Here is a 57671-nt window from a genome sequence, read left to right as displayed (position 1 = left end):
CGACTTTCGTTTCTATCGCGTCGATATAAGCATGCCAAGACCCATATCCAATAAGCGGCATTAGAATGATAAAACCGACAAACCCAGTGACAAATCCTATGGCAACGGCCGAGAAAATTATTGCCGCCCAAATCAACATGGGAACTTTATTTAACCACACCGCGTTGACACTCGTTAGCACAGCGGTAGCAAGATCGACTTTGCGCTCCATGAGTATTGGTTGAGTGAATGCAGTAATAAACAGCATGATCATGGTAAATGCCGCCCCCACTAAGGTGCCCAACATTAGAAACGGTAGTAAACTCTCAAGATTGTTATCGATATAAGGAGGATAAAGGGCATGGATTAGCGACGCTACACGTAGCCAAAAAATCATCATGACCATGATGAGTAGCGCAAAACCCCACTCATTAAATGCATTTCTTCGCATTGCTCGCAATGAATGTCTTAACGTAGGTTTGTGACCTTTTTCCATTTCCCAGCTTACATCGTAAAGACCTGCGGCTAAAAACGGGCCTATCAACATAAAGCATACGATGGCAGGCAGAATAACCAAGTGCCAACCCGTCATTTCAACTAAATACATAATGAACCATGGAATAACGGCGAACAGTACACCATAGAAAACTGTTAATCCTGGCGCTCGCATGGCGTCTCGCAACGCCAATGACAACCATTTTATGGGGTCGCCAACATCTAATTCTTTACAGGGAATGACACGCGCAATGCCACTTTGAGTAATCGCATTTTCTGGAGTTTCTTTAAAATGGTGCGACATATTAAAATCACCTCTGATGGTAAACTTGCTTTTTCTTGGTGTTTTTATAAACACCTTATTCTTACGATAGGCTTATATGAATAAGTTCACAAGTTATTAACATAAATTTTATAACTTTATAGACAAATGGATAGTCAAAAGGATAGCCATCACCATTATTGTTCGCAATTTGTGCAATGAGGGATAAAAAGTGTCGTCATTCGCTGAATTCATCTAAATTGCCGTCGCATCTCACTGTGGATTGCGATAATCTCAAGGCATGTAAATCAACCAGATAGACCATGAAAACTGTATCTCGCTCACATAAATTAGATAACGTTTGTTATGACATTCGAGGCCCAATAGCAGCACAAGCTAAAAAGATGGAAGACGAAGGTCATCGCATATTGAAATTGAATATCGGTAACCCTGCCCCGTTTGGCTTTGAAGCCCCCGACGACATAGTGAAAGACGTTATTCATAATCTGCCGACTTCCCAAGGGTATTCAGACTCAACGGGAATTTACGCGGCGCGTGTAGCAGTTATGCAGTACTATCAACAGCGAAATATCAAAGATATTCGCGTTGACGATGTTTATATTGGTAACGGGGTCAGCGAACTCATCATGATGGCGATGCAAGCACTGCTTAATCATGGTGACGAAGTGCTTATTCCAAGCCCTGACTATCCACTGTGGACAGCAGCGGTAAGTCTATCGTCAGGCTCTCCGGTTCATTATCATTGCGATGAACAGGCCGATTGGTTTCCTGACCTTGATGATATTAAAAGCAAGATCACCAGCAAAACCCGTGCAATTGTTCTGATTAACCCGAATAACCCCACGGGGGCTGTGTATGATGAAGCGCTACTTCAAGACATTGTTGAATTAGCGCGGCAACATGGACTTGTTGTATTCAGTGATGAAATTTACGATAAAATTCTTTATGACGATGCGAAACACACCAGCATTGCATCGCTAGCCGATGACGTGTTTTTTGTTACTTTTAGTGGTTTAAGTAAGAACTACCGTGTTGCCGGATTTCGTGCTGGCTGGCTATTGGTTAGTGGTAATAAGCGACTAGCCTCAGATTATATTGAAGGGCTCAACATTCTCTCTTCAATGAGAATGTGCGCAAACGTACCTTGTCAAAGCGCTATTCAAACTGCACTTGGCGGATACCAAAGTATTGACGACTTGGTAAACGAAAACGGAAGGCTGCGTATTCAGCGAGATGTGACTACTGACATGCTAAACGGCATCGATGGCATACACTGCGTTAAACCTAAAGGCGCTATGTACTGCTTTGCCCGAGTGGACGAGAAAAAATTCAACATTCACAACGATGAGCAAATGATTTTAGACTTGCTTAGCTCGGAAAAAATTCTGCTGGTACATGGCAAAGCATTCAACCTTAATAGTGGCATTTACTTCCGCTTGGTATTTTTACCTCACAGTGACGTTTTAGTGCCTGCCCTGCATAGAATTGGAAATTTCTTTAGAACCTATAAGCAGGGAGCTTAATATGTCAGATAGAAGTCATTTCTTCGCTCACTTATCTCGGCTTAAGTTAATTAATCGCTGGCCACTGATGCACAATGTGCGTACCGAAAATGTGCAGGAACACAGCTTACAGGTGGCAATGGTTGCTCATGCCCTTGCGCTTATCAAAAATAAATTTTTCGGTGGCACCGTTAATCCAGAGCGTATAGCCACAATGGCCATGTTTCATGACGTATCTGAGGTGTTGACTGGTGACCTTCCCACGCCGGTTAAGTACTTCAACCCGGCGATAAAAGAAGAATATAAAAAGATAGAAAAGATAGCGGAAAATAAGCTCATTGAAATGGCGCCTGAATCCTTTCGCGATGACTATGCCGCGCTGATAGATTCACAAAACCATAACCCAGAAGATGCTTTCATTGTGAAAGCAGCGGATGTGCTGTGTGCTTATCTAAAAACGTTAGAAGAAATTGCCGCTGGAAATCGCGAGTTCACGCTAGCAAAGAAACGCTTGGATAAGATATTGAAAGAGTATCACTCTGAAGAAGTGGATTATTTTCTCACTCAATATGTACCGAGCTTTTCGTTGAGTCTTGATGAAATAACCCAAGACGAAATGTAACATTCAAAAAGGAGTTACTGTGACGATATCTCAATGGGAATTAGATTTACACGAGCGTCGCCTTCCTCGCAGCGAATCGAGAGACGGCGATCACAGAAATCCTTACCAAAGAGATAAAGCAAGAGTACTCCACAGCGCCGCTTTTCGACGGCTTCAAGCAAAAACACAAGTATTGGGCGTTGGTTTAAGTGATTTTTACCGAACTCGACTAACGCACTCGCTAGAGGCCGCTCAAATAGGTACGGGGATCACCGCGCAGCTTTGGAACAAATTTCCCGATATAGCCAAAGACTTAGTGCTCGACCCAACCTTAATTGAAACCATCTGTTTAGCTCATGACATTGGCCACCCTCCTTTTGGTCATGGTGGAGAAATTGCGCTCAACTATATGATGCATGAGCACGGTGGTTTCGAGGGTAACGGGCAAACGTTTCGTATTGTTACTCAGTTGGAGCCGTACACGGCCGACCATGGCATGAATTTATGCCGACGCAGTATTTTAGGGTTAGTCAAATATCCCAACTTCATAAATACACTGCATACTAAAGAGGCTGCTGGCGCTCGGCCCCAATCATTGCGCCAAGTTAAAGCCGATGATTGGCACCCGCCTAAAGGGTTATTCCAATGTGATAAGCCCTTGTTCGATTGGCTACTTGCTCCGCTAAACAATGACGATAAACAGTTGTTTATGCGATTTACTGGCAGAACAAGCGCTCACAGTAAAACCTGCTTCAAGTCATTTGATTGTTCTATTATGGAGCTGGCCGATGATATTGCCTACGGCATCCACGATTTAGAAGATGCCATTGTCATGGATATGGTGCAAAAAACGCATTTCATAGAAGATGTGACGAACCCATTAAAAGCTCTGTCTATTCCATGGCTTTCAGATAATATCGAATCGCTGACCGCAAAATTGTTTAGTCACGCCCACCACGAGCGTAAAAATGCTATTGGCGCGCTGGTAAACAGCTTTATCACTGCTATCGAAATTCAAAAGGTAGACGGCTTTTCTCATCCGCTATTAGCTTTTAATGCCACCATGCCCCAAGGCTTTGGCGAAGCATTGGCGCTATTTAAGCGATTTGTGTTTAGAAAGGTAATACGTCGGCCTGATGTTCAGCTGTTAGAATATAAAGGGCAATTGGTGGTGATGGAGCTCTTTGAAGCCTTTGCCTCAGATCCTGCCCGCTTGCTGCCAGAGAACACACAAGAGCGCTGGCGTAAAGCAGAGGAAGCGGGAAACGGAATGCGTGTGATCGCCGACTATATATCAGGTATGACCGACGAATTTGCATCTCGCCTTTACAGCAGTATATTTTCCCCTAAACAAGGCGGTATTCAAGACAGCTTCCATATCTAGCGCTAGGTGTAGAACAAGATTATTAGGTTAAGTTGTCAAAGCTAATCGTTAACCGCATCCGCAACAGTTGTTGCATTCACAACTTGGTTCACACTCCCCTGAATAACCACGGTGGCTGATATTTTATCCTGAATAGCCTGTCTGTTTGGATCCCAGTAAACCTGTAAAAAGCCTAATAACCCTGTCGCAAAACCTGCTCCGTAACCGCCGTAGCGGCCAAAGCAATCAAGCATGCCCAGTGGCTCACCGCTTAGTGAAACCACGCGAATATTACACACTTTTTTACCTGGAGTTTGCCCGCGCCAAAGTAACGAGAACAAGGTAAAGTAAACAGCAGCCCAACCAAAACCTAAACCTAGGTCTTGTATAATACCTTTGCCCCACTGCAAGATACTGGTTACAGGTGTTGTATTGTTTTCGTTTGTATTTTCGTTTCTATCTTGGCCCGTAATACTCTCTGGCGCTGAATCTACATTTTCAACATCATCTGCTGCCATAGGTTCATCATCAGCTATAACCATTAAGTGCAATAGCGCTCGAGCAGCTTGACTATTTCCAGTGTCTTCAATTTCAGCAAGTTCAGGCAATTGAGCAACTAAATTAGCGCTAGCAGCACTTTGGCAAATATCATCGCAATTTTTATCATCGTCTGTTTGCGCTAAATATGTGCGAATTATTGATTTATCATGCTCACTTAACTCATCTTTTTGTTCTGCTTTGTTTATTTGTATTCCTTGCAGAGTGCTGTCGTCTTCAAAGAAGTCTATGGCTAACGAGAGTACCGTTAGCGAGCTTACAAATAAAAAGCCTGCTGCAAAAAGCTTAAGGGCTCTGCGCCAAAACGACGACATTTTAGGAAGGTATTGTTGTGCTGTGCCTTTATAAAAAGCCATAGCAGCGACAAAGGCAATTAACGTTGCGCTAAGCTTTGCAGCCATAAATATTAGAATGACATCAATGATCATTGCCATTGCGCGTTTAATAGGTGGAGCCAAAGGAATGCCTAATAGCGCCTGGTCAACTTTAAAGGCATACGGGGTTATAACATTTCTGGTTTCTGAGCCAGACAGCGCTAATTGCTCTATTTCGTTGGCTTTCATTTTTATACTTGTTATTTAAATATGTAAATCATTCAAGTTACGCGCTTTTCATTTTCAGAACAAGCTAAAGCTATTGATTACTATGCATAAAAAAGCATTGTGGGTTTATTTAGGGCGTGTTCTTTTTAATTCATGAAATTTTATTCTTATTAAATGGGTCTTATTTTATACGTGTTAAATCTGTAGTGACTTTTTATAAAATTCGCGTGTGTAATTTCATGTAATAAAACGCGTGTAAAACTAGGCTTGTAATACAAGGCATTTAATACAGGTGCAATCCTAAAGCCTTGTCTTCACGTAAGTAATGTAACCTTGGTGCCTCCGCGCGCAGTCGACGTTAGCTGCTTTTCAGTTTTTAATATCTAAGCGCGCTCAATAATTATGGTGTAAGTATGTCTAAACCTTTTAAGCCTTCAGTAAGGCTAACCGACAATCATGTTACCGATGAAAGTGTTTATATGAACCGGAGATCATTGCTTAAGTCTCTTGGGTTTGTCGGCGCGTCAACGCTACTTGCACAATCTGCAAGTGCGGCTGATTGGTTTTGGGAAGACGAGAAAGAGAAAGCAACCTTTCAAAGTAAGCCGCTGGATTTTACCAAACCTAGTCAGTATCAAATTAATGAGACTCGAACCCCAGAAAAGAAAGTCACGTCGTACAATAATTTTTATGAGTTTGGCACATCAAAAGATGCGCCAGCAGAAAACGCCAGTGAATTTAAAACCGACCCATGGACATTGAAAATAGATGGTTTAGTTAAAAAGCCATTAGTTCTCGACCATGACTCACTGACAAAGCGCTTTCCACTGCAAGAGCGCATTTATCGTTTGCGCTGTGTTGAAGCGTGGTCGATGGTGGTGCCTTGGATAGGGTTTGAATTAGCAGCACTTATCAAACAAGCCGATCCATTAATGTCAGCAAAGTACGTGGCATTTGAGACCCTGTATGAACCAGAACAAATGCCAGGGCAAAGTAATCGATTTTTGGGTGGAGGTATTGAGTACCCCTATGTTGAGGGCTTACGCTTAGATGAGGCTATGCATCCATTAACGCTGATGTCGGTTGGATTATACGGGAAAACCCTGCCCCCACAAAACGGAGCCCCCATTCGGTTGGTTGTACCTTGGAAGTATGGGTTTAAAAGTATCAAGTCTGTGGTGCGTATCCGTTTGACAGATAAACAACCCCCAACGACGTGGAATCGACTTGCCTCAAATGAATACGGTTTTTATGCCAACGTGAATCCTAAGGTCTCTCATCCTCGTTGGAGTCAGGCCAGCGAACGTCGAATTACCTCTGGTGGTCTTTTATCTCGAAACCGAATAGAAACGCAGCTGTTCAATGGGTATTCAGAAGTGGCTCCTCTTTATTCGGATATGAACTTGGCAAAGTTTTACTAATATGGCACCTAGGAAAGCTCCCCTGCGCCTGTCTCCATGGCTCAGACGTTCAATTAAATCAGTCATTCACGTAGTCGCTCTCGGTTACTTAGTGTGGCTGTTCTACGCTGGAATTACCGACACGCTAGGGCCGGACCCAGTGGATACACTCTTAAACGAGACCGGCATCTGGGCAATTCATCTTTTATTCATTACCCTATTGCTCAGTCCAATGGCTAAGCAAATGCGTAGCCCAGCTCCCATTCAGTTCAGAAGAATGCTTGGTGTGTATGTGTTCGTCTACGCATTGGCTCATTTGAGTACCTACGTTTTGTTTGAGCTTCAACTTGATATGGCGCTAGTGCTAAGTGAACTCGTTAGTCGCCCTTACATTGTGGTTGGCATGGTGGCGTTATTGCTACTATTAGCTCTTACTGCGACTTCTTTTAAGGTAATACAAAGAAAAATGGGGAAGCGTTGGCAGCAGCTGCACAATGCAATTTACCTCATATTACCACTGACTCTTTTGCACTTTAGCTGGTCACAAAAAACCTTTTGGCAAGAGCCCATTTGGTATTGGTTAGCGGGAATCATCCTCTTAGCACCAAGAGCAAAACAGTGGCTAATGACATATAGAAAGAAAAGAAGTCGTAATCAGGCAAAAAAATCAGCGGCTAAAGCAAGTAGCCCTCAATACCCTTAATTATTTACTTTCAGCGTATGATTCTTCAATAGCGCATTGAACGATTTATGACAGTATGAATAGTAGCAGTGAATAGCGAGCGGTTTTCGCCATAGTAACAACACAAAGGAAAAACCAAAAATTACTGCGAAGCACTCCTGCTACTAGCGTGATTGGGTCGCCAATAATTGGCACCCAACACAAAAGCAGGCTCCACTTTCCCCAACGGGTAAAAAAGTGAGAAGCGCGGAGAAACGCTTTTTCGCCTATTCTTAAAAGCTTTGTAGCGACCACCCTGCCGTATTTAAAACCCAGTGCGTAGTTCACCAGAGCACCTAGAATATTTCCACTGGACGCCACTAACAATAAACCCCAACCAGAGAGTCCATTGCTATACAGTGCTGTAATAACTATTTCTGAACTGAAGGGCAATATTGTGGCAGCCAAAAATGCACTGACAAACATGCCCGCATAACCAAGATTAACAAAGAAGTTCATTATGCTCTCTTTTTATAATTGCTTTGTCCTCACTGCCTTATCACTTTGCCTTAAACTCACTGCCTCAAACTCACTGCCCGAGCACTTTGCCTTAACCTCACTGCCAAATGTATGTGAGGTTATCAATAAACGTGCAGCCCAATTTCTAAAAAGCCCGTGGTTACTTTAAAAGTACACACAAGAAATATCGGGTATTTCTTATCTCTAGTTTTTTACTTGTACTGACGCCTGTACTGAAACTTGTACTAACACCTGTACTAATACCTGCACCTGCACCTGCACCTGCACCTGCAAACAGTACCAGATTCAAATTTTGCGGCGTAATAAAAATTCCTTTTATTTAAAAGCACTTAGATAGATTTCTCGCAGTTGTTCGAAAAAAACACAATCTACTGCTTGCAAAAGGGATTCATCACAACTACTGTATATACATACACACTGTACACTTAAACAGTTAAATGGTTTTATAAAAATAAGGTATGTCCTATGAGTAATTCACCAGTTTGTCGATTCAATGCACTTCGCAACGCAGTATCTAATACCGCGGTTGAAAATGTAGTTCAGCTTCCATTACCCATTGAAGGTTACCCCGGTGAAGGAAAAGGAAGCTTTGAAGAAAGAAACGACAAGGGGTGGAGTTATCTTCTCTCTGACTCAGTAGCGTTTTCAAAAGACGTTGTAAATGCTATTCGCATTCAAAAGCCTGAGAAAGAGAAAGTACCAGAGTGGATAAGTAAGCTCATCACTGGCGGCCAATGTAAAACGCTGTATGTTGAAAATATAGATTTAGATTTACAACCCACAGACAGCGACATGATCCGCAAGCTCTGTGAACTTTACTCTGTGAGTTTAGTTAACGTAAAAGTAGACAATACTCAGCAGAGCAAAAATGTTGCGATTGGCCCCTGGTGAAACACAGAAGAAATAGAGAAGAAACACAGAAGAAGTAAAAAAAATGGAGAGAAAATAGAGAGGAAACAGGCAATATAGCAGTCTTATTTGGCTACGCTTTCAATATGCACTCTCGCAGTGTTTTTCGCAATTCACTCTGGTAATGCGATACACTACCCCGTCATGAAACCCTAAGTGTAGATGAGTGTTATGCGTTGCTATTGTTGTTCTTCCGCTTCTTTTGAACGTTGTTGTGCGCCCTTTTTAAATGGTACCGAATCGCCGAAAAGTGCAGAGCAACTTATGCGTTCTCGATTTTCAGCGTATGCGACAAAACAGTACGATTACGTACTGAATACCTACACTCGTGAAAAACAAGAAGGCTTGACCTTAGAAAACCTTAAACAAAGTGCTGATGGCACCTTGTGGTTTGCTCTTCAGGTAACGCCCCACTCCGCTCAAGAAACAACATCTGATATTGTTGAATTTACGGCATTCTATTACGAAAACAAAAGCCTATTTCAGCTGCATGAAACATCAAATTTCCTTATTGAGGATAACCAATGGCGTTATCACGATGGCACGCTTCACGATGACTGTGGAAAAATAAAATACGGTCGGAATTTGCCATGTCTTTGTGGCAGCAATAAAAAGTTTAAACAGTGCTGTGCAACAAAATTGCGGTAGTGAGTGTCGCCTAGGAATGTGCATGTGGGCAAAGTGTAGGCCTGTGATATACATCACAGGCAAATAGGTATAGGTAACGAGCAGATGCTGAGCTTCTATACTTTAAAGAACTTGATACTCAATGGGTAATGCCACAGCTCGCCACCGTTGGCTTTTAACGCTGCAACAATCGCAAAAATTAAGTTTAGAATGCCCAGAATCATTAATCCGAATGCACCAATAAATATCAACAGCAGAATTCCGCAGATTATTGAATAGATAACCAAGCTTATAAGCCAGTTTGCCGTTACTTTACCGTGTTTATCTATGTCTTCATTTTGGTCTTTGTGGGCTATCCACATTACAATAGGCAAAATAAGCCCCAGCCCAGGTATAACGATACTCGCTAGTTGGCTTACATGTATGAGCGTGCAGTATGTTCGTGCTGTAAGCCCCCAATATAATTTTTCTTCCGTTGTCATTACTACTCCCTTAATTATGTTTTTAGAATGAGGTGTACATTGAATTTAGTTTTTCAACAGTTCATGGTTATTGAATGTTGTTTATAGTATCGCTGTTAAATTCGATACATCGTGAAAGCTTTGGCGCATTCCTACGGTGTAATTATTAGCAGCAATGGAAATATTAGTACCACTAATTTACCTCATTGGGTAGTCAACATACTGGTTGTTAGACAAGTTTTTCAACGTTACCCCAACAAACAATGCCCGATGCTATCTCTAAAACGCTATTCGGCACTCAGCATTCAATTTGTAGCATTCAGTATTCAGTCTGTCCAAACACTATTACGCCCTCGTCCTCAGTCAGCGAAAGTGATGTGCGGGTTGCATAATCAGCCAACCACTTCTCAGTAAGGTGTTTGTACTGGCTTGATTGTTTAAAAGCAGTTGACGCTTCAATAAGTTTTTCCACAAGTTCAGGGGTGGTGCCCTTTTTTGATACCGCTAAATACGTTGTTGCTTTTTGATAGGTAAAAAGTTTAGTGATGCTATTGCACTTATCACCTAAATCATCACAAATGATGTCCATTCCGCCATCGGAGAAAAACAGGTAGTCTGCACGACCGCTTTCAAGGGCTAACACAGCACTCTTCCAGCTGTTTTTAGGTACAGCCCAATAACCTGTCTTTTTAATAATCTCCTGTCTAAAGTCTCCCTTAAGCACCGCAATTCGGCTACTTGCAGGCAATTCGTTCAGTGAGGAAATGTCGGTATTACTTCCACGTTTGGAAAATATAGAATAGGCGTTTTGAGTTATGGGAGTGATCCAATGAAATAGATCCTCTCGTTCTACGGTTCTCGCTAGTGAAAATACGAGAACATCTTGTTTCATTGCACTTTCAATTAAAATACGCTGCCAGGGTGCACTTAAAATATCAGTTTTGATACCTGCTTCAACCAAAATGCTCTGAACCAAATCAACGGCGTATCCTGTAAGCTCTCCTCGCTTGTTTCGTTCACTAAACAACGGCTCCTCATTGGTAATAACCCAAGGTTTTGGCTGGCTATTGTCATCTACCAGGGTTTTGCCAAGAACGATGACTCCCTCTATTTCAGACACATTGGGCGAGTAATCTTCTAATACTGGCAGCCATCGACGTTTAATTTCCGCATACTCTGGACGCTTTAAAAGCCGACTGACTTCTTTGACTAAATCAGTGGCGTACTCTCTATTTTTATCTGTCTTTGGCATCGCCACGTAGCTGTACAACACGTTATGGGAATATTGTCTGCTGACGGTGGTGCAATCTAAGTCGTTTTGCTGACAAAAAATAGCCATACCAAGATCAGAGAAAAATATGGCGTCTACCCGGTCTTTTAGTACAGCATCTACCGCTTGATTCCAGGTATTAAACTGGTGCAAAACAAACTGGGGGTATTCACTCCCTAACTCAACTCGATAATCTCCCCGCATTACAGCAACAGAAATGGTTTTGTTTTGCGCCGTCAGTAAATCAAGATCTATGGCCTTTTTGCCATACAACCCCACTACGTTTGCCGTTAATGGTGCTATCCAAAAATATTTGTCTTCTCGTTCTGCAGTTCGACCAATGCCAGTCGCTAACATGAGTTCGCCGGTATCGAGCTCTTGAATTAACCGCGCGAAAGGCAATGGCGTCACATCAGCTTGAATACCCGCTAAATCGAGTAATGCGGTGGCAAAGTCCACTGAATAGCCTTTAACACTTCCATCGCTCTGAAACTCGCTGAATACGGGCGTATTTGCCGAAAGAACTTTCATAGTTTCAACAGCACTAACGTGCTTCATTTGAAAACAAAAAGTGGAAACAAGCGTAAGAAGTATCAACTTTACTTTGGGCACATTAAATTCTCGTAAGCATGTGTTCGGTAAGTTTACGCCAAATTTGGTTTAATGCGCCACTTAGAATCGCTCAATATTTAGCCAGCCCTAAGGAGTACCTTATGTAAGTAGCGGTAACACCTTAATTCCTCAGTTAAATTTTCTTACTCTAATGTGGAATAAATATGACGGGATAAAAGCGTATATCACCCATTATTCTACACTAACATTCACAAATGATAACAATTACCATTTGCAAAAGTATAAGCTCTTAATTATTATTGCGAACACTTCTCATTAACATTAAGATTACTTTGTAGTTATGACCTTTAAGCTGTTTATTTTACCTTTTGTATTATCCTCTCTACACATCGCTATGGCCCATGCTCAAGAGAAGCCCGCTCCGGCTGAATCCGACATTGAAGTCATAAAAATCAGTGCAGATAAAGTGGGTAACCCTGTCGATGAGCGAGTGAGCGCATTAGAAGGAGCACAACGCATCTCTTCTGAGTATATACGGGCCCAACAAGCTTCAACGTTGGAAGAAGCATTGCGTAAAACTACAAGCGTACAAGTAGATCAAGACGGCGGTAATCAAGGCTCTAATGTTATTGTTCGTGGCCTCTCAGGAGACAGAGTAAGCACTCGTATAGATGGTGTACCCAAAAATTTTAACCAAACCCGTCATGGTGGAGCAGGCAGTGTATGGATTGACCCAGAAATCATCCAAAACATTACGGTTATCCCCGGTGTAGCGTCTAATTTATATGGCAGTGGCTCTCTTGGCGGTATCCTAGATATGGAAACTCGAGACCCAAGTGATGCCATTGCCGAGGGGAATGATTTTGGTTTTACCCTTCGCCAAGGCTATGAATCGAATGGCGACTCACTAATGACAGGCTTTGAGGCAGGTGCACATCTTACTGATGATACAGCCGCCCTATTCAACTATACCTACAGAGACATGGGCGCCTATGAGGATGGTGATGGTAATCAAGCCGTGGGTGGCAGTACGGGTTCAAGAGATAGTAATCTGCTCACTAAGTTGGTTCATCGAACCAAGCATGCAGGTGAATTTGAAATATCCATGCTGGATATGGATAAATCATTTACGAGCCGCGGCGCAATAAGTCGTGGCCGAAGTCTAGCCAGCGGGGTTCAGGAAACAAACGTTGACGACGTGAGCTACAGCCTAAAGCATCGCTATCAATCTGTCAGTAATGATTGGATTAACGTGAGCAGCCAAATAGCCACAACCACCACCGAGCGCACTCGACAAACCGTTGGACTCGAGGATCTTGAAACATGGCGCGTCAGCACCGACTTTGCGGAAGTACAGAACCAATCTCTTGTACCTATTGCTGGTATTGAGCATCAATTTAATTTTGGATTCGACTATACCGCTGACGATATTCTTACTGCATATCAAGGTTTAGATGGCAATCAGCTAGAGCGTGAACGCAAAATATGGGGTATTTACGCCAGCGACCGTTTTGCAATTAACGAGCAGTTAAGCTTTGTATTGGGATTGCGCTACGACAATTTTTCATCACAAGATTTAGCCAGTGGTGAAAGCTCAGATAATGAAGGTTTTTTTCCTAAGTTACATATTGATTGGAAGCCTTTTGAGACTCTTGAAAACTTAAGTCTCTTTGGTGTAGTTGGCAAAAGCTTTAGAGCACCTTCTGTGCACGAAGCATTTGGCCGAGGCTCTACCGAAATTATTTGTGAAGAAGGCCGAAGAGGCTTCGAGTGTAGTGAATACGTGCCCAACTCATCACTTGAGGCAGAGAAATCAGATAGCTTCGAACTTGGGTTTCGATATACCCCGTCTTCAGTTTTTACCAACAATGACGAACTGTATGCACACTTTATTTATGTTTATAACGACCTCGAAAACTTTATTTCTGACATAGAATTAGAAGACGGTACCACGCTAGTTGATGGTACAGAGTTTGACGTCAATCGAACCACGTTTGAAAATATTGCCCGCGCTGAAATCAAGGGTGTAGAAATGCGAATTAACTATACCAATGACCATTTCTTTACCGCCCTCTCAGCACAAAAATTAGAAGGTGAAGATAAAGACACTGGAAACAACTTAGTTGATATCAGCCCTGCAAGCGCAAACTTTTCCATTGGTGCTTACCTGTATGAACAGCGAATTCGTACCGGTATTGACGTTAGCTGGCGTGATGAACGTGAAGTTGATGAAGATTCATCATTTAACCGTCTTTCTTACACGATTGTAGATGGTTTTATATCGTACCGAATTAACGACACCTGGAATGCTCAACTTCGTGTATCAAACCTACTTGATGAATTGTATACCAAGCGATATCAGAGCTTATCGGTGGACCCTGAAACATCAGAGCAAACAGACCTTACGTACTATGAACCAGGCCGTAACTTCAGGCTAATGGTTAGAGCGCAGTTCTAGGGGTTGATGATGATTAAAAAAAGCTCACCAGCCATTAAATTAATGCGCTGGGTACACCAATGGCTAGGTTTGATTGCGGGTATTCTACTGTTTTTTGCAGTAGTTACTGCAACCTACCTAGCGGGTAATGGAGTGGTGTCAGGTATAAGCAGAACATTTGTTAGCAGCGGTGTTCCTGTCGAAATGCTTTCAGCGCAAGAAAAAGCGGTGTATACCCAACAGCTCTTTGAAAAATACCCAAAGGCAAAATCGCTTACGTTTCCAACTGAGTCAGTCCCCTACTTTGAAATGTTTAAATCTGGCGGTCGGGTTCTTATCGATAAAAATCTAGAAGTGATAGACAGTGCTTCTCCCACCTCATCAAGTATTCGGCGGTTCATGTTCTTTATGCATCGCAACTTCTTTTTATCTAAAGTTGGTGCTCAAATTAACGCTACCATGTCCATAATTACGGTAGCGTTGAGCGTCATAGGAGTTATCCTACTTATTCCTATTTGGCGTTCAATAAAGTTGAAGCACGCCGTGCCCAAAAATACAAAAAGAGCCTCGCTTATCCGCTCTCATCAACTTTTAGGTCTATTTATTTTTGTACCACTGGTAGTTGCGGCTTTAACAGGCGCGGCGCTTACGTGGCGAGATACCACTAACACCTTATTATCGAGTGGCGTAAACTTTACCGATAAAAAGCGTGTTCAAAACACACCAACTTCTGTTGAGTCAACGGCCATATTGGTTCAACAGCAATGGCCAGACAAAGCGTTGCTTAACGTTTTTAAGCGAGGGGCAAGACGTGGCAATGGCGCAGCCTATACGTTTCGCTTTGAAACCAGCGGTTTTAAGTGGCTTGATGGTTTCGACACGATCAGTGTTAGTTATCCCAGAGTACCCAACATGACATTCTCTGAATTTGCTAGTTTACCCATCAACGAGCAAATTAGAGGGTTAATCCGCTCTCTACACGACGGGTTGCGTATGCCGCTAGGTTACGAGGTGTGGCTATTTCTTACCATGCTGTTAAGCAGCCATGTTATTGGCGCTTCTGTGTTTTCATTTACTCACTCGTTAGTAAAGAAACGTAGATAATGATTTCGTGAGCCCTTTTCTTTACTTTGTGTTCATAGTTTAAAAAACTTGGCGAAAAATAACGCAGTTACGTGCAATTTATCGTCGTAACTGATCGTTTTTGGTTGTGTGGACTATCAATAGGTACACACAATCAAGGAGGTATATTTATGGCGAAAGTACTCGTAATTGGCGCATCTGGTCAAATTGGTAAACAAGCGACAGGAAAACTGTTAGAGCTTGGTCATCATGTTATTGCACCAGTCAGAAGCCCAGAAAAATTGTCTGATATTGATAACAGCAACCTAAGCGTTATTGAGCAAGATTTAGAAAAAGACTTTTCTTCCCACTTCGAAGGCGTGGACGTTGTGGTATTTACCGCAGGTTCAGGTGGCAGTACTGGTGCAGACAAGACGATTATGATTGATCTGTGGGCTGCGCAAAAAGCCGTCGACTACACTAAACGCGCGAAAGTCCCAAAGTTTATTATGGTGAGCTCTATCGGCGCCGGTGATCCTGACTCAATACAGGGCGAAATGAGACCCTATTTAGTTGCCAAACACGTGGCGGATGAATACCTAATAAATAGCGGTGTGAATCACATTATTTTACGTCCGGGAACATTACTCAATGAACCTGGCACGCACCTAGTGAGAACTGACATGCCAGACAACCAAGATGAAGCAGTGATCCCAAGAGAAGACGTGGCTACTGCTATCGTGGAAAGTGTGGGTCGAACAAGTGAGGATAATTTAATCACCTACCTGTTCAAAGGCGACGAGCCAATTTCTAAAGTATTTGATTAACTACCAATTAAATTATCTGCTGAGCCGCCTGTGATTCTGTATGGCGGCTCTACTTCCTATTCACCCTCTCTCATTTACTCCCTTCCACCCTAAGTGGGAGTTGAGCTCTTTAAGAACCTTTCCTCAAGCTGGTTTTTCGGGCACATTTTTCAATCAAGCTTTACAATCGCGGTTTCAACCATTCGTGGCTAGCTAAAACCTCAAATTCGAGCCTTTGCCTTAAGTCCCAGCCTTAAGTCTCAATCGCTCAACCGTGAGTCTTAACCGTAAGCGGCATTACGGAATGACCGACTGACTCACCCAGTTGTCATTTTCATCCTTTTCGTGCCATTCCCTATGTTGTGGATTACCACGTAAATTAAGGTAGTCCACATTTTCAATGTTAAGAGATAGTACACAAAAATGTGCGGGAACGATTGAATAATCCCCTTCGATGTTCAATGCAGACTCATCTTGCCTAGGCGTTCCCGGCCGGCCCCACAGAAACTGTTTTTTTCCCGCATCAGAAAGCTTTTCCCACTGCGCTTCCACCAAATCAGGCTGTTCAACCTTAGTTACCATTGAAGCTATACAGTTAAAACGATACTGCTCGCGAGTTTTAGCAAAGTACCACGACACGTGACATCGGTTGTTTTCACTCAGCTGCTGATACTTGTCTGTACGTGTATCTGAAATAACTAACAACTGGTTGTCATCGGTTAGTCCGCGATGAACAACCGTTCTACAAAAAGGCACGCCCTCGCGATTAGCCGTGGCTATTTGAAAATATCGGCTTTCAGGTATGCTTCGCGTTTTATGTAAACTTTTCACTAAGCTTTGGCGCCATGATGGCATAGTCAGTCCTTACGCAGCGCTCTTCTTCGCTAACGCGAAAAGAGTATAAAAATTTTCAGTAGTAATACGTGCTAATTCTTTCACCGATATACCCTTAAGGTCTGCAATAAACTCAGCCACTTCAACAACATATCCAGGCTGGTTTTGCTTTCCTCTATGGGGCACCGGCGCTAACCAAGGTGAATCAGTTTCAATTAACAAACGCTCTAAAGGGATTTCCTTCACCACCTCACGTAATTCATCTGCTGAATTGAACGTAACGATCCCTGAAATAGAAATATAAAAGTCCATCTCTATTGCAGCTTGGGCCATCTCCAAAGATTCAGTAAAGCAGTGCAACACCCCTTTCGTACTCGGGTCTTTATGCTCTTTCAGTAAATTAATTGTATCTTCACGGGCGTCTCGAGTGTGGATGATAAGTGGTTTATTGGTGACGTTCGCCACTTTTATGTGGTCGATGAACGAAGTTAACTGAACATCTTTACTTTCAGGGCTATAAAAATAATCAAGGCCCGTCTCGCCCACTGCTACTACGTCACTTTGCTGTGCTTTTTCTAGCAATTCATCGTAAGTGCATGCTTCATCTTGATGAAGAGGATGTACACCACAGGACACAGAGACATCATCAAATCCAACAACGGCCTCTCGCATACTGTCAAAATCGGCAACCGAAACGCAAACACATAAAAAGTGCTCAACGCCACGAGTGCGCGCAAAATTAAGGGTTTCAGCCAAGGCCTCAGGGCCCTGCTTTAATCTGTCTAAATGACAATGAGAATCTACAAACAAGTTACACCATTACTCAAATTAGTCGTTATTCGTTGGCCACTATTTATCGCTGAAATAACTTTAAAAGCCCAAATAGTACCATCGACCTATTCACCCCAGGATGTTGCAATGTTTTCACTACATCTACGCACTGTGCGTAACGGGAATAATCTGACGGCTGTTGGCTAGCCATATAATCGCCATGGGCTTTTTGCATGCACCACTGAGACGCTAGCACCGCATTATCTTGCCATTTTTTTGCCAAGCGATGTGCTTGACTGTCGGCATCGCCCGCAAGCAATGCCTGAAAATCATCATTAAACGTGCGAAAGCTAAATTCTTCCTCACCTTTTAAAGCCGCTTCAGCGCGTAACGGCGCGTTACCATACGCTGCTAATAATGCTTCACTGGCATCTTCTACGCCACATTCGCGCAGGTAGTTCAAACTTAACGCTAGAGTAGGTAGCGGCAGCGCGTGCTTTTCACATCGACTCAATATGGTAGGCATTAATTTTGTTATGCTACTGGTAATAAGCACGAGATAGGTATTCGCCGTTGGCTCTTCCAACGTTTTTAGCAGCGCGTTGGCCGCGGCCTCAGTCATCGTATCGGCATTGGGTATAAGCAGCACTTTATTACCACTCATCTGAGCCGTACCACTTAGTTTAGCAATGCCTTCGCGTATTTTATCAACACCTAACTGCTTTTCACTTTCTAAAATATACAGATCGGGATGATTACCCGCTATACGCAACAAGCAAGATGAGCATGTTCCACACGCGCCTTGCTCTGTAGGTGTTTTGCATAGAAGTGCGTTGCCTAACTCTTGTGCCAACCTGTATTTACCGATACCACTTGCACCACTTAGCAATAAAGCGTGATGCAGCTTGTTCGCTAAGTATCGGGAAGTAAATGAATGAAAGACATCATTAAACCAAGGATACATTGGTTACACACCTACCACATAGTTATTGATTAAGGTCTTAACGGCACTGTGAACGCTTTCCATTGGCTGCATAGCATCAACAACTCGAATACTGTCATCGTTATTGGCAAGCGCTAGGTAGCGTTCTCGGGTACGCTCGAAAAATGCGATCCCCGATTGTTCAATTCTATCAAGCTCTCCCCTTCCGCGGGCGCGCTCTAGACCAATAGCAGGCTCAACATCTAGGTAAATGGTCAGATCGGGCTTAAACCCTTTAAGGGCTATATGACTTATTGCGCTCATCGTATCGGGCGATACGCCTCTGCCACCGCCTTGATATGCTTGTGATGACAAGTCGTGCCTATCTCCAACTACCCAAACACCGCTCTCTAACGCTGGATAAATGCGATTTGTTAAAAGCTGAACTCTGGCGGCGTACATCAACAAAAGCTCTGTTTCTTCAGAAACCTGTTCATCCCAGTCGTGTTTTACACAATCTCGAATAGCTTCTGCCATGGGTGTGCCGCCTGGCTCACGTGTTTGCTCAACGGATTTTCCTGCGTTTTTTAAGGCATCCACGATAAGTCCAATGACCGAACTTTTGCCCGCGCCCTCAAGGCCTTCAACGACTATAAACTTTCCATTCATGGTTTCAAAAACATCTCTTTAATTGATTGCTATTCGACGAATAAGTACGGCTATTGTCCGGCCTCTACTAAGTTATTTTTAGCTATTACCTAAACTTAGCGTCGCAATTGGTACTGTCGTACGGCTGCATTATGTTCACTTAACGTATTTGAGAATTGATGACTTCCATCGCCTTTAGCTACAAAATAAAGTGCATCCGTCGTTCTCGGGTTTAACGCCGCGTGGATGGCCGCTTTGCCCGCCATTGCTATAGGGGTCGGCGGAAGGCCTTTTATGACATAGGTGTTATAAGGCGTTCGCGTACGTAAATGCTTACGCGTTATATTACCATCAAATGAAGGTCCAATACCGTAGATTACCGTTGGATCGGTTTGTAGGCGCATGTTCTTGTGTAGTCGATTTACAAAGACACCGGCTATCAGATCCCGCTCCTCTGGTACTGCCGTTTCTTTTTCAATAATGCTGGCCAAAATAAGTGCATCGTAGGGCGTTGCTAGTGGCAAATCTACTTCTCGGGCTTCCCATTCAGAGTTAAGAAAATCAACAAGGGCGATATGTGCCCGGGTCAATATCTCGCTGGCTTTAGTGCCTTTAGTGAAAAAGTAAGTATCAGCAAGATAGAGCCCTTCGGTATTGTCGAGTTTTTCACTCTTACTTACCCCTAATTGAGCTAACGTATTGGTTTGCGACAACAGAATAGACGTCATGTCTGGTGCTAACGCCTCAGCCTTTGATGATGAACTTGCAACGCCCGATAGCGAAGACGCACTGTCATTGGCTGCTTGTTGGCCCAAATCAAATTCAATTTCGCCAATGCCCTTTAGTGTATTGTGCCATTGAGCCAACGTTAACCCTTCAACCAGACTGACAGAAAAGAAGTACTCATCACCTTGTGTGAATATAGTGAAAATATCGGCCAGCGACTGCCCGGGAAGCAACATATAAGTGCCCGATTTAATATCTGTACTGGCGGCAAAGAACTTAAGCCACACTTTGGCAACAGTAGGGCTAATGTCAGTCATTTCTTTATTGCGAAGCTGCTTTATAGTTCTGTACGCGCTGCCCCCTTTTTCGATAGAAAACAGCGTATTCTGCTTTAACTCAAGAGGCGTGGTAACCATGTTAGAGATGTAATAAACGCCTGCTGCAGCGCAGAGCGAGGCTGATACCATCAAAAAAATAATTACGTATAAAACACGTTTCACAATCATGACTCCTGTCTTTTCGATTGATAGCGAAGGGACTCAACACCTATTTTATTACTAAGCTCGTTTTTATACAGGCGTTTAAGCAACAGTGTTTGAAGAGTGTCGATGTTGTTGTGATTCACCGGATATAATGACGTACTACCATCAGCAAAAGTAATACTTTTTATTGGAGCGACCTTCATTAGGGCATTTGTAATAACCACGCAATCTGCCCGCATAACGTCGTTAAGCGTAAACTCTCCTACCTTGTGCGGTACATTTTCTTCATTCAGTGCATTAAGTAAACATTGCCTGACTACACCATTTACACCGCTACCTGTCAGCGAGGGGGTGCACCACGTATTATTAGTGAAAAAGAAAATATTACCTGCACTGCATTCAATAACGTTACCTTGTGTGTCGCACACAAGCGCATCGTCAGCATCGGCTTGGTTAATTTCTCTTTTAATCAGTACTTGCTCTAAACGGTTCATGTGCTTGATGCCGGCTAACGCAGGCTGAATAGCCAATGCTGTTTGCGCACACATTAGGGTAACGCCCGTGGCAGAAAGAGAGTCGTAATGAGTAGGATATGGATGTTGAGTGAATCGAACTAACGGTGGATTTGCTTCATCACGACTGTATCCTCGCCCGGCCTCTCCGCCAGATACATGCACTTTTAATACGTACTTAACTTCTGACTTATCCTGTTGTGGCGGGTTTGATTCTCCCTCTGATAGCGCGTCTTTTCCATCGCCTATCTGTGAGGCTTCTTTTCTTTTTAGACAGGCGCTAGCTTGAAGTGCCTCTATCTTAGACCCTATAGCGCGTTCTAAGATGTGAGTATCAATAGACAGACCAATTGCCGCACAATCGTGGGATAGCCGAGACAGATGAAGAGACAGTAATTCAGGATGGTCGTTTACCACACATAGGGTAGTAAATACGCCGTCACCATAATTAAAAGCCCTGTCGCTTGACGCTATGGGCGTGTCACTGGAAATTATTTTCACTGCCTGCTCGGTATCTCAAGTGCTAATGTTAGTAGTGGGGAGTATACCAAGTTGTTGAGTGCAAACAACAAAGGGTGATACATAAGATGCATCACCCTTTGATTTGTAAAAGCTCAGTGTAAAAGCGCATTATGACAAGGCACTGTAAAAACTCAGCTAAGCCTAACTATGTCGTGTGCTTACAAACGCTTGAAGATTAACGAGCCGTTCGTACCGCCAAAACCAAATGAGTTGCATAACGCATGGTCAGCAGTAAACATTTTTGCTTTATTAGCTACAAAGTCTAAATCGCACCCTTCGCCCGGCTCATCAAGGTTGATGGTGGGTGGCGCCATTTTATCTCTCAACGCTAATATCGTGAAAATGGCCTCTACAGAACCCGCAGCACCTAACAAGTGGCCTGTCATCGATTTAGTAGAACTCACCAATAAATCGTAGGCGTGTTCGTTAAATACTCGCTTAACCGCTGCAACCTCGGCGACATCGCCGGCTGGCGTTGATGTACCGTGAGCATTTACGTATCCAATTTCGGTGGGGTCGATCTTCGCGTCTCGAATTGCGTTTTCCATCGACGTTGCCGCACCTTCACCGTCTGCTGGTGGAGAAGTCATGTGATAAGCGTCGCCACTCATACCAAACCCAACAAGTTCTGCATAAATAGTCGCGCCGCGTGCTTTCGCCGCTTCGTACTCTTCTAGCATTACCACACCAGCACCCTCGCCCATTACAAAGCCATCTCTGTCTTTGTCCCACGGACGACTTGCAGCTTTAGGATCGTCGTTACGAGACGACAACGCGCGAGCAGCAGCGAAACCTGCAATACCTAGCGGCGTAATAGTTGCCTCGGCACCGCCGGCTAACATTGCATCTGCATCGTCATAGGCTATTGTTCTTGCGGCGATACCTATGTTGTGAACCCCTGTGGTACAGGCTGTTACAACATTGATATTAGGCCCTTTCAACCCTTCCATAATGGAAAGAAAGCCAGAAATCATGTTCGTTATCGTGGATGGCACAAAGAAAGGAGATACACGCTTTGGCCCACTGTTGAGCAATTTTGAATGATTTTGTTCAATTTGCTCTAAACCACCAATTCCCGAACCTATTGCTACACCTACGCGGTGAGCATTATCACCAGTAATTGGCAGCCCTGAATCGGCTAGTGCTTGTTTACCCGCTGCAACACCTAACTGGATAAAGCGGTCCATTTTTTTCGTTTCTTTCTTATCGATATAATCCAGGGGATCAAAATCGTTAATTTGGCCTGCGAAACGGGTTGAATAGTTACTACAATCGAAATGAGTGATTTCACCTATGCCGCTCTCGCCTGCGAGCAGTTTGCGCCATGTGTCTTCACTGTTAAGACCCAATGGTGAAAGCATCCCAATACCGGTAACCACTACGCGACGTTTTGTCACAAAAAGTCCTCGCTTTGGAACTAAGGAAGGAGAAACAAAAACGGCTCTAAAAAAGAGCCGTTTCGTAACTTAATAAAGACTTATGCGTCTTTATTTGCATTAATGTAATCAACCGCTGACTGAACAGTAGTGATTTTTTCAGCTTCTTCATCAGGAATTTCAGTATCGAATTCTTCTTCCAAAGCCATTACCAACTCAACAGTGTCAAGTGAATCAGCGCCTAAATCGTCAACGAATGAAGCTTCTGCTTTTACTTCTTCTTCTTTAACGCCAAGCTGTTCAATGATGATTTTCTTAACGCGTTCTTCAATGTTACTCATAATTCTAGGTTTCCCTTAAACGTCACTAGATAACAAAAGTGTCGCTAGTTTATTTTGCTAGGTCGTTCCTTGCAAGCACCAGTGTAAACTAATTTTCTGGTCAAACCAGCGACATTCGAAATTGTTTAAATACTATTTTTACATCCAAGTTTGGGTAAATACCACCCTAAACTCAACAAAATTCGCAAAAATTGCGAATTTACCCCATATACATTCCACCGTTAACGTGGATTGTTTCACCTGTAATATAGGCGGCACCGTCGCTTACTAAAAACGCAACAGTGGAGGCAACTTCATCCGGCGAGCCTAATCGGCTTGCTGGAATATCTTTAAAAATGGCTTCTTTTTGGTCATCAGACAATGACTTTGTCATATCTGTATCGATGAAACCAGGCGCAACAACGTTAATTGTTATGCCTCGTGACGCCACTTCTCTCGCCATAGACTTAGAAAAACCGATTACGCCTGCTTTCGCAGCGGCATAATTAGCTTGGCCAGCGTTACCGGCACTGCCTACAACAGAGCCAATATTGACAATACGGCCAAAGCGTTTCTTCATCATACCGCGAAGTACCGCTTTTGACAGCGTAAATATTGACGTCAAGTTAGTATCAATGATGTCCTGCCACTCGTCGTCTTTCATTCGAAGCAAGAGATTATCACGAGTAATACCCGCATTATTGATAAGAATATCAATGCCGCCGTCGGCGCTACTAATCGCTTTTATGGCTTCATCTACGCTGGCTTTATCGGTTACATTGAGTGCCAAGCCTCTACCGCCAAACGCTTCGAGATACGCCGATATAGCAGCTGCACCATTGTCACTTGTTGCTGTACCGATTACCGTTGCGCCTTGACTAGCAAGTGCAGTAGCAATGGCTTTTCCAATACCTCTGCTCGCACCAGTAACAAGGGCAACTTTACCGTCTAACTGACTCATTGCATTTCCTTATTGTTGTAATGCTTCCACACCCTCGGGTGTATTAACAGCAAGAGACTCAAGGCTCTTGTTAATTCGTTTATTCAAACCGGTAAGCACTTTACCAGGTCCTATTTCTATGACGCGATCAACACCTGCTGCGGCTAAATATTCAACCGTGCGAGTCCATTGAACGGGACAATATAATTGACGCACTAATGCGTTTTTAATTGCCTCACCTTGCGTTTCAATGGTTACATCCACATTGTTTACAATGTTAATGGCTGGTTCTTTTACCAATAGTGAAGTTAATGCGTCTTCTAGTTTGTCTGCAGCTGGGCGCATAAGTTCACAATGTGAAGGCACGCTTACCGCCAAAGGCAAAGCACGTTTTGCACCTGCCTCTTTACACGCATTAGCAGCTTGTTCCGCTGCATTTTTTTCACCGGCAATAACCACTTGCCCAGGAGAATTAAAATTAACTGGAGCAACCACATCACCCGTTGCAATAGCAGATTGCTGACACACGTTAGCGATAGATGAATCATCTAAACCAATAATGGCAAACATTGCACCTGCGCCAGCTGGTACAGCTTCTTGCATATACTTACCACGAGCTTCAACCAGTTTGACCGCGTCGGTAAAGTCCATAGCGCCACCGCACACCAAAGCGGAATACTCACCTAAACTGTGACCGGCAAGATAATCTACCTCTATGCCCTGCTCACGAATAACGCGCCATGTCGCCACGCTTGCGGCTAATAATGCAGGTTGGGTAATGTGAGTCTCGTTAAGTTGACCGTCAGAGTCGTTCTGAACAAGGCTCCAGAGGTCGTAACCTAGTGCGTCAGACGCCTCTTTGAACGTTGCCTCAACCACTGGGTACTGAGCTGCTAACTCTTTTAGCATGCCCACACTCTGAGACCCCTGACCTGGAAATACACAGGCTGTTCTAGTCATTCTTCTTCCTTATTATTGTATAAATCATTAGAAGTGAAAAATGGCGTGGTTTACGTTCGCTTAGTAGCGAACTAACGCAGACGCCCACGCAAAACCGCCACCAAATGCTTCTAATAGCAAATGTTGACCGCGCTGGATTCTACCGTCTCGTATCGCAGTGTCTAACGCTGTAGGAACCGTAGCGGCTGACGTATTGCCGTAATGCTCTAACGTTAGCACCACTTGATCAAGAGACATATTCAGCTTTTTAGCTGTCGCTTTGATAATTCTGAAGTTGGCTTGGTGCGGCACTAACCAATCTAAATCTGTCTTTTCCATACCGTTGGCAGACAGTGTCTGCTCAACAACCTGGGATAATTTGTTCACGGCTACTTTGAACACTTCATTGCCGCGCATTACGCCCCAGTTTTCGTGTACCGACTTTTCGTCGCCCCGAGTTGGGTTGCCCACGTAAAGGAGGTCGCCATATGAACCTGCCGCATGAATATGCGTTGATAAAATTCCAGGCTCGTCGCTTGCTTCAATGATTGTGGCCCCTGCCGCATCACCAAATAAAATGACCATGGTTCTATCAGCGGGGTCAATAAGGCGGCTTAAGCAATCAGTGCCAATAACCAGAATGCGTTTCGCCATACCTGACTTAATATACTGATCGGCCACACTCAATGCGTAGCAATATCCTGCACAGGCTGCTGCAACATCAAAGGCGGGGATGCCGTCTAAATCGAGCATGCGCTGAATTTCGCACGCCGTGCTAGGTAAAGCATAACGACCACTTGTGGTGGCACACACTATCATATCAATGGTTTTAGGATCGATACCCGCCATTTCAATGGCTTTCTTGCTGGCCTCTACACCCATGGTCGCAGCAGTTTCATCTGCACCAATTATGCGACGTTCTTTGATACCTGTGCGATCAGTAATCCACTCGTCACTGGTATCCACCATGACTTCTAAATCTGCGTTTGTGCGCACGTCATTGGGGTAATAACTGCCTGTTCCTATAAAGCGAGAATATTTGCTCAAAGTTGCTCCAACAATACCGTTTCTATCTTTGTTTTTATCTTATCCGGCAAATGCATTTCTGCTTCTTTCATTGCTTGAACAATGGCGTAATAAAAAGCATCTTTTTGTGCATTTCCGTGACTCTTGATAACAATGCCGCGCAATCCTATCAGACTCGCACCATTATACTGGTCGGGGTTCACGCTATTGTAGATAGATTTCAGTAATGGGAAGGCAATTCTAGCTAATAAACGGGTGTATAAATTCTTTTGAGACTGGCGTTTTACTTCATTAATCACTAGCTTAGCCAAACCTTCGCTCGACTTTAGCGCGATGTTACCAGTGAAGCCATCGGTGACTACAACGTCAGCATAGTCGGTGAATATATCATCACCTTCGACATAACCAATGTAATTAATTCCAGGGGCATCTCTAAAAAGCTGATCGGCAGACTTCACTTGTGCGTTGCCTTTTATATCCTCTTCGCCGACATTGAGCAGCGCGACTCTGGGAGATGAAATACCAGAGACTTCTTGAGCCAGCACTGAGCCCATCACTCCGTATTGAAAGAGAATTTCAGGCGTGCAATTAACGTTAGCCCCCAAATCGAGTAGAAAAACATTATGGTTACTCGTGGTTGGCAACATATTGATCAGTGCGGGTCTATCAATGCCTGATAAGGTTTTAAGTAGATAAAAGGAAAGTGTCAGCAAGGCGCCGGTGTTTCCGGCACTTACGCAAGCATTGGCTTGACCGCTTTTAACGCGCTCAAGTGCTCGTCGCATGGAGGAATCTTTTTTATTTCGAAGTGCTGACGTCGGTGCTTCTCCCATTTCAACAACTTGGGAGCAATGAATAATGTCGACGCGGTTGCGTTCTTCAGAGGTAAGGGCTGTGATGCCGCTTTCAATAACTGATTCGTCGCCGCAGAGTGTGAAGCGAATATGGGGATGTAGCTGAATAGCCTTTACGGCTGCAGAAAGAATAACAGGGGGACCATGATCGCCCCCCATGATATCTAACGCGATGGTTAGCTCAGACAAAATGTAGTCGCCGTATTACGCGCCGATTACTTTCTTGCCTTTGTAGTATCCATCAGCAGTCACGTGGTGACGAAGGTGAGTTTCACCCGACGTTGAATCGACGGACAAAGTAGCACCTGTCAACGCATCGTGTGAACGACGCATACCGCGCTTAGAACGCGTTTTACGATTTTTTTGTACTGCCATAACTTACTCCTGGTCTCGCTTAAGTTCTTTCAAAACCGCGAAAGGGTTTTGTCGCTCTTGTTCCGGTTCAATCTTTCCGAATGACATCTCATCTCGCTTTATTGCACATTCCGACTCTGCATGAAGGGGTACAATTGGCAACGATAATAGTAACTCGTCTTCAAATATCTGAAGCAGACTAACTTCTCCGTGGTCGTTGACCTCTACCGGTTCGTAAGCCTCGGGAATGATGTCCTCATTTTCTTGCTCTCCTCCCTGCACTGGAGTAAAACAAAAATCCGAATGAACGGATAAATCAAGTTCACCATTACACCTCTGACAGATAAGTGTAACGTCAGTAGATAGGTGGCCGTGAAAAACAGTAAGACCCTGCTCGTCTTTTCTAAACTGTACTTCTGCGTCCACATACTCACTGCATCGGACAACTGCCCCGCTCAATCGTTCCATATCACTAGCCAAAATAACACCCCGATAATCGGAACGTTTGGTGGCGGTTTTAATCGGTTCAACCGAATGGGGTAATTTCACTTTCTGCATAGGGCGCGCATGATATAGCGTCACCCCGCTTCTGTCAAAGCAAAATTGCGATTTAACTTGGAGGGAAACAGGGTAAACTAACCGACATACCTTTATTAAGGCGTATTGAAGTAGAACGCCGAAAATAAGAGCTCGAAACAGGAATACTCACCATGACTACACTAATTTTAGCCTCGTCTTCTCAATACCGCAAAAAGTTACTGGCTGATATTGGTCTACATGTAGAAACCATGAGGCCAGATATTGATGAAACGCCCAAGCCTCACGAAACCGCCCTTGAACTGAGTAAACGCTTAGCACAAGAAAAAGCGCTAAAAGTAAGCGCACGTGCGAGCAACGATGAGGCCATCGTTATTGGCAGCGACCAAGTCGCTTTTTTAGCCACAGACGACGAACCGGTATTACTTGGTAAACCTTTAAATGTGGCTACCGCTGTTGAACAGCTCAAACGCTGCCAAGGTAAAACTGTGTCTTTTTTTACCGCTATCTGCGTTTATCAAGCAAGTAGCGATACGTTAATAACTGATGTGGAAGAAACACGGGTTCACTTTCGTGAAAACACGACTTCTTTATTACAAGACTATGTTGAAAAAGAACGACCACTAGATTGTGCTGGTAGTTTTAAAAGCGAGGGCATGGGCGTACTTTTATTTAAACGTGTAGAAGGAAGAGACCCAAACAGTCTTATTGGGCTACCCATCATGCTGTTAAACGATATATTGTCTTCCCACTTTAATACCAACTTGCTAAAGCTAGCTACTCGTTAGTATCATCTTGTTGTCGCTGGCTCTTAACCCAAACGCTGTTCAACTAAAAGCCGTTCTAACAGGAGAGCTCACCTATTACGCTACTTACCCAGTAAATAGTGCTGCAACTCTTTAATCGAATGCACAATCACTTTTGGTTGCAGCGCTTCTAAATGAACTTGTGCGTGAACGCCATACGACACACCTATTCTGTCCATGCCAATAGACTTAGCCATTTGCATATCATAGGTGGTATCACCAATCATCACAGCATCGCTGGCAGGAATAGCCAATTCATCGATGAGTTGCAGCAGCATATCAGGTGATGGCTTCGACTCTGCTTCATCTGCAGTGCGTGAGGCAGAGAAAAAGCTCCCCGTGTCCGTTTGTTTCCAAGCTCTGTCCAAACCTCTACGGGCTTTACCTGTGGCGACGGCAAGTGTACAGCCAGATTCTTTAAGCGCATTAAACAGTGCTTCAGCGCCATCGAATAAAGGGCATGGCGTGGTGTCTTTGGCAATAAACGCTTCTTTATAAGCTAACACTAACTGTTCTGCGAGTGCGTCATCGTCAATACCAAAAAGTTGCTTAATAGCTGGCTTAAGGCTGATACCAATAATGTGCCCCACTTCATCACGACTTGGAATTGGCATACTGCATTGCTTTGCTGCAATCTGCATGCAGTTAACAATTTTGTCTGCAGAGTCCATCACGGTGCCATCCCAATCGAAAATAACGAGTTTGTAGCGAGGCGAAATTGAAGGTATTGGCGACGTTTGTGTTTGAGGCGCTGTTGAAATGTCAGACATAAATCGTTACTACTCGTTATTTCGTGTTTAGGGCGTTTAAGGAATCGGTCAGCGCTTTATCAAGGGGTGCGGTAAACGTCATTCTTTCTTCTGTGGCTGGGTGAATAAACGCAATACTTTGGGCATGAAGAAATAATCGGTCTAATCCTTTTTCTCTCATACTGGCATCGAAGTCACTATCGCCATACTTTGGATCGCAAGCAATAGGATGCCCTGCATGCAAACAGTGCACGCGTATCTGGTGCGTTCGACCAGTAATCGGTGAGGCTTCAACCAGCGTTGCCCCAGCAAACTGCTTTAATATTCTGTAACGGGTTTCAGAAGGCTTACCATCATCACTGACGCTGACCATTCGCTCACCTGATTGCAGGGTGTTTTTTCTAAGAGGCGCCTTTACCTTAAATCGATTTGCCGGCCACTCACCTGCGACAAGCGCATTATAACGCTTATCCATTTTGCCTGTACGCAGCTGTTCATGCATATGACGCAGTGCTGAGCGCTTCTTGGCGATGAGCATGCAGCCTGATGTATCGCGATCGAGTCGGTGCACAAGTTCCATAAACTTTGCGTCTGGACGTAATGCTCTTAATCCTTCGATTAGACCAAAACTTAAGCCGCTTCCGCCGTGAACTGCAATACCGGTAGGCTTATTCATGACAATGAGACGATCGTCTTCAAATAAAATGTGCGATTCAAGTGCCGCTATCTTATCAAGTTTGGGTGAGGGTGCTGGCGCGCCCTCAGATACTCTGACAGGCGGTATGCGTATTACGTCGTCAGCTTGAAGTTTATATTCAGGTTTTATCCTACCTTTATTAACGCGTACTTCGCCTTTGCGTAAAATGCGATAAATCATACTCTTTGGCACACCCTTCAATTGAGTGCGTAAAAAGTTGTCGATGCGTTGGCCTGCTAAATCGGCCTCTACCGTTATAAAACGGACTTTTTGGGGAGCTTGTTCTTTCATGCCATTGATTATACCGCAATGCTTCGCCGCCAACATTATGAAAATATCTATTTGCTAAAATTTCTTGTTTTTGACTCTTTTTTGCTCTGAGCTCATCGTTTTATGAAAATATCTCAGTATTAGTTGCTTTTATTCACCGACTTACCTTGCTTAATTTTACTTATTGGTGCGATAATCGTTAGTGGTTTTTACACGAAACAAACGCGAATAATAACCTTGCGCCAACGCGCTCATTTTGCGAACACAACGCGTAAAAACAACATAGACGATATTGAAGCAAAAACGACGACATATTGCGGTCGATGCTTCACGTCGCAAACGAAAAAGCATGAGTTAGATGTCGGTAGTGTCAGTAAAGAAACAAGACATTTCATACCGAACTCGCTAAGAGGCAACGACAACACTGCCGTAGTAAAGCGAAACCGTGCTTGCGAACATAAAATAAGTTTGCCGTTTAGCCAACAGAATTAAATGACAAACAAGCGAGGCTCATTATTTCGCTTGTTAAAATGAAAATTGAAATAAGGGTTTGTCGCTCCCGACATCCTCAAAGCAGCGTGGCCTTAGATAAGGTCAGTCGTTTAGGTAAAATAGACAAGCAAAAACAACGTTTGTAACCTGTAACGCTGACAGAGATGTATTTAGAAAGTGCATAGGCTACCCACTCGGGATAATGCGATGTAACAACAAAGTCCCCGTCCAACCGTGAGGTTGCGCGGTGAGGGTTTGCACATGTCACTTTAATTTTGTGTCTTAACGGCTGTACAAAAACAGAGTTAGATACAATGAAAAGAATGTTAATTAATGCAACTCAACAAGAAGAGTTGCGTGTTGCTCTAGTAGACGGGCAACGCTTGTACGACCTAGATATTGAAAGTCCTGGGCACGAGCAAAAGAAAGCAAATATTTACAAAGGCAAGATAACCCGCGTAGAGCCAAGCTTAGAAGCGGCTTTCGTCGATTATGGCGCTGACCGCCACGGTTTCCTCCCCCTTAAAGAAATAGCCCGCACTTACTTCCCTAAAGGTTACAAGTTTGAAGGCCGCCCTAACATTAAAGATGTTATCAAGGAAGGTCAGGAAGTTATTATACAAATCGATAAAGAAGAGCGTGGCCAAAAAGGCGCTGCGCTGACTACTTTCTTATCGTTAGCAGGCAGTTATTTAGTTCTTATGCCAAACAACCCTCGTGCTGGCGGTATTTCACGTCGTATCGAAGGTGATGAGCGTACAGAACTTAAAGAATCATTAGGCAAATTAGACCTTCCGGATGGAATGGGACTTATTGTGCGCACGGCTGGCGTTGGCAAGTCGTATGAAGAATTAGAGTGGGATTTAAAAGTACTTCTTAAGCACTGGGACGCGATATCTGCAGTGGCCCAAGACCGTGAAGCACCGTTCTTAATTCACCAAGAAAGTAACGTTATTGTTCGCGCTATTCGCGATTACCTACGTCGTGATATCGGTGAAATTCTCATCGACAAAACCAGTATATACGAGCAAGCGCTTCAGCATATCGAACTGGTTCGCCCCGACTTTGCAAACCGCGTAAAACTGTACCGCGGTGAAGTACCGTTGTTTAGCCACTACCAAATAGAAAGCCAGATTGAATCCGCATTCCAAAGAGAAGTGCGCTTACCATCGGGCGGTTCAATTGTTATTGACCCAACAGAAGCGTTAACCTCTATTGATATCAACTCTGCCCGTTCAACAAAAGGCGGAGATATTGAAGAAACGGCACTGAACACAAACCTTGAAGCGGCTGATGAAATTGCTCGCCAGTTGCGTTTACGTGACCTCGGTGGTTTAGTGGTTATCGATTTTATTGATATGACTCCAGTTAGACATCAGCGCGATGTGGAAAACCGCATGAAAGACGCGGTACGAAGCGATAGAGCGCGCGTGCAGTTAGGCCGAATTTCACGCTTTGGTCTTCTTGAAATGTCTCGTCAGCGTTTGCGCCCTTCTCTTGGTGAATCTGCCCATCACGTATGTCCACGTTGTTCAGGTCACGGCACTATTCGTGGTACTGAGTCTCTTGCACTTTCTATCCTTCGCATATTAGAAGAAGAAAGTATTAAAGAGAATACGGGGCAGATTGAAGCGCAGCTACCAGTGTCGGTGGCAACTTACCTGTTAAATGAAAAGCGCAAGTCCATTCAGCTTCTTGAAAAGCGTCACGGTGTTGATTTGCTGCTTATTCCAAACGCAAATTTAGAAACGCCTCATTATCAAGTAGAGCGCCGTCGTCCAGATGATGCCCTGCAAGATGCAAGCTATGAAGTTGAGTTAATGCCTGCTGTTGAAACAGAGAAAGTGACGACGACCACTGCCCCTGTTAAACGTGAAGAGCCCGCACTTAAAGGCCTTGTTGCTCCTACTACGGCAGCGCCTGTTGCTCAGCCTAAAGTTCAGGAACAAACGGCGCAGACAAACGAATCTCCATCATTATTCGCTCGCATTGGTAAGTGGATAAACGATGTATTTGGCGATAGCAACAAGCCTGAAGCTAAGCCAAAGGAAAACCAAGAGAAAGACGAGAAAACGTCGTCTAATTACAAAGGTAAAAACCCGCGTAATACTCGCAATAATGACGACCGTCGTCGTAAGCCTCGTAAAAATACCCGTCGCAATGGTCCAGCTCAAGCAAAAGACGGTGAGCAGGAACAACGCCCACCACGCAGTGATCAAGACGACAAGCGCAATAACCGTGGCCGCAAGCCTCGCAGAGCGCAGCAGCCTCGTGATGAGCAGCAAAAGCCAAATCACGAAAAGCCTCAACAAGACGCGCCTGTTAATGACAATGTGGAACAACAGGACAATCAAGTTGAGAAGAAACGTGAAGTTGCCGAGCGCAGAAAGCGTCGTGATAAGCGTCGCAGCGTTCGAGTGAACAAAGATGACTCCGCAAATGCTAATGCGCAAAGTGCGCCAAAAGCTGAAACTAAACCAGCTGCACCTAAGAAGCCAGAAAGCGCTGAGAAGCAGCCTGAGGAGCAAATTGTTAACACTGCGCCTGTTACTGAAGACGCAGCAGGAAAGCCGTTAGAGAAGCATCACGCTAAGCAAAAAACGGTTATCGGTTCGACGGCAGAAACCTCTGACGCCAACGAGGAAACTCAAGAAGCAGCAGTGATCTCTGAGCTAACTAATGACGAAAACGGCCAAAAACGTGAAAGCAGAGGACGTTCACGTCGCTCTCCTCGTCACGTTCGCGCTGCAGGTCAACGTCGTAAGAAAGAAGCACAGCAAAATGAGGAAGGTACTACCGAGGGTAGTAACGACAATCATAATAATACTGCGCCAGTAAGCGTTGATGAAACGCAGGCTACAAAGCCTGGCGTGCTCGCTTCAGAAGCACAGTCGGATGACATTAAAGCAGCGGTTACCGACACTGCTGAGCAAACAACGTCAACCGCTGAAGAGACTAAGTCGCCTGTTACTGACGCTTCTGTTCAGTCTGAAGAGCTAGCGAAAAAATCAGCGACAGCGCCAAGTGTTGAAGCAGTTCAAGATGAATTGCAATTTGAGGCAGCCCCGCAAGCAGATGAAGCAGCAAAAGCAAGTGGTACTCAAGAAGAAGCACCTGTAAAAGCGGCTCAACAAGATGACGCAGAAACAGCAACACCAAAGCAAGTTGAAATAAACTTAGCAGAGGAAGCTGAGGCCGCTACTGAGACAACTACTGAGCAAGCGTCAACAGAGGCATCAGAAGCGCCTGCAGCTGAGCAGTCTGTGACTGAAGAGAAGCCTGCAGTGGTTGAAGAGCCTTCAGCGGGTAAGGAGCATTCAGCGAATAAAGAGCCTTCAGCGGATAAAGAGCCTTCAGCGCCTTCTAAGCCTGTAGCTGATGAAAAGCCTGTAACGCCTGCAACAGCTAAAAAGGCTGACAAGCCAGCGTCGCCACTAGGTGCTAGCGGAACAGGGAAACGCAGAGCGTCTCACCCAATGACAACCCCTGCGTCTGTTGACGATGAGTTTGTCGATGTGAAGCTTACAGCGAAGTCAGATGATTCTCGCCCCGCTATAACGGTTTGCGGTAAAACTGCAAACATGGCTCAGGTATCAGCGCGAGCATCTGCTCCTGCCACACTGCCAGGCAGCGTAGATTAAGCGTTTGCTAGAACCTTTGAGATAAAACGTCTCTAATAATAAAAGCCGCTGTTTAAAGCGGCTTTTTTATTCCTCTCGTCCTAAAATACGTTATAAAAATAAGGAGCTAAGCGATGAGTCAACCCGTTAACCCACACTTCATATCTTGGCTAGAACAACGTTGTCAGGCAAACGCAATTGAGACATCGCTTATTCAAACACTATGGAGCGGCTATGGCGCCTGCTTTCGCGCAACGCTGCAACCTGCTGGAAACAGTCACCTTGCTGCGCCTTTATCTGCGGTGGTGAAATGCGCGGTGACACCTGTAACTCAAGAACATCCTCGAGGCTGGAACGGTGATGCTGGCCATCACAGAAAGCTACGCTCATTTGCTATAGAAAATAGTTTTTACCAGCACGTTCAACCTTTTACCACCGAACGCTGTAAAACCCCTCGCTGTATCGCAGCCGCGAAGGACGGTGACAGCACGTTATTAGTCATGGAAGACCTTGGAGAGTTAGGTTTTACGCAAACAACCCTCGAACTGTCAGTAGCGCAGGCCGAGGTAGTGCTTACCTGGTTGGCTGAATTTCACAGTCGCTTTATTCACACAAAATCGTACTTTCAAGCTCACAATGTATTGCTTTGGGACACGGGTACCTATTGGCATTTAAAAACCCGTGAAGATGAATACCAAGCCATGACTCCCTGCCAATTAAAAGATAGCGCAAGCAAAATAGACAACGCGCTGAACAACGCTAAATATCAAACCTTGGTGCATGGCGATGCCAAGGTCGCCAACTTTTGTTTTACACCTGATTATCAGTCTTGCGCGGCAGTAGACTTTCAATACGTTGGGTTTGGTGTAGGTGTAAAAGACGTGGCGTATTTTTTAGGGAGCGCGCTAAGTGAAGATGATCAAGTAACGTATTCTGAGCATTGTTTAGAGGTTTATTTTAATGCGCTAGCGCTCGCCTTACATCAGCGCTGCTCAATGGGTTCTCAAGCATACGAATCTGCGCCGCCAGCCGCACTGGAAAAGTCAGAAATACCTCTACTCATCAACGAATGGCGTACACTCTACCCCATCGCTTGTGCTGACTTTCATCGATTTTTAGCAGGGTGGAGTCCACATCATTGGAAGATTGATAAAGCGCTACAGCATCAAACCGCTATCGCGTTATCAATGCTGGAAGGCAGCACTGATTAAGAATTCAGGTTTATTTTAGAATACAATTAATTAGGATATTTGGGATAGCGACATTTGGATTACTGGGTTTATAAGTGACCAATTTACAATAACCTAACGTAATAGTTATAAATACCGGAAGCTTACTGCTCTTATGTACAAACGCAAACTATACCTTTTTGGCCTTCTCTCTACCTTTATTCTATTCATCGCTCTTGCTAGCGCTGCGGTAACTGCACATCTTACGCGAACCAATTTAGAACAAAGTCAGCTGGCTCAGTCCTTATTGTCTGAACATCAGCAGCTTTCCAGTACATCCTACCGACTATTTAAACAACTGACTGACGAACTTATCTTCGGTAAAAGTGCAAACCAAGCAAACGTAAGAAATAAACAGGAAAGAATTGACCAATCTATAGCAAGAATAAAACAATTTGAGCTTGCTCAGCGTGACGCTCTTGGCCTTGACGCAACTCAGGGAAGTGTTGAAGACACTGACGAACTAGAGGCATTGATTGGCAGTATTGTCGACGAATTTCGCGCTATAGCCGCGCGCAATGATAGTTCACCATTAAAAGAGCAAGAAAGACTGCATACGCTGCTTGAAAGCACCATTGATAATCAATTTCGAGAAGCCATTAATACCGCTGTTGTGCGCCAAAGCAGTGTGGTGTCGGGCATTAATTCAAGTATAGACACACTGAATACCAGTATTGTTTGGTTTACCATTATTTTAGGTGCCATTACATGCCCGTTTATCCTATTAGGATGCTATTGGCTATTTAATGCGTTGTATCACCCGCTCACTGTTATTCGAACGGGAACAGACGCTATTGCCTCCGGAAACTATCAATATCGGCTACCAGAAACTCTCGATAGTGAATTTACCGATTTAGTTAAAGCGTTTAATTCTATGATTGTGCGGCTTGGCGCCCATGAAGACAAAGCGTCTGCACACCGAAAGCAACTTGAGTATGAGGTGGAAACACGAACGCGGGCACTGCAGGAGGTCAATAACAAGCTGACGCAACTCGATACTAAACGCCGTCAATTTATGGCGGATGTCAGTCATGAGTTGCGCACCCCTCTCACTATTATCCGAGGAGAAGCGCAGGTAACCCTTCGTCAACAAACCGCTACTGTGGAAATTTACCAAGAAACGCTTAACACCATTTTAGAGCAATCTGTAAAGCTCAGTAAGCTGGTAGACGATCTGCTTTTATTGGCAAGGGCTGAAATGCACGAATTTACCTTAGACGTTGCTCAGTGCACGCTCGAGAGCGAACTTTCTGAACAAGTGACCAAGTGGCAGAAAGTGATAAAAACACGTGACATTACTTTTCAGAGCCAACTTCAACACAATCAGAGCGTTGTGATAGACAAAGAGCGAATCATTCAGGCATTAACCATTTTGATTGAGAATGCAAACAAATATTCCTCGCCTGGCGCACCCATTGTAGTAGCACTAGACGATGATAATAACTGGATACGTATTAATATCATGGATACCAGCGAAGGTATTTCTTCTTCCGACTTGGAGCATATTTTTGAACGCTTTGTTCGCCTTAAGCGACAGGGAGATGGCATGGGTTTAGGTCTTTCAATTGCAAAAGCCATTGCTGAAGCGCATGGCGGAACACTAACGGCAAGCTCAGTGCTATCAAAGGGGTCGGTCTTTACAATATCCTTAAAAAAACCAGCATCGCATTAAGGCTAGCGCCGGCTCTTAGGGCTAACAGCGAACAAACAAGAAAGAGAAGAGACAAGCTATAATGAAAATTTTAATTGCCGACGATGAGGCGCCTCTATTGCGATTTTTATCTCGCGGCCTCACTGCCGAGGGATATCAATGCGTAGAAGAGAGTACGTTACACAATCTAATTACACGAATTCGGCAAGAGTCGCCAAGTATTGCTGTGCTAGATAGAATGTTTGGCGATGAGGACAGTGTTGAGCTTTTACCCACGATAAAGGCCATGCCAAATGCACCAATGGTATTACTACTGACTGCCGTGGATGACGTAAAAGAGCGCGTTAATGGCCTTACTTTAGGTGCTGATGACTATTTATGTAAACCTTTCGACTTTGACGAATTATTAGCGCGTATCACTGCACTAAAACGCAGAGCGGGGTCGGCAACTGTGGACGACAGTTTAACAGTGGGCCCCTTGCAAATTGATAAAGATTCTAGAATTGTGACCTTGTGCGGCGATGAGCTATCACTTACAAAGCTAGAGTATGACACCTTGTATTATTTTGCTGAAAATGCGGAGAAAGTGCTCTCGCGAGAACGGATACTGAGTCGAGTTTGGAAAAGCCATAGCGATCCACTCACTAACGTTGTCGATGTGTATATCAGTCGCCTAAGGCAAAAGCTTAGCGCCAATGACTCAATTTCAATAGAAACATTGCGGGGAAATGGTTATCGGTTAACGGTAAAATAAAACCGCAAATAAAAAAAGCCCAACGAAGGGACAACGTTGGGCATAGTTGTAGCGATAATGGCGGTGTTGTCGTTAACACGGTTTATCATTGGCACACACATCAAATCCTTAACCCAAGATATTCCGCCGACATCCCTGATGTCCTTTAAGCATCAGGGCAACTGCACTTGCTACCCTTTGTATCCTAGAGAAAAATTATAACGAAACCTTTTACGCTTCATTAAAAATAGATGAATAGAAGATTAAAATGCGAATCTTATGCGTCCCATTACCATTCGCGGTGGAATAAACTGAAAGCCTGTTTCGTTAACGCCAAACACGTCGGTCATTGATGAGTTAACGCCGTCCTGGTCAGTAATGTTGTAAACCATAAGATCGGCTCCCCAACTTTCATCCGGCGAGTCGTATGACAAATTGGCGTTAAACAGATTGTATGCATCGACGTCATCTACCTCTGGATTGTTAAACACGCGTTGTTCGAAGTCTCCCCTGTGCGTATATTGTAAACTCGTCACAATGTACGCCCCGCTTGAGAGTTGATTTTCATACGCTAAGGTTATGTCTGCCGTTAAGCCCGGTGTTTTCGCTAACTCATTGCCATTTAAATTTTGTAGAAATCCGGCAACATCTCGCGTAGCGCCGTGGATCTCTTCTTTCGCCGGCGTGACTCCATCAGCTAAAAACACGTTTTCAATTAATAATCGATTGTCTAATGCTAAATAATCAGCGGACACTTCTGATTCAGTTACACCGAGTTTTACATCAAGACTAAAGTGATCGCCAAGCAGTGCGGTCATTTCAAATTCTAAACCATATATCTCTGACTTAGGAATATTCGAAACGCCACTGCCGAACTCATTAAAATCTGAGGCTTGAAACTGTAAATTAGTATAATCATAGTAAAATGCTGCTACGTTCGTACGAACTAAATTATCAAGTAAATCAGCTTTATATCCGACTTCATACGCATTAATCGTCTCATCTTCAAAAGCTTCTCGAACTAACGCATCGACGCCCTCTGAAAAGGTTAAGTTACTTCCTCCTGGCTTAAGTCCTCGTGTGTAAGACGCATAGGCCATTGTGCTAGTAGCAAGGTCCCACTCAAGTGCAATTCGTCCCGTTAAATCTGACGTTTTCGGATTAATAAATGAAGGAGTCGGGCTGAAGAAGTTAGAAACGGTACTTTCAACTTCATCATCTGTGTATCGTAAGCCTGTGATAAGACGCACTGATTCGCTAAATGGATAGGTTGTTTGTCCGTAAAACGACAGCGACTTTCGCTTTGGATTTGAATCTGAAATAAACCCTCTATCGCCGCCAAAAACTTCAGGAAATGTTGTTTCATACCCATCTAGAAAGCCATCTCGTCCCACATCAAGCTCTTCGCGAATCGTAATTTCAATATCTGTGTCAAGATAAAACATTCCCACAAGCCAGTCCAACTTACCAAATAATGGTTCGTTGGAAATGATATTTAACTCTTGGGTAAATGTGGTTTGAATATTAATCTCTGGATTAAACTGGCTAATTTGAATTTCAGGGTTGGTCAAAAATGAATGACGGTCATTGTCTCGAATAACGGTTATGTCATCTTTTTGATAACTACTTAACGACTTAATGACCGCGAAGTCTGCGTTCCACTCAGCAATAAGGCCAATCACCTGTGAATCCAGTTCGTAAAATGATTCCGTATCTTGAGACAGGTTTCGCGCGCCTGGCGTAGGATCATCAATGCCCTTTATACCCGCGCCATTAGATTCTCCAGAAAAAAGTTGAGCTAAAAGACGGACACTTAAATCGTCAGTCACAGCAAAACGCCAGTCTGTTCTAAATGAAAGGTTATCAATGTTATCCAAATCTTCACCAATAAATGTTTCATCTCGCTCAGTGACACTCGGGCCGTTGTATACGTTTTGTGTGTAGCCATCTTGTTTGACCACACTAACAGACGTTCGCGTTGCTATACTATCACTCACTGGAACGTTAAGCGTGCCGCGGAACTTTCTCAGATTAAAGTTACCAATTGTGATATCCGCTTTGCCGGCAAACTCATCAAAAACGGGCAGTGTATTAATCACATTGATTGCACCACCGGTTGAATTTTGACCAAAAAGTGTTCCCTGAGGCCCCCGCAACACCTCTATCCGTTCGATATCGATAAAATCAGTTTGCAGAGCATATGGTGACGCAATATAGATCCCGTCCATGTGATATGAAACAGATGGATTTGCAGTGGCATTTTGGTTTGCTTCATTACCCACACCGCGAATCGAAATAATTGATTTAAAGCCTTCGTTTTTCGCTACTGTGACGCCTGGAGCAACTGCACTTAAATCGACAAAAGAAGAAATATATTTTTTATCTAGCTCATTTGAAGAAATAGCGGTAACAGCTTGAGAAACCTCTTGTAAACTCTCGCTGCGCTTCTCAGCTGTCACCGTAATGTTTTCAATAGCGCGTTCGAGAGACTTTTTATCGCTTTCTTTCGATTGTTGCGCAAAAACATGTTGGCAGGCTAATCCCGACATGATGAGAGCAGTTGCTATTGTCTTTACACTACCGTTTTTTTTATTCATTACTTTTCCCTAAAATAAATGAACATCGAATTATTCGAGATGCGCTATCGTCACGATTCTTATAAAAGATGAAGATTTTTGTTTTTCATTTACGGGAAACAGCAGAAAGGATGCCAATTTACTGACCAATTGGACAACAACCGTGCAGAGAATGTAAAAAGCTGAATTAAAATAACTTTTTGAGCTTTGTCAAAAACGTCAAGCCGTCAATCATTGAACTTTATGACACAGCTTTGCATTTGAAAGGTGCATGAAAACGTAAGATGCACTATTAAAGTTCGGATTATAGTCGGTCGTTGAAAGACCTTATTAGCACTGTGGCGTAACCTTTATACCACCGAGCGTAGAAAAAATAGAAATCGAAATGTTAACGCAAGATTTGATCTCGATTGGTGAGGTAATAAAATAAAGGGTTGCAGGCACTTTTTATTGAAAGCGCTGCAACCTTTATCTCATAACATACTGACTTTAAAAGAATCCGAGTGGATCCTCGCTATAACTGACCAACAGGTTTTTGGTTTGTTGATAGTGACTAAGCGCTAGCTTGTGTGTCTCTCGGCCAATACCTGATTTTTTATATCCTCCAAAAGCCGCATGGGCTGGGTACATGTGATAGCAGTTAGTCCATACCCTGCCCGCTTCTATTTTGCGTCCCATGCGATAGGCCAAATTCATATTTCGACTCCACACGCCAGCACCTAAACCAAACTCGGAACTATTGGCCAATTTGAGGGCTTCAGCTTCATCTTTAAACGTAGACATAGAAATAACGGGCCCAAAAATTTCCTCTTGAAATACTCGCATATCGTTGGTGCCTTTCAACAGCGTTGGCTGAATATAAAAACCGCCGTTGAGTTCGTCAGTTAGCTTTTCTATATTGCCGCCGGTAAGCACCTCTGCGCCTTCTTTTTTGCCGATATCAATGTAATTCAAGATTTTATTAAACTGGGCCTCCGACGCCTGAGCACCAACCATGGTTTCGGTATCAAGAGGGTTACCGCGAATAATTTGAGCGGTACGCTCAAGTATTTTCTCCATAAACTTGTCGTATATATCCTTTTGGATGAATAAGCGAGATGGACAGGTACACACTTCCCCTTGGTTAAAGTACGCGAGCACTGCTCCTTCAATCGCTTTTGAAAGAAATGCATCATCGTGGTCCATGACATCGTTGAAGAATATATTAGGTGACTTACCGCCAAGCTCTACGGTAGAGGGAATAATATTATCTGCAGCACATTTCAAAATATGAGAGCCAACAGGGGTAGAGCCTGTGAAGGCAATTTTGGCAATTCGTTTACTGGTTGCTAGCGCTTCTCCGGCTTCTTTGCCAAACCCGTTGACAATGTTGAGTACTCCCGGCGGAAGTAAATCACCCACTATTTCTGCTAACACTAAAATAGATGCAGGCGTTTGCTCGGCAGGCTTAAGCACAACGCAATTCCCAGCGGCCAGCGCAGGTGCTAATTTCCAAGCGGCCATCAGAATAGGAAAATTCCAGGGAATAATTTGCCCCACCACACCCAGAGGCTCGTGAAAATGATAGGCAACCGTTGTTTCATCAATTTCACCAATAGAGCCATCTTGCGAACGCAAGCAACCGGCAAAGTATCTAAAGTGATCTGCTGCTAAAGGAATATCTGCAGCGAGGGTTTCCCGCACTGCTTTACCGTTATCCCACGAATCGGCAACAGCGAGTAGCTCGAGGTTTTCATCAATGCGATCTGCAATTTTAAGGAGGATATTGCTGCGCTCAGTAACCGAAGTGGTTCCCCACTCAGCTTTCACGGCATGGGCTTTATCCAGCGCAAGATTAATGTCAGCACTATCTGAACGGGGTATTTTACAGAATACCTTGCCATTAACTGGGCTAATATTGTCAAAATAGTTTCCATTGACCGGCTTCACCCACTCTCCTCCAATGTAATTCCCGTACTCAGATTTAAAGTTTACGAGGGCACCATCGCTTCCAGGGTTTGCATAAATCATATCTTTACTCTCTTTTTGTTGTTTAAAGGGGTAAATCGCTATCGCTATTAGTCGTAACTCTTGACGAAAAAAACATGCTTTATATTTACCGATGCTTTACATTAAACTAACAAATTGGCGTTCTCTTGATTTGCTGTCCAAGAAACTTGTCTGTAATTCCACAATTAACAAGTACAAGAAAAAGTACGGGAAAAAGTAAAGGTTAAAGATGCACACACCAAGATTAGATAAAAAGCGTCAACAGCTTGATGTATTGATCGAAAATAAGGTGACGTTTGCTGCCGACAACAGTGAACTGAGTATTTACGATACCTACGAAAGCGCTCAAAAAGTGGCGCTTCACTCAGATGAACTTCTTTTTTGCGCCATGCTGTCTGGCAAAAAAATTATGCATGTGGATAGTAGTCAGTATCACAACGCTTTTTTACCTCATGAGTCTTTTGTCATTGCGCCAAAACAGAAGGTGCTGATTGACTTCCCTCAAGCTTCGTTAAATACCCCTACCACATGCCTTGCGATTGAAATAAGTAAAGATAAGATTAACGCAGTATCTGAGGCGCTGAATATGCAGCAGAGAATAGCGTCAGACGGATTGTTTGAATACACACCAGATTTAGTACATACAAAGCACAATGCTCAAACCCAACAGCTTCTAGAGCGAATGGTACATTTATTCAGTGAGCAGGGCGCAGAGCGTCACTATTTAATTGATTTATCGCTGAATGAACTGATCACTCGTTTGCTTCAGCAACAAAGCCGAGATTTGCTGCTTGCTAGCTCACAGACACTGCAACTTAAAGGGAAAATAAGTAACGCGATTGAATACATAGAAAGCCATTTAGCAGAAGAATTGGATATCAATGAGTTGTGTAAAATAGCGTGTATGAGCAGAAGCAAGTTTTATCAGCAGTTTAGACTGGCCTTTGGCACCACACCAGCGCTGTTTCAAAGGCAGTTAAGATTACAAAAAGCCCGCTCTCAACTGTTAAAAGGCAAGGCAATTAGCAGCGTATGCTTTGATCTAGGCTTTAATAGCGCAAGCCACTTCAGTCGCTTGTTCAAACAAGCTTTTGGCATTGCCCCACGGGAATGCCGACACTAGCCTTCGTGCTAATGTGGTAGTTGAAATGAGTGAATAGAATAAAAAGATTGATGCACTGAGGGGTTGAAAGCATTGTTCGACTTAAATCGATTCACACCCGTTTCATATCCACATGAGGGATATCATCTTCCAAATACATAGGCGATATAGAAACAAAACCAAAGCTTTCATAGAAAGACAGCAGATACTCTTGTGCGCCTATTTCAATGGCTTCATTAGGCCACAGCATTTCGCACTCTGCTATCGCTTTATTAACTAACGTTTTACCCGCCCCTTTGCCGCGAACGTCTTTATGCGTTGCAATTCGCCCAATACTGACTGACGGAAAGCTAACACCCTTAGACAGCAGTCTCGCACAAGCGACTAAGATACCATCAACAAACCCCATAAGGTGCCGAGTATCAGGGTGCCTGTCTTTTTCGTCAAGTTCAGGGTAAGGACAGGTTTGCTCTACCACAAACACATCAACTCTCAACTTTAACAAGTCGAAGAGTTGATTAGTCGTTAGTTCATTGAAAGAACACAGTTGCCAAGTAATGACCAAACCAGTTACCACGTTAAATCATCAGGGATTTCGTAGTCAGCATACCAGTCATCTTCTGCTTCATCTTTACCGTCTGTACCGCTCTTATCTAAATCGGCACGGTAAACAATAACGCTATCGTCGCGCTGGGCTATTTTATCCGCCACAGGCGTCGGCACTAGCTCATACGCATCATCAAGTAACACGACGGTTAAACGACCCTTTGTCACCTGGCGATGAATGTCTGCGCTCACGTACATACGCTTTACTACATTATCGTGGGTAAAGTTGAGCACCGTATCGCCTTTGCGCGCTTGCTTATTAGTTTCAATAAGCTGTTTAACCTGAGCGACAATCGACCGTTTCTCTCGTTCGTTTTGCTGAAGCTGGTTCAGCTCTCGCGAACGTTCCTTTTTCTCTTCTGCTGCTTTTTGAGCAGCCAGAGTGGCTTCATCCACTACTGGCTTCTTCTGTTTCTGCTTTTTGCGCTTTTCAGCACGGGCTTTTTTAGCCGTGCCTTTGTCCGCTAATCCCGCTTTCAAAAGTTGGTCTTGTAAAGAGGCCATATTTCGTTTAATTACCTATTTAGTTACTTCTTTTTGGCTTTAGATTTTGCCGCTGGCTTCTTTGCAGCTGGCTTTTTCGGTGCCTGCTCTTGCCACTTGCCGTTCTCATACCACGCCGACCATCCAGTCGCTTTGCCCTCTGCATTCTCACTCATCACGTACTGTTGCTTTGTCTTACGACTGTATCGAACAATAGTCTCGTTTCCGTCTGAATCTTTAGCTGGCGCATCGGCAAGATAATAGAACTTAGGCGAAATACGGTCTCTAAAGCGAGCAAGTTCGTGAACTTTAGGCGCACGGGTCTCTCTGGACTTAGGGAAATTGTGGGCCGCTAAGAAAATACCTGAAGCACCATCACGCAGCATAAAGTGTGCGTCGGTTTTCTCGCATGGAAGTTCCGGTAAATCCACTGGATCTTCTTTAGGTGGAGCTGCTTCACCATTTCGAAGTAGTTTACGGGTGTTTTTGCATTCTTCGTTAGTACAACCAAAGTATTTGCCAAATCGACCGTTTTTCAGCTCCATATCACTGCTGCATTTATCGCATTCAATGATAGGGCCGTCGTACCCTTTTATTTTAAAGGTACCGGTTTCAACAACTGTTCCGTCACAGGTAGGCGTGTTACCACACACGTGTAACTTTCTCGTCTCATCCACGAGATAGCTGTCCATCGCTGTGCCGCACTTAGCGCAACGTTTTTTAGAGCGCAGTGCTTCGGTTTCTAGCTCTTCTTCGTCATCAACCTTCACCACCTCATCACCCGATGTTAGGTTCATGGTGTTGGTACAGCGTTCTTTAGGTGGCAGGTTGTAGCCTGAACACCCTAAAAAGACCCCTGTGGAAGCAGTCCTAACGTTCATTTCACGGCCGCACTTCTCGCACTCTATGCCAGCAGGAATAGCCTGGTTTAGGCGCATACCACCGTCTTCTGGATCTTTTTCAGCGTTTAATAATTTACCGTAGAAGTCACTGTAAAAGTCGTTAAGTACGTCTTTCCAATTTTTATTGCCTTCGGCGATATCATCTAAGTGCTGCTCCATATTCGCGGTAAAGTCGAAGCTCATTAAATCGTCGAAGTTTTCCATCAAACGATCGTTCACTATCTCGCCCATTTTTTCAGCGTAGAAGCGTTTATTATCCAGCCTTACATAACCGCGATCTTGAATGGTTGAGATAATACTGGCGTAAGTCGACGGACGGCCAATTCCGCGTTTTTCAAGCTCTTTTACCAAGGAAGCTTCGTTAAAGCGAGCTACAGGCTTAGTGAAATGCTGCTTTGGATCTAATTCGTTTAGCGTAAGTGAATCGCCCTTTTGCACGTCAGGTAGCAATAATTCATCGTCACCTTTTTTGCGCAACTGAGGTTGAACACGTGTCCAACCGTCAAATTTAAGCACTCGGCCTTTTGCGGTGAGTTCATAGTCCGCCGCAACCACTTTAATCGTTGTTGCATCGTATTTAGCAGGTGTCATTTGACAGGCTAAGAATTGACGCCAAATTAGCTCGTAAAGACGCTGAGCATCACGCTCCATATCGCCTAGACTTGCCGCACTTATGGTCACGTTTGAAGGACGAATAGCTTCGTGAGCCTCTTGTGCACCCTCTTTACTGCCGTAGCGTATGGCAGAATCGGGTAGATATTTATCACCGAAATTATCGGTAATATAAGCCCTTGCACTTTCAACCGCTTCTTGGCTTAAGTTGGTTGAGTCAGTACGCATATACGTGATGTATCCAGCCTCATAAAGACGCTGAGCCATCATCATCGTTTTCTTAACGCCAAAGCCTAGACGAGTGCTCGCCGCCTGCTGAAGGGTTGATGTAATAAATGGTGCAGAGGGACGGCTTGACGTAGGCTTAGACTCACGACTTTCAACGGTGTAATCGGCACCTTTTAAATCGGCTAATGCCTTATCTGCATCGTCTTTATTTTTTGGCTTAAATGCACTGCCCTGATACTTGGCCACAAGCATTTTTAGCGCAGCTTGTTCCTTGCTGGTAAGGTCTGCGTGAATATCCCAAAACTCTTCGGGGACAAACGCTTTAATCTCTCGCTCACGCTCTACCACCAAACGCACTGCAACAGACTGAACGCGCCCTGCAGACAATCCTCGGGCTACTTTTTTCCAAAGTAGAGGCGATACCATAAAACCAACGACTCTATCGAGGAACCGTCGTGCTTGCTGCGCATTAACACGAGAGATATTAAGCTCACCAGGCGCAGAGAACGCATCCTGAATGGCATTTTTTGTAATTTCGTTAAACACCACACGCTGGTAGGTTTTGCCTTTGCTGCCGAGTAATTCCTGTAGATGCCAGGCAATGGCCTCTCCTTCTCGGTCCAAATCCGTTGCGAGGTAGATGGTGTCGGCATCTTTAGCCAACTTCTTTAGTTCGTTAACAACTTTTTCTTTACCTTGCAGCACTTGATAATGAGCATGCCAATTTTTTTCAGGATCGACGCCCATTCTGTCTACAAGTTTTAAATATTCATGGCGGCGAAGGTATTCTTGACGTGCTTCGTCGCTGTATGTTTTGAGTTCTTTTGCCGGTTTTTTAGGCTCTACGTTACCTAAAGCCTTCGTTGGAAGATCCCGAACATGGCCAACCGAACTTTTTACGATAAAATCTTTACCAAGATATTTATTTATCGTTTTCGCTTTGGCTGGTGACTCGACTATGACCAGTGATTTTGCCATATAATTGAACTAAACCTATTGATTTTAAATGACTTCTTACGTCAAATACCGAAAATTGATGCAACCTTGCACTATATATAGGGTGCCCGCTCTTTTTTAACATATATCTACAAAGTGAATGGAAAACAAGATCTTCTTCATACTTATTCTTCCACTTGCTTCAATCTCACACAAAAACTGTACAAGAAATAAGCAGCGCGATTGGCAAAGCCTTTAAAAGCCGTATAATGCCAGCCATTCCACTAACACCACTGCGCCCTGTTACAGGTTAAATGCGCATTGGTGGTAAAAAAAGCGCGATTGTTGAACGCCTTGCTGAATGCCTAGAACTATACAGCGTAGCGTTCAAATGCCCAAACACCAAATAGAGGGAAAGTATGAAGCAATTTGAAGTGAATTTTGATGGCCTTGTTGGCCCAACCCACAACTATGCCGGTTTATCATTCGGTAATGTTGCTTCTCTCAACAATGCCAATGCAGTGAGTAGTCCAAAGCAGGCTGCTAAACAGGGATTGGCCAAAGCGAAAGCGCTGTCGGACATGGGAATGATGCAAGGCGTGTTGGCTCCGCAAGAACGACCTGACATTAACGCGCTACGTCGATTAGGCTTCACCGGCACAGATGCGAGGGTACTAGAAAGCGCTGCAAAGCAATCTCGCGAGATATTTTTAGCATGTTGCTCTGCCAGTAGCATGTGGACAGCAAATGCCGCCACTGTGTCTCCTAGTGCCGATACAGCGGACGGACGGGTGCATTTCACCCCTGCAAACTTAACAAACAAGTTTCACAGGTCGTTAGAACCTCAAGTCACAGGCAATATTTTGCGCGGTACGTTTGCAAACGATACCTACTTTGCCCATCACCAACATCTGCCTGACAATGAACATTTTGGCGATGAAGGTGCAGCAAACCATACCCGTTTGTGCAGCGATTATAACGAAGCGGGTGTTGAGTTATTTGTTTACGGTAGACATGCCTTTGACCCCTCAAAGCCTGCACCAACAAAATACCCCGCTAGACAAACACTTGAAGCGTGTCAAGCGGTAGCTCGTTTACATGGTTTGCGTGACGAAGGTGTTGTGTATATGCAGCAAAACCCTGATGTTATTGATCAAGGTGTATTTCACAACGATGTTATCGCGGTAGGTAACCAAAACGTACTGTTCTTCCATGAACAAGCGTTTCATGAAAAAGATAAAGGGTTTGCCGAGTTACAGCGTAAGTTTGGTGAAAAGCCACTGCACTTCATTGAAGTGCCTACAGCACAAGTGTCAGTGCAAGACGCAGTGAAAACCTATTTGTTTAATACGCAAATCATTACTCTGCCAAATGGTGAAATGACGATTATTGCGCCTACGGACTGTGCTGAGAACGATTCAGTTAAAGCCTATTTAGACAACCTTATCACTCTGGGTACGCCCATAAAGTCGGTTAACTATTTCGATGTCAAACAAAGCATGCGAAACGGTGGCGGCCCGGCGTGTTTGCGCTTGCGCGTAGCAATGAGTGAAGAGGAGCTAAACGGTGTTAATCAATCTACTCTGATCAACGACTCCCAATTTGCTCGGCTAAATGCGTGGATAGATAAGCACTATCGCGATGAATTAAGTGAAGATGACTTAAGAGATCCGCAGTTACTTATTGAGTCGCGCACTGCACTTGATGAACTTACGCAGCTGCTTCAAATAGGTTCGGTTTATCCGTTTCAGCAGGGGTAATAGCCTATTCAATGCGCTTTAGCGTAAGTAGCTTTCACAGCATATTAAAAAGCCGGCAATGAAGCCGGCTTTTTATTGTCAACGAGTCCTGTTACCTATCTAATGGCATTACGGAGTCACCTCAGTACATTGGTCTGTTACGCCAAACGGATTAGCCGGCGGGGATGAACCTTCATCAGTTACATCATCAGCAGAAATGCTCAATGTATAATGCATCGATGCTTTAGCTTCACTACCTGTCGATTGACCGAATACAGAAATAACCGCATCGTACCAAACCGCATAGCTTGCAGGATAACGATACTCTAGTTCTGCATAGCCATTCTCATCAGTCACCGAGTCTACTGCAAATGTGATTGTGCCAACCGAACCTGGCGTTAACATATCGTCGCCATTGGTATCCTCGTCGCGAGGCGTAGTGTCTAAAATACCGTTGTCATTCACATCTTCAGTTTCACAGTTTTGATTGACGATAGCCTGCCAAATGGATTCATCATCGTTGTAAAACCAAAAGCCGGTACGATACTCGCCGCCATCCACAAATTTAACAGGGGTAACAGATGCAGTAAGCTCTACGCCACTAACAGGCTGACCCACAGAGTCTGACACAAATACGCTGAAGCGTTTTAAGTAGGTTGTTGAAGTAGGCTCTTCCAACTCGTTACCGGTACCGATCGAGATATCAAAAGCACGGTTACCAACGGTTAAAACAACATCGTCTTCTATTGCCGGATCATCAGCAACGAATGCTGTAATAACCACCGCGTCAGGCGTAGAAACAGAACCTGACGTAAATACAGTAGTCGCAATGCCTTTACTGTCTGTTGTTGCTTGTGAAGGTGAAACAAAACCGGTTGAAACGTCTGACACTGAGAAATTAATCACACTGTTTTTCACCAAATTGCCATCTATGTCTCTCACAACAGCGCTTATAGTGCTGGTTTGTCCGTCTGGACCCAATAAATCCGGTGACGCATCAGCAATTAACGTGTGTGGAGTGGTAGCAACAAACTCAATTTGCGTGAGCGCAGAAACAAGTACATCGCCATTCACGTCTGTCGCCGTTGCCGTGATAGATGATATGCCGGCATTGGTTGAGCTTATGCTAATTGTAGCCTCACCGTTTGCATCGGTTGCCACCGTTGATGCACCGTTTATTACACCGCGTGAAGCACTAAACGTAATGTCTTCGCCAACGACGGGTGAATTATTCTGACGCCACTGCACTGTAATCGACTGCTGCTGGCCTACAGGCACTTCTTCAGTAGGGAGATTGACGAAGTTAAATTCATCTTGCTGTACTTGCACAGTAAACGTAGCACTGGCATTAAGCGCGGTCGCCGTAATTGTATTTTCCCCTGACTCTGATGCGGTATAGGATACCGTTGCCTGGCCTGTAGAGCCGGTGTTCACCTCAGAGGCACCAAGTGTACCGCCGCTGGCTTCAAGCTGGACAGATTGATTCAGTATTGATGTGCCATCAGAGTCTTGAACGCGGATGGTGTAATTTACCGTATCATTTAAAATAACTGATGATGCACCGTTTACCGTTACTTCCGTTCCATCAATTTCGATAGACACGTTTTCTGGGCTAAGGGAACCTGCTTGTGCTGAAACCGTGACAATGCGATTAGCGGCATTGTTTCGAGTAGATAATAGTGCACGGGCGGTACCATCTGCCGCTGTAGTAGTTTGAATAAGCTGTAATTCAACGCCATCTGCGCTCGGCGCTGAAAAGCTCACTTCCACGCCTTCCATCAGCACGCTTTGCTCGTTTTTAACCAGTGCAATTAACTCAACTTCATCGCTACCGCTTGATGCTAGTTGAATACTGTCTGCAAAAAGCTCTAGCGAGGCAGGCTCTTCACTGACACTAGTGCGACCTTGAGAACTAAAGGTTGTAGAACCTGACTCGCCCGTTGGTAGGGTAACGGTTACTTCTCCATCGCCAGATAAATCGCTTACCGTCATACCAATGGATGCAATACCGTTTTCATCTGTTAATGCAGTTGCCGTGTCGTTTGAAAACTCTGCTAGGTCACTGTTGCTCAGTGAGAACGTAAGCAATACGTCGTCTTGTGGATTCCCATCTGCGTCAGTCACCGTTGCAACAGCGGTAAGTGCGTTATTAGTAGAAAGCTCATTGTCTTCCTCGCCATCACTGTTTTGCAATGTCAGTGTTACGGACGATTCTGTTGAGCCGGTTGCTGCAGCTGTTGCCGAAAATGTCGTCGTTCCCGTCTCCCCAGTATTTAAACTGGCGGTGATTTGACCGTCGCCCGACGCGGTGCTGGCATTAAGGCCTATACGCGCGACCCCGCTGTCATTGGTGCGTGCGGTGCCTGTATCATTGGCAAAGCTTGCCAGCGCGGCATTGTCCAGCGCAAAAGTCACTAAGCTGTCAGACAGTGCATTACCGTCTTGGTCGGTGACTGTGGCTACCACGGTGAGGCTGTTGTTTTCTGATAAATTGTTATCGCCTTCACCATTGGCATTTTCAAGGGCAAGAGACACCGTATAGGTCGGTGTAGTCGTCCCACCGTTGCCATTTCCAGCACCATTGTCCGTGTCGTCTCTAGAGACGGAACCGCCTCCCCCACATGCTGTTAGCATAAATATTGCGCTAAATAAGCTTAGCGTCTTCGCTAATGTCCGCATAATTCGTTCCTGAACCTCTATTAATGGCAATTGCGTCGTTTTTTATGTTTAAAAATCAAATGAATCTGGCACACTACGTGAGACTAAAAAATATAATAATGCACAGGGAACTTTCATGTCTCAATCTGCACACAAGTATAGTTTAACCGCTCGCATCTTTATCGGCATGGCAACCGGTATCTTGACAGGCGTGTTACTCCAATTATTGTTTGATGATAGCGGAGATTTCACATTTTCGATATTCGGTTTAGAACTCTCTACGTATAACATTCTTGTAGAAGGTATATTTTCAACTTTAGGCCAAATATTCATTGCCAGCTTAAAAATGCTGGTGGTGCCATTGGTATTCGTTTCACTAATATGTGGAACTAGCACACTGTCAGACCCCAGTAAGTTAGGTCGGTTAGGCGCAAAGTCTGTCGGACTTTATGTTGTCACAACCGCCATAGCAATAACACTGGCTATGAGTATAGCGTTAATTGTTGCACCAGGCGACGGGCTAAATTTAGCGACTGAGACCACGTTCCAGGCAAAAGAAGCACCGAGCCTGTCAGACGTTATCGTCAACATGTTCCCCAGTAATCCTATCAATTCTATGGCACAAGGGAATATGCTGCAAATAATTGTTTTTGCAGTGCTATTTGGTATAGCAATGGCAATGACGGGGAATGCAGGTAAACGACTTACCGCCGTATTTGAAGATATCAACACAGTAATAATGCGCTTGGTGACTATTATTATGAACCTAGCACCCTATGGTGTGTATGTGTTGATGGCAAAGCTGTTCTCAACCATTGGCGGCGATACCATTCTCAGCCTTGCCAAATACTTTTTCTTGGTATTCGGCGTGCTTATTCTTCACGGTTTGGTGACCTACTCGGTACTGCTCAAGGTACTTGCTGGACTAAACCCACTTATATTACTTAAGAAAATGCGCGATGCCGCCCTGTTCGCCTTTAGTACATCAAGCAGCAGTGCAACCCTGCCTGTGACTATGGAAACGGCAAAGAACAAGTTAGGGGTGGGTAACTCGGTGTCTTCATTTACCTTACCTTTAGGCGCAACCATTAATATGGACGGCACCGCTATTATGCAGGGTGTTGCCACGGTATTTATTGCTCAGGTTTACGCTGTCGACTTAAGCTTAGGCGATTACATGATGGTTGTGTTAACCGCCACATTGGCGTCAATCGGTACTGCAGGTGTGCCAGGTGTTGGTCTCATTATGCTTGCCATGGTGCTTCAGCAAGTCAACTTACCCGTTGAGGGAATTGCCCTTATTATCGGTGTAGACAGACTGCTTGATATGACCCGTACTGCCGTTAACATTACTGGCGATTGCATGGTGTCCTGTGTTGTTGCTAAAAGCGAAGGCGCGTTAGATGAAGATATATTTAACGACCCTAACGCGGGTGAAAAACAAGAAGACGTAGACTTTGAGCACTTCGACCGCAACAAATAATGGCAAGATGAGATTATAAACGTCATGGCAAGAATAGCTTAGGCGTTTGTCTTTTCTTTATCCCATACATAAAAAGGTAGCTTATACGCTACCTTTTTTATTGGGCTTTCATATCAAACCCTATTCGCTTCAATACGTTTACCCTGCTTCAATGCGTTCACCCTGCTTCAATGCGTTCACCCTGCTTCAATACGGTAACCCTGCTTCAATACGGTCACCCGTATGTCCTCAACGCCGCATAGTCATGATGCTGGCAACGAATAACGCACCCGCAATGATACTGGCGGTCATCTTGGGGTACTTATTAGCGATCATATTAGTTTTCTTAATAGTATTCTTATTAGTGCTCTTATTAGTAGCAGGGCAATTAATGAAGCGCTGAGGACGGTGATATTTTTACCGCCTTTTGGGCTGGGTACAGCGTAGCCAAAACACATAATGTTAAGGCCACAGTGATTGTTATGCCAACGTCTCCCCAGTGTAGCTCAGACGGTAAAAAGTCAATAAAGTAGATATCGCCTGAGAGCACCTCAATACCTAAAGCGTTTTCTATAAACAGCACGATTGCAGACAAGTTAGGGGCGACTAACAACGCTAATAAGACACCTGTTGTGATACCCACCACCCCATTAATGATCCCTTGTAAGATAAAAATAGTCCGTATCAGCGAATCTGTAGCGCCCATTGTCTTTAAAATTGCAATGGCGGCTTGTTTTTCCCTTACTGCCATCACCAGAGAAGACACAATATTAAAGCAGGCAACACCAATCACAAGCACAAGGGCGATGTAAACCACTGCCCTTACCAGTTGAATATCGTTGTACAGGTGCCCCTGAGTGCGAGTCCAATCAGACATATACACGGCTTGTGGATAGCTATAGCCTATCTCTCGCATAATCTCATTGGCAGAGTACGCATCGTAAAACGTGAATTGCATGCCCTGAGCCTTTGACGTTATTTCGGCCGCATTCGATGCCATATCAAGATGCATTAACCCTACTAGGTTGTCCAACTCTCCACCTATGGATAAAAACCCACTCACCGTAAGGGTAATTGTTTTAGGCGCTTTAAACGTTAGGTCATTCGTTGCTACAGGAACTAATACCTGCACGGCATCGCCTGGCTGCACGCCAAGCTTTTCAGCAATACCTTGACCAATTAACACCCCTTTATCGTTGGCTTGAAACGATAACCACTGAGGCTGTGATACCCGTTCTTCAAAATGCTGCTGATTGTCTTTTGCAATAATACCCGTTAGTTCTATTGCTTTTAGCTCTCCCTTGTATTGCAACATTCCTGTTAGCTTTGTATAGGGCGTAACCCGCGCTATTCTCTCGTCTTGCTCCAAACGATAGCGCTGGGCGTCAAGGTTATCGATTCCTCTCTTATCAACGCTGTAAAGCTCTCCGTGGGGAATAACACTGAGTATTCTATTAGTGAGCTCTTTTTCAAATCCGTTCATAACACTTAATAGCAATATAAGTACAAAACAACCAAGCGCTATACCTACCGTTGACGACATGGAAATAAAAGAAATAAAGCGCTGCTGCGAGCGCGTTTTACGAAACTGCCTTGCAAGTTCTAATGCGAACATTATGACTGCATCCCAACAGCGTCAGACTGAACCAGCTTTCCATCTTTAATACGCAGTACTCTATCCATTCTGTTTGCTAGCGCTAAATCGTGGGTTACCACCACAAATGCGGTGTGCTTTTTCTCACTTAACGAGGTTAGCAGCTTATATATTTGCTCACCCGTGCTGTCGTCTAAATTACCGGTGGGCTCATCGGCCAGCACAACGGAAGGCTCTGTCACAAGCGCTCGGGCAATTGCAACCCGCTGACGTTCACCGCCAGAGAGGGCCGCAGGCAGATGAGAGATACGGTGTGATAAGCCAACTTCTTCAAGCATGGCTTTGGCTTTATCTTGGGCTGCCTTTGCTGAAAGCCCTCTTATTCTTAGAGGCATAGCCACATTTTCTAGTGCCGAAAATTCACCCAGTAAGTGATGAAACTGGTAAATGAACCCCATCTCTTCGTTGCGTAACGCAGCAAGAGTATTCGCGTTTAGGGAGGATAAGGTTTTGCCTTTAAATTGTACTTCCCCACTGCTTGGCTTATCGAGCCCACCAAGCAAATGAAGCAAGGTACTTTTGCCTGAGCCTGAGCTACCTAAAATGGCAACATGCTCACCGGCTTTAATTGACAGTGATATGTCTTGAAGAACGGGAGTTTCATTACTGCCGTCGTGATAACTTTTATGAATGTTGTGGCAACAAAGCACGTCCTGCATGCGGTTTTTCTTCTCTATTTATCCGTGTGCGAATGGTAGCGTTAAACACTACCAACACCAAATAGAAAATAACAGGGGCATGTTATTTTGGCGGTTTATACTTTTTCTTGTTAAAAACCCGTTATTTAAGCGCTCTGTTGTACACTTTCTGCAAGGCTTTCTACTGATTGTGGTTTTCCATATAGCCAACCCTGACCGAAACCAACGGACAGGTTGCGCAGTTCACTGGCCTGTTCACTGTTTTCTACGCCTTCAGCAATTAACTTAATTTCAAGGCCGTTGGCAATACCAACAATGTGAGGAATAAGGGATGAACGAATACTGTTCTCTTCCATTTCCATAACAAAGCTTCTATCAATTTTTAAGAAATCGCAGTTCATCGTCTTCAACTGACTAAGATTTGAGTAGCCTACACCAAAATCATCAATAGCAAACAGGAACCCTTTACTCTTCAATGATTTAATATGCTTGATGGCACTGTGCGTTGAAATTTGCTCATCTTCAGTAATTTCCAGCACTAGCTTAAAATCTTTTGTATTGAGTGTAAGTGCAAAATCGAGATCGAGGCAGTAGTCTTGGTTAAAATCCATGGGAAATAAGTTAAATGAAACCTTAAACCCTTTAGGAATACCCTCACAGTTAGTAAGTTCAAGCATAGATTTTTTGATCATGTCTTCTGTGAACTCTCGGGTAATTCCTAGCGCTTTAATTTGTGGAATAAACTCATCAGGATAAATCGCGCCTAATTCATCCTCAAAACGACTTAACACCTCACAGCCAATAACCTCTCCGGTATCAAGGTCTACAAAGGGCTGATACACGCAATAAAAACTAGATTTTGCCAAGCCTCTTTTTATTCTCGACTCAAGAGAATGTTTATGGCGAAGGTAGTTAAACGTAAACATATGAGAAAACGCTGCAGTCATTAGCATGATAAGAAACAAAAGAAACAGCTTGCCAATATGTAGCTCGAATAAACGATTCATATCCGGCTTTACTTTTAGGCAGGTGAGATAATAAACGTCATGGCATAGAGTAAAATCTAAAGACAGACGTGAGCTGTCTGACAATTCATGTTCAGCGATGGAACTTTCAATCAGCGTTTCGTTACCCGCCATGTGGTAAAACTTATCGCCGTTATAAAAAAGCTGCCAGTCTTGAGAGCGACTGAAACCTATGGTGCTCTCCATGTCGAGAACGGCATTGTAACGGCCTCTTCTAACAATGGTGCCAGCCGCTTTTTCGTCGAATAGCGCAAGGGGAGTATTTATCCAGAAGATGTCGTCTTGCACCGTCACAAAATCAGGCTCAGCATCGGAAAAGGGCACATCAAGGATACCTAAGTAGGTACTACAACTTAGCGCATCGTTTTCATAAAACCCTATTTCTTTGACGAAGCGAGAGCGAAACAAAACTTTTCTCATCTCAAAAAGGTGAGCATCGTCACAGACCAAAAAAGGTAAATCATTGACTCTGTCAAGAGTAACCGCGGCATCTTGAAACACCATACCCACGCCATCTAAGATGCCTACGGCACGCTTTTCTTCCTGCGATCTCACGAATGAAAACATAAGCAGCATAAGAAGGAATGTGACCATTACAACACTGAGTAAAGCGACAAGCGTCGCTTTCGCTTTATCAGCGAGAATATAATTATTGGTGGTTTCCTGAGGCATTCGAGAACATGTGTTTAATAGTGTTAGACCGTATAAAGAGTAAACTATTTTGCAAAAAAAACACTTGGACTTTCGTTCAAATACAACGAGGGAAATTATGGATGTAGACTGGTGGTGACTGTAAAGGCTGAGAAAAAACAGATGGGATGAAATGTGTTGAAGTATAAGGACCATTGATGGCGGAGCGGACGGGACTCGAACCCGCGACCCCCGGCGTGACAGGCCGGTATTCTAACCAACTGAACTACCGCTCCACACAATGGGCTTACAAATATAACGTTAGCTTTACTTCAATGCATAACTTGCAGTT

The 57671-nt window shown here is 44.1% G+C and carries 48 protein-coding genes and 1 tRNA gene (1 of these 49 running past the window's edge); 18 read left to right on the top strand and 31 right to left on the bottom strand.

The window, feature by feature from the left end:
* On the bottom strand, nt 1-778 hold the 5' portion of the coding sequence (locus tag JV36_RS0109605; protein ID WP_032095883.1) for a DUF2189 domain-containing protein. It extends 17 nt beyond the left edge of the window; 778 of the gene's 795 nt are visible here — the first part of the coding sequence; its start codon is at nt 776-778; its stop codon lies beyond the left edge, outside the window.
* A 281-nt stretch (nt 779-1059) separates the two neighbouring features.
* On the opposite strand from JV36_RS0109605, the gene JV36_RS0109600 reads away from it, so the two are divergent.
* The 3 genes from JV36_RS0109600 to JV36_RS0109590 are packed head-to-tail and all read left to right on the top strand — an operon-like array spanning nt 1060 to nt 4244.
* Entirely contained in the window at nt 1060-2280 is a 1221-nt protein-coding gene (locus JV36_RS0109600; protein WP_032095817.1) for a pyridoxal phosphate-dependent aminotransferase, read from the top strand.
* 1 nt (nt 2281) lies between these two features.
* On the top strand, nt 2282-2881 hold the full coding sequence (gene yfbR, locus JV36_RS0109595) for a 5'-deoxynucleotidase (RefSeq protein WP_032095816.1): 600 nt from the start codon (nt 2282-2284) through the stop codon (nt 2879-2881).
* Between the two features lie 19 nt (nt 2882-2900).
* Nucleotides 2901-4244 carry an anti-phage deoxyguanosine triphosphatase gene (locus tag JV36_RS0109590; RefSeq protein ID WP_081926588.1) on the top strand — a complete coding sequence of 448 codons (1344 nt, stop codon included), beginning with the start codon at nt 2901-2903 and terminating at the stop codon, nt 4242-4244.
* Between the two features lie 41 nt (nt 4245-4285).
* On the opposite strand, the gene JV36_RS0109585 is transcribed toward JV36_RS0109590, so the two are convergent.
* Complete coding sequence (locus JV36_RS0109585) at nt 4286-5344, bottom strand: RDD family protein (RefSeq protein ID WP_032095815.1); 1059 nt, start codon at nt 5342-5344, stop codon at nt 4286-4288.
* A gap of 392 nt (nt 5345-5736) precedes the next feature.
* Here JV36_RS0109585 and msrP point away from each other — a divergent pair, with 392 nt between their 5' ends.
* Together msrP and JV36_RS0109575 are read left to right on the top strand one after the other, a co-directional pair.
* Nucleotides 5737-6744: a protein-methionine-sulfoxide reductase catalytic subunit MsrP gene (gene msrP / locus JV36_RS0109580; RefSeq protein WP_032095814.1), complete on the top strand. Its 1008-nt coding sequence runs from the start codon at nt 5737-5739 to the stop codon at nt 6742-6744.
* Nucleotide 6745: 1 nt separating this feature from the next.
* Nucleotides 6746-7426, top strand: coding sequence for a sulfite oxidase heme-binding subunit YedZ (locus JV36_RS0109575; RefSeq protein ID WP_032095813.1), 681 nt, complete (start codon nt 6746-6748; stop codon nt 7424-7426).
* Nucleotides 7427-7471: 45 nt separating this feature from the next.
* Here JV36_RS0109575 and JV36_RS0109570 read toward each other — a convergent pair whose 3' ends face one another.
* Nucleotides 7472-7903 (bottom strand): YqaA family protein, encoded by a 432-nt coding sequence (locus tag JV36_RS0109570; RefSeq protein ID WP_235207817.1) that lies wholly within the window; start codon nt 7901-7903, stop codon nt 7472-7474.
* A 486-nt stretch (nt 7904-8389) separates the two neighbouring features.
* On the opposite strand from JV36_RS0109570, the gene JV36_RS0109565 reads away from it, so the two are divergent.
* Both JV36_RS0109565 and JV36_RS0109560 read left to right on the top strand, forming a co-directional pair.
* Nucleotides 8390-8815, top strand: a complete 426-nt coding sequence (locus tag JV36_RS0109565; protein WP_032095812.1) for a hypothetical protein — start codon at nt 8390-8392, stop codon at nt 8813-8815.
* Between the two features lie 180 nt (nt 8816-8995).
* Nucleotides 8996-9481 carry a YchJ family protein gene (locus JV36_RS0109560; protein ID WP_032095811.1) on the top strand — a complete coding sequence of 162 codons (486 nt, stop codon included), beginning with the start codon at nt 8996-8998 and terminating at the stop codon, nt 9479-9481.
* Nucleotides 9482-9576: 95 nt separating this feature from the next.
* Here JV36_RS0109560 and JV36_RS0109555 read toward each other — a convergent pair whose 3' ends face one another.
* Together JV36_RS0109555 and JV36_RS19230 are read right to left on the bottom strand one after the other, a co-directional pair.
* On the bottom strand, nt 9577-9942 hold the full coding sequence (locus JV36_RS0109555) for a DUF4870 domain-containing protein (protein ID WP_032095810.1): 366 nt from the start codon (nt 9940-9942) through the stop codon (nt 9577-9579).
* A 298-nt stretch (nt 9943-10240) separates the two neighbouring features.
* The gene (locus JV36_RS19230; protein WP_160173353.1) at nt 10241-11722 is read right to left on the bottom strand and encodes a substrate-binding periplasmic protein; all 1482 of its coding nucleotides are present in this window, start codon (nt 11720-11722) and stop codon (nt 10241-10243) included.
* A gap of 382 nt (nt 11723-12104) precedes the next feature.
* Here JV36_RS19230 and JV36_RS0109545 point away from each other — a divergent pair, with 382 nt between their 5' ends.
* From JV36_RS0109545 to JV36_RS0109535, 3 genes are all read left to right on the top strand, one after another.
* Nucleotides 12105-14222, top strand: a complete 2118-nt coding sequence (locus JV36_RS0109545) for a TonB-dependent receptor domain-containing protein (protein ID WP_032095809.1) — start codon at nt 12105-12107, stop codon at nt 14220-14222.
* A 6-nt stretch (nt 14223-14228) separates the two neighbouring features.
* Nucleotides 14229-15305 (top strand): PepSY-associated TM helix domain-containing protein, encoded by a 1077-nt coding sequence (locus JV36_RS0109540; RefSeq protein WP_081926587.1) that lies wholly within the window; start codon nt 14229-14231, stop codon nt 15303-15305.
* 149 nt (nt 15306-15454) lie between these two features.
* The gene (locus tag JV36_RS0109535; protein ID WP_032095807.1) at nt 15455-16090 is read left to right on the top strand and encodes an SDR family oxidoreductase; all 636 of its coding nucleotides are present in this window, start codon (nt 15455-15457) and stop codon (nt 16088-16090) included.
* A gap of 276 nt (nt 16091-16366) precedes the next feature.
* On the opposite strand, the gene JV36_RS0109530 is transcribed toward JV36_RS0109535, so the two are convergent.
* From JV36_RS0109530 to yceD, 14 genes are all read right to left on the bottom strand, one after another.
* The gene (locus tag JV36_RS0109530; RefSeq protein WP_032095806.1) at nt 16367-16924 is read right to left on the bottom strand and encodes a pyridoxamine 5'-phosphate oxidase family protein; all 558 of its coding nucleotides are present in this window, start codon (nt 16922-16924) and stop codon (nt 16367-16369) included.
* A gap of 9 nt (nt 16925-16933) precedes the next feature.
* Complete coding sequence (locus tag JV36_RS0109525) at nt 16934-17713, bottom strand: TatD family hydrolase (RefSeq protein WP_032095805.1); 780 nt, start codon at nt 17711-17713, stop codon at nt 16934-16936.
* A 43-nt stretch (nt 17714-17756) separates the two neighbouring features.
* On the bottom strand, nt 17757-18638 hold the full coding sequence (locus JV36_RS0109520) for a DNA polymerase III subunit (protein WP_032095804.1): 882 nt from the start codon (nt 18636-18638) through the stop codon (nt 17757-17759).
* A 3-nt stretch (nt 18639-18641) separates the two neighbouring features.
* Nucleotides 18642-19265: a dTMP kinase gene (tmk, locus tag JV36_RS0109515; protein ID WP_032095803.1), complete on the bottom strand. Its 624-nt coding sequence runs from the start codon at nt 19263-19265 to the stop codon at nt 18642-18644.
* Nucleotides 19266-19360: 95 nt separating this feature from the next.
* Nucleotides 19361-20470, bottom strand: a complete 1110-nt coding sequence (mltG, locus tag JV36_RS0109510) for an endolytic transglycosylase MltG (RefSeq protein ID WP_052010146.1) — start codon at nt 20468-20470, stop codon at nt 19361-19363.
* Between the two features lie 2 nt (nt 20471-20472).
* On the bottom strand, nt 20473-21465 hold the full coding sequence (gene pabC, locus JV36_RS0109505) for an aminodeoxychorismate lyase (protein ID WP_081926586.1): 993 nt from the start codon (nt 21463-21465) through the stop codon (nt 20473-20475).
* A 179-nt stretch (nt 21466-21644) separates the two neighbouring features.
* Nucleotides 21645-22883: a beta-ketoacyl-ACP synthase II gene (fabF, locus tag JV36_RS0109500; protein ID WP_032095801.1), complete on the bottom strand. Its 1239-nt coding sequence runs from the start codon at nt 22881-22883 to the stop codon at nt 21645-21647.
* Nucleotides 22884-22963: 80 nt separating this feature from the next.
* The gene (acpP, locus tag JV36_RS0109495; RefSeq protein ID WP_032095800.1) at nt 22964-23203 is read right to left on the bottom strand and encodes an acyl carrier protein; all 240 of its coding nucleotides are present in this window, start codon (nt 23201-23203) and stop codon (nt 22964-22966) included.
* A 199-nt stretch (nt 23204-23402) separates the two neighbouring features.
* The gene (gene fabG, locus JV36_RS0109490; RefSeq protein WP_032095799.1) at nt 23403-24143 is read right to left on the bottom strand and encodes a 3-oxoacyl-ACP reductase FabG; all 741 of its coding nucleotides are present in this window, start codon (nt 24141-24143) and stop codon (nt 23403-23405) included.
* A gap of 9 nt (nt 24144-24152) precedes the next feature.
* Nucleotides 24153-25082, bottom strand: a complete 930-nt coding sequence (fabD, locus tag JV36_RS0109485) for an ACP S-malonyltransferase (protein ID WP_032095798.1) — start codon at nt 25080-25082, stop codon at nt 24153-24155.
* A gap of 60 nt (nt 25083-25142) precedes the next feature.
* Entirely contained in the window at nt 25143-26108 is a 966-nt protein-coding gene (locus JV36_RS0109480; protein WP_032095797.1) for a beta-ketoacyl-ACP synthase III, read from the bottom strand.
* A complete protein-coding gene (plsX, locus tag JV36_RS0109475; protein ID WP_032095796.1) occupies nt 26105-27130 on the bottom strand; it encodes a phosphate acyltransferase PlsX in 1026 nt (341 codons plus the stop codon). The genes JV36_RS0109480 and plsX overlap by 4 nt, the downstream gene beginning before the upstream one ends.
* A 15-nt stretch (nt 27131-27145) precedes the next feature.
* Nucleotides 27146-27316 carry a 50S ribosomal protein L32 gene (rpmF, locus tag JV36_RS0109470; RefSeq protein ID WP_032095795.1) on the bottom strand — a complete coding sequence of 57 codons (171 nt, stop codon included), beginning with the start codon at nt 27314-27316 and terminating at the stop codon, nt 27146-27148.
* A 3-nt stretch (nt 27317-27319) separates the two neighbouring features.
* Nucleotides 27320-27853 (bottom strand): 23S rRNA accumulation protein YceD, encoded by a 534-nt coding sequence (gene yceD, locus JV36_RS0109465; protein ID WP_032095794.1) that lies wholly within the window; start codon nt 27851-27853, stop codon nt 27320-27322.
* 152 nt (nt 27854-28005) lie between these two features.
* Between yceD and JV36_RS0109460 the strand changes: the two genes are divergently transcribed.
* Nucleotides 28006-28620, top strand: a complete 615-nt coding sequence (locus JV36_RS0109460; RefSeq protein ID WP_032095793.1) for a Maf family protein — start codon at nt 28006-28008, stop codon at nt 28618-28620.
* A gap of 80 nt (nt 28621-28700) precedes the next feature.
* Here the strand turns inward: JV36_RS0109460 and JV36_RS0109455 are convergent, their stop codons facing one another.
* Together JV36_RS0109455 and rluC are read right to left on the bottom strand one after the other, a co-directional pair.
* Nucleotides 28701-29408 carry an HAD family hydrolase gene (locus JV36_RS0109455; RefSeq protein ID WP_032095792.1) on the bottom strand — a complete coding sequence of 236 codons (708 nt, stop codon included), beginning with the start codon at nt 29406-29408 and terminating at the stop codon, nt 28701-28703.
* Nucleotides 29409-29424: 16 nt separating this feature from the next.
* Nucleotides 29425-30375 carry a 23S rRNA pseudouridine(955/2504/2580) synthase RluC gene (gene rluC / locus JV36_RS0109450; RefSeq protein ID WP_032095878.1) on the bottom strand — a complete coding sequence of 317 codons (951 nt, stop codon included), beginning with the start codon at nt 30373-30375 and terminating at the stop codon, nt 29425-29427.
* 785 nt (nt 30376-31160) lie between these two features.
* Between rluC and rne the strand changes: the two genes are divergently transcribed.
* From rne to JV36_RS0109430, 4 genes are all read left to right on the top strand, one after another.
* Nucleotides 31161-34487 carry a ribonuclease E gene (gene rne / locus JV36_RS0109445; protein ID WP_200883147.1) on the top strand — a complete coding sequence of 1109 codons (3327 nt, stop codon included), beginning with the start codon at nt 31161-31163 and terminating at the stop codon, nt 34485-34487.
* Nucleotides 34488-34600: 113 nt separating this feature from the next.
* Nucleotides 34601-35677 carry a phosphotransferase gene (locus JV36_RS0109440; protein WP_032095791.1) on the top strand — a complete coding sequence of 359 codons (1077 nt, stop codon included), beginning with the start codon at nt 34601-34603 and terminating at the stop codon, nt 35675-35677.
* Nucleotides 35678-35810: 133 nt separating this feature from the next.
* Nucleotides 35811-37367, top strand: coding sequence for a sensor histidine kinase (locus JV36_RS0109435; RefSeq protein ID WP_032095790.1), 1557 nt, complete (start codon nt 35811-35813; stop codon nt 37365-37367).
* Nucleotides 37368-37428: 61 nt separating this feature from the next.
* Nucleotides 37429-38100, top strand: a complete 672-nt coding sequence (locus JV36_RS0109430; protein ID WP_032095789.1) for a response regulator transcription factor — start codon at nt 37429-37431, stop codon at nt 38098-38100.
* Nucleotides 38101-38342: 242 nt separating this feature from the next.
* Here JV36_RS0109430 and JV36_RS0109425 read toward each other — a convergent pair whose 3' ends face one another.
* Together JV36_RS0109425 and exaC are read right to left on the bottom strand one after the other, a co-directional pair.
* Nucleotides 38343-40676 carry a TonB-dependent receptor gene (locus JV36_RS0109425; protein WP_032095788.1) on the bottom strand — a complete coding sequence of 778 codons (2334 nt, stop codon included), beginning with the start codon at nt 40674-40676 and terminating at the stop codon, nt 38343-38345.
* 468 nt (nt 40677-41144) lie between these two features.
* Nucleotides 41145-42665 (bottom strand): acetaldehyde dehydrogenase ExaC, encoded by a 1521-nt coding sequence (exaC, locus tag JV36_RS0109420; protein ID WP_032095787.1) that lies wholly within the window; start codon nt 42663-42665, stop codon nt 41145-41147.
* 208 nt (nt 42666-42873) lie between these two features.
* On the opposite strand from exaC, the gene JV36_RS0109415 reads away from it, so the two are divergent.
* Nucleotides 42874-43767, top strand: coding sequence for an AraC family transcriptional regulator (locus JV36_RS0109415; protein ID WP_032095786.1), 894 nt, complete (start codon nt 42874-42876; stop codon nt 43765-43767).
* A gap of 91 nt (nt 43768-43858) precedes the next feature.
* On the opposite strand, the gene JV36_RS0109410 is transcribed toward JV36_RS0109415, so the two are convergent.
* Genes JV36_RS0109410 through topA form a run of 3 tightly spaced genes read right to left on the bottom strand, consistent with a single transcriptional unit; the run spans nt 43859 to nt 47555 of the window.
* Nucleotides 43859-44323 (bottom strand): GNAT family N-acetyltransferase, encoded by a 465-nt coding sequence (locus JV36_RS0109410; protein ID WP_235207815.1) that lies wholly within the window; start codon nt 44321-44323, stop codon nt 43859-43861.
* Nucleotides 44317-44856 carry a DUF2058 domain-containing protein gene (locus tag JV36_RS0109405; RefSeq protein ID WP_032095785.1) on the bottom strand — a complete coding sequence of 180 codons (540 nt, stop codon included), beginning with the start codon at nt 44854-44856 and terminating at the stop codon, nt 44317-44319. The genes JV36_RS0109410 and JV36_RS0109405 overlap by 7 nt, the downstream gene beginning before the upstream one ends.
* Before the next feature lie 23 nt (nt 44857-44879).
* Nucleotides 44880-47555 carry a type I DNA topoisomerase gene (topA, locus tag JV36_RS0109400; RefSeq protein ID WP_032095784.1) on the bottom strand — a complete coding sequence of 892 codons (2676 nt, stop codon included), beginning with the start codon at nt 47553-47555 and terminating at the stop codon, nt 44880-44882.
* Between the two features lie 377 nt (nt 47556-47932).
* On the opposite strand from topA, the gene astB reads away from it, so the two are divergent.
* Nucleotides 47933-49273, top strand: coding sequence for an N-succinylarginine dihydrolase (gene astB / locus JV36_RS0109395; RefSeq protein WP_032095783.1), 1341 nt, complete (start codon nt 47933-47935; stop codon nt 49271-49273).
* Between the two features lie 108 nt (nt 49274-49381).
* Here astB and JV36_RS0109390 read toward each other — a convergent pair whose 3' ends face one another.
* A complete protein-coding gene (locus JV36_RS0109390; protein ID WP_032095782.1) occupies nt 49382-51931 on the bottom strand; it encodes an Ig-like domain-containing protein in 2550 nt (849 codons plus the stop codon).
* Between the two features lie 115 nt (nt 51932-52046).
* On the opposite strand from JV36_RS0109390, the gene JV36_RS0109385 reads away from it, so the two are divergent.
* A complete protein-coding gene (locus tag JV36_RS0109385) occupies nt 52047-53393 on the top strand; it encodes a dicarboxylate/amino acid:cation symporter (RefSeq protein ID WP_032095781.1) in 1347 nt (448 codons plus the stop codon).
* 367 nt (nt 53394-53760) lie between these two features.
* Here JV36_RS0109385 and JV36_RS0109380 read toward each other — a convergent pair whose 3' ends face one another.
* The 4 genes from JV36_RS0109380 to JV36_RS0109365 all read right to left on the bottom strand — a co-directional run bounded on the left by JV36_RS0109380 (nt 53761) and on the right by JV36_RS0109365 (nt 57615).
* Nucleotides 53761-54987 carry a lipoprotein-releasing ABC transporter permease subunit gene (locus tag JV36_RS0109380; RefSeq protein ID WP_032095780.1) on the bottom strand — a complete coding sequence of 409 codons (1227 nt, stop codon included), beginning with the start codon at nt 54985-54987 and terminating at the stop codon, nt 53761-53763.
* Entirely contained in the window at nt 54987-55685 is a 699-nt protein-coding gene (lolD, locus tag JV36_RS0109375) for a lipoprotein-releasing ABC transporter ATP-binding protein LolD (protein WP_032095779.1), read from the bottom strand. The genes JV36_RS0109380 and lolD overlap by 1 nt, the downstream gene beginning before the upstream one ends.
* A 125-nt stretch (nt 55686-55810) precedes the next feature.
* Nucleotides 55811-57361: an EAL domain-containing protein gene (locus JV36_RS0109370; protein ID WP_032095778.1), complete on the bottom strand. Its 1551-nt coding sequence runs from the start codon at nt 57359-57361 to the stop codon at nt 55811-55813.
* A 177-nt stretch (nt 57362-57538) separates the two neighbouring features.
* Nucleotides 57539-57615, bottom strand: a tRNA-Asp gene (locus tag JV36_RS0109365).
* Nucleotides 57616-57671: the final 56 nt, after the last annotated feature.

Source organism: Alteromonas sp. LOR, assembly GCF_000753865.1.
GTDB lineage: Bacteria > Pseudomonadota > Gammaproteobacteria > Enterobacterales > Alteromonadaceae > Alteromonas.
Note: the sequence above shows the minus strand (reverse complement) of the source record. Positions and strands in the feature narration are given on the sequence as shown.

Bases quoted from the DNA above. Each gene is read 5' to 3' on its own strand.
- JV36_RS0109600 (WP_032095817.1), top strand. From the start codon at position 1,060: ATGAAAACTGTATCTCGCTCACATAAATTAGATAACGTTTGTTATGAC.
- yfbR (WP_032095816.1), top strand. From the start codon at position 2,282: ATGTCAGATAGAAGTCATTTCTTCGCTCACTTATCTCGGCTTAAGTTA.
- JV36_RS0109585 (WP_032095815.1), bottom strand. From the start codon at position 5,344: ATGAAAGCCAACGAAATAGAGCAATTAGCGCTGTCTGGCTCAGAAACC.
- msrP (WP_032095814.1), top strand. From the start codon at position 5,737: ATGTCTAAACCTTTTAAGCCTTCAGTAAGGCTAACCGACAATCATGTT.
- JV36_RS0109575 (WP_032095813.1), top strand. From the start codon at position 6,746: ATGGCACCTAGGAAAGCTCCCCTGCGCCTGTCTCCATGGCTCAGACGT.
- JV36_RS0109570 (WP_235207817.1), bottom strand. From the start codon at position 7,903: ATGAACTTCTTTGTTAATCTTGGTTATGCGGGCATGTTTGTCAGTGCA.
- JV36_RS0109565 (WP_032095812.1), top strand. From the start codon at position 8,390: ATGAGTAATTCACCAGTTTGTCGATTCAATGCACTTCGCAACGCAGTA.
- JV36_RS0109560 (WP_032095811.1), top strand. From the start codon at position 8,996: ATGAGTGTTATGCGTTGCTATTGTTGTTCTTCCGCTTCTTTTGAACGT.
- JV36_RS0109555 (WP_032095810.1), bottom strand. From the start codon at position 9,942: ATGACAACGGAAGAAAAATTATATTGGGGGCTTACAGCACGAACATAC.
- JV36_RS19230 (WP_160173353.1), bottom strand. From the start codon at position 11,722: ATGAAAGTTCTTTCGGCAAATACGCCCGTATTCAGCGAGTTTCAGAGC.
- JV36_RS0109545 (WP_032095809.1), top strand. From the start codon at position 12,105: ATGACCTTTAAGCTGTTTATTTTACCTTTTGTATTATCCTCTCTACAC.
- JV36_RS0109540 (WP_081926587.1), top strand. From the start codon at position 14,229: ATGATGATTAAAAAAAGCTCACCAGCCATTAAATTAATGCGCTGGGTA.
- JV36_RS0109535 (WP_032095807.1), top strand. From the start codon at position 15,455: ATGGCGAAAGTACTCGTAATTGGCGCATCTGGTCAAATTGGTAAACAA.
- JV36_RS0109530 (WP_032095806.1), bottom strand. From the start codon at position 16,924: ATGCCATCATGGCGCCAAAGCTTAGTGAAAAGTTTACATAAAACGCGA.
- JV36_RS0109520 (WP_032095804.1), bottom strand. From the start codon at position 18,638: ATGTATCCTTGGTTTAATGATGTCTTTCATTCATTTACTTCCCGATAC.
- tmk (WP_032095803.1), bottom strand. From the start codon at position 19,265: ATGAATGGAAAGTTTATAGTCGTTGAAGGCCTTGAGGGCGCGGGCAAA.
- acpP (WP_032095800.1), bottom strand. From the start codon at position 23,203: ATGAGTAACATTGAAGAACGCGTTAAGAAAATCATCATTGAACAGCTT.
- fabG (WP_032095799.1), bottom strand. From the start codon at position 24,143: ATGAGTCAGTTAGACGGTAAAGTTGCCCTTGTTACTGGTGCGAGCAGA.
- fabD (WP_032095798.1), bottom strand. From the start codon at position 25,082: ATGACTAGAACAGCCTGTGTATTTCCAGGTCAGGGGTCTCAGAGTGTG.
- rpmF (WP_032095795.1), bottom strand. From the start codon at position 27,316: ATGGCAGTACAAAAAAATCGTAAAACGCGTTCTAAGCGCGGTATGCGT.
- yceD (WP_032095794.1), bottom strand. From the start codon at position 27,853: ATGCAGAAAGTGAAATTACCCCATTCGGTTGAACCGATTAAAACCGCC.
- JV36_RS0109460 (WP_032095793.1), top strand. From the start codon at position 28,006: ATGACTACACTAATTTTAGCCTCGTCTTCTCAATACCGCAAAAAGTTA.
- JV36_RS0109455 (WP_032095792.1), bottom strand. From the start codon at position 29,408: ATGTCTGACATTTCAACAGCGCCTCAAACACAAACGTCGCCAATACCT.
- rluC (WP_032095878.1), bottom strand. From the start codon at position 30,375: ATGAAAGAACAAGCTCCCCAAAAAGTCCGTTTTATAACGGTAGAGGCC.
- rne (WP_200883147.1), top strand. From the start codon at position 31,161: ATGAAAAGAATGTTAATTAATGCAACTCAACAAGAAGAGTTGCGTGTT.
- JV36_RS0109440 (WP_032095791.1), top strand. From the start codon at position 34,601: ATGAGTCAACCCGTTAACCCACACTTCATATCTTGGCTAGAACAACGT.
- JV36_RS0109435 (WP_032095790.1), top strand. From the start codon at position 35,811: ATGTACAAACGCAAACTATACCTTTTTGGCCTTCTCTCTACCTTTATT.
- JV36_RS0109430 (WP_032095789.1), top strand. From the start codon at position 37,429: ATGAAAATTTTAATTGCCGACGATGAGGCGCCTCTATTGCGATTTTTA.
- JV36_RS0109425 (WP_032095788.1), bottom strand. From the start codon at position 40,676: ATGAATAAAAAAAACGGTAGTGTAAAGACAATAGCAACTGCTCTCATC.
- exaC (WP_032095787.1), bottom strand. From the start codon at position 42,665: ATGATTTATGCAAACCCTGGAAGCGATGGTGCCCTCGTAAACTTTAAA.
- JV36_RS0109415 (WP_032095786.1), top strand. From the start codon at position 42,874: ATGCACACACCAAGATTAGATAAAAAGCGTCAACAGCTTGATGTATTG.
- JV36_RS0109405 (WP_032095785.1), bottom strand. From the start codon at position 44,856: ATGGCCTCTTTACAAGACCAACTTTTGAAAGCGGGATTAGCGGACAAA.
- topA (WP_032095784.1), bottom strand. From the start codon at position 47,555: ATGGCAAAATCACTGGTCATAGTCGAGTCACCAGCCAAAGCGAAAACG.
- astB (WP_032095783.1), top strand. From the start codon at position 47,933: ATGAAGCAATTTGAAGTGAATTTTGATGGCCTTGTTGGCCCAACCCAC.
- JV36_RS0109390 (WP_032095782.1), bottom strand. From the start codon at position 51,931: ATGCGGACATTAGCGAAGACGCTAAGCTTATTTAGCGCAATATTTATG.
- JV36_RS0109385 (WP_032095781.1), top strand. From the start codon at position 52,047: ATGTCTCAATCTGCACACAAGTATAGTTTAACCGCTCGCATCTTTATC.
- JV36_RS0109380 (WP_032095780.1), bottom strand. From the start codon at position 54,987: ATGTTCGCATTAGAACTTGCAAGGCAGTTTCGTAAAACGCGCTCGCAG.
- lolD (WP_032095779.1), bottom strand. From the start codon at position 55,685: ATGCAGGACGTGCTTTGTTGCCACAACATTCATAAAAGTTATCACGAC.
- JV36_RS0109370 (WP_032095778.1), bottom strand. From the start codon at position 57,361: ATGCCTCAGGAAACCACCAATAATTATATTCTCGCTGATAAAGCGAAA.